The organism is Dyella sp. LX-66, assembly GCF_018599165.1.
Taxonomy (GTDB): Bacteria; Pseudomonadota; Gammaproteobacteria; order Xanthomonadales; family Rhodanobacteraceae; genus Dyella_D; species Dyella_D marensis.
Window position 1 is genome coordinate 165731 of record NZ_JAHFVJ010000007.1, and the last position, 57671, is coordinate 223401.

A 57671-nucleotide genomic window follows, 5' to 3' on the forward strand; every position below is an offset into this window, starting at 1 on the left:
GGTGCTGCCGCCGTATGTGTATTCCACCGACTGGCGCGAGATGGGCGCGCACCTGCGCGCGGTGATCGCGGCGACCGACCTGCCCTGCATGCTCTACAACAACCCCGTCGCCTACAAGACGGACTTCGCGCCGGAACAGATCGCCGAACTGGCGAATGCCTTCCCCAATGTGCAGGCGGTAAAGGAATCCTCCGGCGACGTACGCCGCTTCGCCGGCATCCGCGCCCTGCTCGGCGACCGCGTGGAACTGCTGGTGGGCATGGACGACGCCATCGTCGAAGGCGTGGCGATGGGCGCGCGCGGCTGGATCGCCGGCCTGGTCAATGCCTACCCGAAGGAATCGGTGAAGCTGTTCGAGTTGGCTCGCGACGGCGGCGCCGATGCGGCGCTGGAACTGTACCGCTGGTTCCTGCCGCTGCTGCGCCTGGACACGGTGCCGACCTTCGTGCAGCTGATCAAGCTGGTGCAGGCCAAGGTCGGCATGGGCAGCGAGCAGGTGCGCGCGCCGCGGCTGGCCCTGGTCGGCGAACAGCGCGAAGCTGCACTGCGCGTGATCGACCACGCCATCGCCCACTCACCCAAGGTGTGACATGGACATCCAGCCCATCCTGATCGACGGCGACTGGCGCGCGGCAAGCGCGCCGGTCGGCCAGTTCCGCGCCGAGAATCCTGCAACCGGCGAGGCGATCGGCCCGGCCTTCCCGATCTGCGGCGCTGCAGATGTCGAAGCGGCGCTCGCCGCCGCGACCGCGGCAGCCGAAGCACTGGCCGCCGCCCCGCCGGAACGCATCGCCGCCTTCCTCGAAGCGTATGCGCAGGCGATCGAAGCCGACGCCGAAGCGCTGGTCGACACCGCCCATGCCGAAACCGGCCTGCCCAAGCAGCCGCGCCTGGCCGCCGTGGAACTGCCGCGCACCACCAACCAGCTGCGCCTGGCCGCCAAGGCCGTGCGCAGCTATGCGTGGACGCAGCCGGTGATCGACACTGCAGCCAATCTGCGTTCGCACCTCGCGCCGCTGGGCAAGCCGGTGCTGGTGTTCGGCCCGAACAATTTCCCGTTCGCCTTCAACGCCATCGCCGGCAGCGATTTCGCTTCGGCCATCGCCGCACGCAATCCGGTGATCGCCAAGGCGCATCCCTCGCATCCGGCCACCAGCGAACGCCTGGCGCGCGCGGCATTCACTGCGCTGCGCCAGGCCGGGCTGCCGCTGGCTTCGGTGCAGATGCTCTATCACTTCGATCATGCGATCGGCGGGAAGCTGGCTGGCGATGCGCGCCTGGGCGCGATCGGCTTCACCGGCAGCCGCGCGGGCGGGCTCGCGCTGAAGGCCGCCGCCGACGCGGCGGGCGTGCCGGCCTATGTCGAGCTGTCCAGCGTCAACCCGGTGTTCCTGCTGCCGGGTGCGCTGGCCGAACGCGGCGCCGCGCTGGCGCAGGAGTTCTTCACCTCCTGCACCATGGGCAGCGGCCAGTTCTGCACCAATCCCGGCGTGGTGATCGTGCCGCGCAGCGAGGCGGGCGATGCCTTCGTCGAAGCCGCCAAGGCCCATTTCGCCGGTGCCGCGCCGAGCGTGCTGTTCTCACGCGGCGTGCTGGAACATCTGCAGCATGGCATCGCCACGCTGCGTAAAGCCGGCGCGCAGCTGCTGGCGGGCGGCGAAGCCGGCTCGCCCGGCTACCGCCATGCGCCGACCTTGCTGGAAGTCGACGCCGCGCAGTTCCTGCGCGAACCGCAGGCGCTGCAGACCGAAGCCTTCGGCCCGGCCAGCCTGCTGATCCGCACGAACGGCGTGGCGCAGATGGTCGAGGTGGCCAACGCCTTCGAAGGCAACCTCACCGGCACGCTGTACACCGGCAGCACCGACGACGAAGCATCGGCCGCGGTCGCGCGCGCCTTGCGTCCGCGCGTCGGCCGCCTGATCGGCAACCGCATGCCCACCGGCGTGGCGGTCAGCCCTGCCATGAATCATGGCGGCCCGTATCCGAGCACCGGCCATCCGGGCTTCACCGCGGTAGGTATGCCGGCGGCGATCCGCCGCTTCGCCGCCCTGCACTGCTACGACAACCTGCCCGAGCATCTGCTGCCGCCGGAACTGCGCGACCACAATCCCGGCGGCGTGGCGCGGCAGATCGACGGCTGCTGGTGCGTGGACGACCTGGGAAGCAAGAACGCATGAGTTCCAGCCAGATCGGCGGCCTCGATCTCGCCCAGGCCCGCGCGCGCCTGCAGCCGTGGCAAGCCACTGCGCCCGCCATCGGCGCGGACGAATACCGGCACCGCCTGGAACACGCCCGCGCCCTGCTGCGCGCGCAGCGGCTCGACGCCCTGCTGGTCACCGCCGGCACTTCGCTGCGCTATTTCACCGGCGTGGCCTGGGGGGCGAGCGAGCGGCTGGTCGGCATGCTGCTCACCGCGCAGGGCGATCCCATCCTGATCTGCCCTGGTTTCGAGGCCGGTTCGCTCGCCGCGGTGCTGCGCATTCCGGCCGAAGTGCGCCTGTGGGAAGAACACGAGGATCCGCAGCAGCTCGTCGCCGACGCGCTGGCCGAGCGCGGCGCCGGCAGCCTCGCGCTCGACCCGGCGGCGCCGTTCGCCGTGGCCGAACGCCTGCGCGCGGTGCTCGGCGGCAAACCCATCGCCGACGCCAGTGCGATCGTCGACGGCTGCCGCATGTGCAAATCCTCGGCCGAGCTGGCGCTGATGAAGCAGGCCACGGCGATGACGCTGGACGTGCACCGCCTTGCCGCTGGCCTGATGCGCGAAGGCATCTCGCGCACCGAGCTGGTGCGCTTTATCGACGAAGCGCACTGCACGATGGGCGCGGACAATGGGTCCACCTTCTGCATCGTGCAGTTCGGCCACGCCACCGCCTACCCGCACGGCATCCCCGGCGAGCAATACCTGGAACGTGACCAGCTGGTGCTGATCGACACCGGTTGCACGGTGCAGGGCTACCACTCCGACATCACGCGCACCTACTGCTTCGGCACGCCGACCGCCGAACAGGCGCGCATCTGGGAACTCGAACAGGCCGCACAACTCGCCGCGTTCGAAGCGGTGCGACCCGGCGTCACCTGCGCCAGCGTCGACGATGCCGCACGCGCCGTGGTCGAAGGCGCGGGCCTGGGTCCGGACTACCGCCTGCCCGGCGTGCCGCACCGCACGGGACATGGCTGCGGCATGGCCATCCACGAGATGCCTTACCTGGTGCGCGGCTCGCGCACCGCGCTGCGGCCGGGCATGTGCTGCAGCGACGAGCCGATGATCGTGGTGCCCGAGCGTTTCGGCATACGCCTGGAAGACCACTTCTACGTTACCGAGGACGGCGCGGCCTGGTTCACCCCACCGTCGCCGGCCATCGACCAGCCCTTCGCCTGACGCCCCCGGAGAGGAGCCGATGAAACGACCGATCGCCACGCTAGCCTGCGCCATCTGCCTCACCATCGCTCCTCTCCTCGCCCACGCCGCCGACGATGCGGACGCGCGCTTCCGCGCGCTCTACACGCAGGAATGGCAATGGCGCCAGGCGCAGTTCGCCGGCGGCGATGACGAGGACGGCGAGGGCAAGGCGGCCGACCATCTGCCCAAGGTCGATCCGGCCACACAGGCACAGCGCGAACGCTACTGGGCCGATGTCCTGAAGCAACTTGACGCCATCGCGCCGCAGCAGCTGCACGGCGACGATCCGGTGAACTACGCGGTCTACCGCGAACAGATCGAAACCCTGTTGGCCGACCAGCGCTTCCGCACCTGGGAAATGCCGTTCAACAGCGACACGGCGTTCTGGACCAACCTGGGCTTCACCGCGCGCAAGCCCATGCGCACCGCGGACGACTATCGCCGCTATTTGAGCCAGCTGCGCGATATCCCGCGCTATTTCGACGAACAGATCGCCAATATGCGCGCCGGCCTGGCGCGCGGCTTCAGCGTGCCGCGCGTAACTCTGGCCGGACGCGACCAGTCGATTGCCGACGTGGCGAACGCAAAGGGCGACGACAACCTGTTCTACACGCCGTTCCGCAAGATGCCGGACACCATCCCGGCCGCCATGCAGGAACAACTGCGCACGCAGGCGCATGCGGCCATCGAACAGCAGGTGATTCCCGCCTACGCCAGACTGCTCGACTTCATGCGCAACACCTACATGAAGCAGGCCCGCACCACGCTGGCCGCCGAAGCGATGCCGGACGGCAAGGCCTTCTACCAGGCGCAGATCCGCGAGTTCACCACGCTGGACCAGAGCCCCGAGCAGATCCACGCCACCGGCCAGCGCGAAGTGGCGCGCCTGCGCGCCGAGATGGAACGCACCATCGGCGAAACCGGCTTCAAGGGCAGCTTCGCGCAGTTTCTGCACTACCTGCGCACCGACCCGAAGTTCTATCCGAAGAGCGCCGATGAGCTGCTCAAGGACGCCGCCTGGATCGCCAAGCGCGTCGACGGCAAGCTGGGCCAGTACATCGGCCGCCTGCCGCGCCAGCGCTTCGCCATCGAGCCGGTGCCGCCGGATCTGGCGCCGTTCTACACCGGCGGCCGCGGCGGCCCGGGCATCTACCTGGTCAACACCTACGACCTGCCTTCGCGCCCGCTGTATTCGCTGACCGCGCTGACCCTGCACGAATCGGCGCCGGGCCATGCGCTGCAGATGCCCCTGGCCGCCGAACACGAAGGGCTGCCGGACTTCCGCCGCTACACCTATATCTCCGCCTATGGCGAAGGCTGGGCGCTGTATTCCGAGCGGCTGGGCGTGGAGATGGGCATGTACGACACGCCGTACGACCGCTTCGGTTATCTCAGCTACCAGATGTGGCGCGCCTGCCGCCTGGTGGTGGACACCGGCATCCATCACCTCGGCTGGACGCGCGAACAGGCGCAGGCCTTCATGCGCGGCAACACCGCGTTGAGCGAACACGAGATCGAGACCGAGGTGGACCGCTACATCGCCTGGCCGGGCCAGGCGCTGTCGTACTACCTGGGCGAGATGGCGATCGTCGATGCGCGCGCGAAGGCCGAGAAAGCCCTGGGCGAACGCTTCGACCTGCGCGCCTTCCACGACACGGTGCTGTCGCTCGGCTCCGTGCCGCTGCCCGTACTGCAACAGCAGGTGGACCGCTTTATCGCCAAGGGTGGCAAGTCGCCGTACGCACAGGCGCAAGCGCCGTAACAAACACACGTGGTTTCGGGGAGGAACCGATGGGCCTGATCGACGACATCACCCGGCGCAAGCCGGTGGAAAGCCTGCAGCGCGAAGCGGACAAGGGCACCGGCCTGCGCCGCGTGCTGGGCTTGTGGCAACTCACCGCCATCGGCCTGGGCGGCATCATCGGCGTGGGCATCTTCGTGCTCACCGGCACGGTGGCGGCGACGCAGGCGGGACCCGCCGTGCTGCTGTCCTTCCTGCTCGCCGGCATCGCCAGCGCGGCGGCGGCACTGTGCTATGCGGAGTTCGCCGGGCTGATTCCCGTCACCGGCAGTGCCTACACCTACGGCTACGCGGTGCTGGGCGAGTTCGCCGGATGGATCATCGGCTGGGATCTGCTGCTGGAGTACGCGCTGATCGCCGCGGTGGTGGCGGTGGGCTGGTCCGGCTACGCGCAGGTGCTGCTCAACAACTTCGGCTTGCCCTTGCCCACCTGGGCGCAAGGCGCATGGGGCACCGGCCCTGGGCGCGTGGTGAACCTGCCGGCGATCCTGATCTCGGTGGCGATCACCGCCCTGCTCGCGGTGCGCATGGAATGGGGCGCGCGCTTCAACACGCTGATCGTGGGCATCAAGATCGCCGGCGCCGCCTTGATCGTGATCGCCGGCGCCGCCTACGTGAAGCCGGAACGCTGGCATCCCTTCATGCCGTTCGGCATGCATGGCGTGGTGACCGGCGCGGCCGTGGTGTTCTTCGCGGTGTTCGGCTACGACATGCTGACCACCGCCGCGGAGGAATCGCGCAATCCGCAGCGCGACCTGCCTCGTGCGGTGCTGCTGTCGCTGGGCATCGCGATGCTGCTGTACTTCGCCATCTGCCTGGTGCTGACCGGCATCGTGCCCTACACCACGCTGGACAACGACGCGCCGGTGGCCAATGCATTCATCCGCATCGGCATGCCGTGGACCATGGCGGTGATCTCGATGGCTTCGGTGTGCGGCATCACCAGCGTGATCTTCGCCAACCTGCTGGCCGGCGCGCGCATCGGCTTCAGCCTGGGCCGCGACGGCCTGCTGCCGGGATGGTTCGCCGGCATCCATCCGCGCTGGCGCACGCCGCATCGGGCGACCTTCCTGCTGGGCACGGTGACAGCGGTGGCGGCGGGACTGTTTCCGCTGGACGAGCTGGCGAAGCTGGTGAATATCGGCGTGCTCGGCGCCTTCATCGTGATCTGCACCGCGGTGGCAGTGTTGCGCTGGCGGCGGCCGGATCTGCACCGGCCATTCCGCACGCCGTGGGTGCCGGTGGTGCCGCTGATCGGCGTGGGGTTCTCCTGCTGGCTGATCTGGGGCTTGCCCGTGGTGACTTACGTGCGGTTTGCGCTTTGGCTGCTGGTCGGTTGCGTGGTCTATCTGGGGTATGGGCGCAGGCATAGCCGCCTGGCGCAGCAGAACACGCCGGCATCGGAAACGGTTTAGGGGAATCGAATGGATCGGCGTCGTTTTCTGCAAGGCCTGGCCGCGACGAGTGCGGCCGCGGGGCTGGTGGGTTGGGAAGGGGCATCGGCGCAGTCGAGCGCGCAGGCTGGAGGCGCCGGCACGCTGGCGCCGCCGCAACGTATCCCGCTCGCCGCGCTTTCCACCGAGGGCCATGCGCGGCTCGCGGGTTTCGATATGCAAGGCGCCGCGTGGTCGGTGTTCGAAGATCTGAGCACGCCGGATGGCGCGATCACCCTGACCGGTCCGGATGGCGGCTGCGTGCTGGGCAAGCGCACCGAGTCCTGCGCCGCCGAAGCGGGCACGCCCTATCTCGGCCTCGCACTGAAGGAGCTGGCCCTGGCCGATGCGGATCTGCTGGCCGACCGCCTGCTCAAGCGCGGCGAACCCGATCCCGAACAGGTACGCCTCGCCGCGCCTCCGCTCGCCTCGACGCTGGACCCGAAGGACTACAACGGCCGCCTGCCGTGGACTACCTTCGTCGGCAACGTGGCCTGCGCCGACACCATGCCGGTGTTTCCGGACGGCCGCACGCGCACCTTCAAGCCCATGCAGGAAACCGCGGCGCTGCGCGACGAGAAGCTCGCGCCGCAGCGGCGCGAAGGCCTGCTCGGCGGTTGGCTGCCGGCGGTGCACAAGGTGTTCGCGCTGGACGAGGGGCGCTGGTACGACGTGCTGGTGTTCGCCGACGTCGACGCGGCCGACCGCTTCGTGGTGCAGACCTGGCACCGCACCGCGCTGGTCGAGCATGGGCGCATCAGCGAGGTGCACTACGGCTACAGCTATCCGTCGTATCCGCCCACGCGGCAGCCGCCATCGGCGGACGCCTTCTATCGCGCGCTGCTGCGCTTCCACGATGCCTGGCAGCAGCAGCTCGCCGATGCCTGCGCCATGCGCACGCCGGATCCGAGCTGGGCCGATATGGCGCGCTATGCATTTGCGCGCGAACTGGTGGTGCGGCCGGGCGGCAGCTATCCGAAGTACGGCGCGGTGGATCGCGACTACTACGGCAACGAGTACGACGGCTTCCAGGACACGTTCACCAGCTCGCTCTACGCGAACATCGAATGGGGCCGCAACGCGCAGGCTGCGGTGGTACTGGACGGCTACTTCACCGACTTCGTGCAGGCCGATGGCATGGTCAACATGCGCGGCGCGGAAACCGGCCAGTTCGGCCTGACGCTGTCGCTGCTGGCGCGCTACCTGCACTACACCGGCGACGTGGCGCTGCTGCGCAAGCACCAGGGCAAGATCGAAGCCACCGCGCGCATCCTGCTCGACCTGCACGATGCCAGCCTGCGCCTGCCGAACAACGACCCCGGCCATGGCCTGCTCCATGGCTGGAACGAGTCGGACGCCTGCCTGTTTCCCGAGCCGCAGCTGTGGTGGAAGCCTTACTACGCCAACAGTGCGCTGGCTTCGCGCGGCTTGCGCGATCTTGCGGCGGTGTGGGTGCGGATCGATGCCCATGGCAAGGCCTTGGCGGATCGCTGGCAGGAGCGTTCGCGCGTGCTCGCCGCGCAGCTCGTGCGCAGCTTGCGCGCCAACGTCCGCCACGACCTGCATCCGCCTTATATCGGCCCGCTGCCCGGCGTGAAGCTCACCTTCCGCCAGTCGCTGCTGCAGGAAAAGCCCAGCGAACAGCAGTGGCCGCATCGTGCCTACGCCGAGCTGCTGCAGGCGGACGTGCTGCCGGACGATCTCGCCCACCTGGTGATCGACTGCATGCGCGGCCACGGCGCCACCTCGATCGGCGTGGTGGCGAACGTGGCGCCGCCTTCGCCGGACGGGCGGGACATCCTGGGTTTTATTTCATACGGCTATGCCCAGCAGCTGCTGCGGCTGGGGCGGATCGACGAGTACCTGCTGTTCCTCTATGCGCATCGCTATCACGCGCATACGCCGGGCAGCTGGACCGCGGGCGAGGTGAGCGACCTGAGCGGCGGCATGCCGCTGTTCTGCATGCCGGCGCAGCTGACGATGCCGTTGCTGCTGCGGTGGATGGTGGTGTTCGAGGACAGCGAGGGCGAGGTTCTGCATCTGGCGCGTGCGGTGCCGCGGCGATGGATGGGTGGAGATCAAGCCATCGAGATGCGCGGTGCGCCGACGCGGTGGGGGCGCGTGGATGTGCGTCTGCAGCCGGATGGCGGGCATGGAGTTACCGGTGAGATCAGGCTGCCGGAAGCGGCGCCGGCTGCCGTGTGGTTGAGCCTGCGCGCACCGGAGGGCAAGCGGCTCGCGGATGTGCATGTTGAGGGCGCCACGGTGAAAGAGCGGCGCGGCGACAGCGTCCGTCTGGATGGCCGGCCCGGCCAGGCCGTGCGGGTTTCCGCGACATTCGCCTAGCGCGCATGGGCCACATGTTTCGCCTGCAACCGTCACGTGCTGCGCCGATCCCCGCAGCACTATGCACAATTCCGCACGCGCCTTTCCCAAATACGACAAGACGCGCTCCCCATGTGACGGCACGATGAAACCATGCGCATCGGGGGACGCGCCGCCAACCGCCACGCCGCGTCCACGCGCGGCCGCACGCACGGGGAGAGGGCATGCCGTCTGGCTGTAGCGATCACCGCAGGCGATTCCTGATAAACGCTGCCACCGCGGCGAAATTCTGCGACTCGCCCATTGATTCGTTCTGGTGCCGTACCGGCTCGCTTGCCGACGCATTCGCGCGCTTCGATGACAGCATGCGCTCCCATGACGACGACGGCCTGCACGCCGCTTCCCCTTCGAAACCCAGACCCCGGCCGGCGCCGGGCGTGGCAGCCGGGCGGCCCGGAGCGGCCGTCCGGCTGCGCACGCTTTCGGCGCGCGAGCTCCGCTTCGAGGCCGATATCGGCGGGGTCGCGGTGTCGCCGCTGAACGAACTCCAGCGCGAGCGCCACGCCCCGTACCGCCAGCTTCAACCCGACGCGCCCGGCCAGGACTGAGCGCGTCATGCCCGCCTCGCGCGGGCCGCAGCAACGCAACGCACACGGTCGGGCCGCCAGCCCGGCACGGCGTGCTGTTGCCCGACGAAACGCAGCCGCCCGCAGGGAGGGCCGTTGCGCATGCCCCATCACCGGCACCACACGCCATGCGAGGTACCCGCCCATGCATCCACGTTCCGCCTGCCGCCATCCACGCGCGCTCAGCCTCGCCGTCAGGCTCGCCATCGCCGGCACCGCGTTCGGCCTCGTCGCGCCCGGCTTTGCACAGGACGCACCACCCGGCGACACCGCCGATCCGCAGAAAGCCAAGAGCCTGGAAACCGTCACCGTCACCGGTTCGCGCATCCGCCGCGTCGACGTCGAAACCGCCAACCCGGTGGTGACGCTGGACCGCGCGCAGATCGCCGCCACCGGCAAGGCCACGCTCGGCGACCTGGTGCAGGAACTGCCATCCATCGCCGGCAACGCCACCAATGCCAATACCAATAACGGCGGCGGCACCGGCGCGGCCACCATCTCGCTGCGCGGCATGGGCGACAAGCGCACGCTGATCCTGGTCAACGGCGTGCGCCTGGCCTACAACGACGTCAACAGCATCCCCGCCAATATGATCGACCGCGTGGAGGTGCTGAGCGACGGCGCCTCGGCCATCTACGGTTCGGATGCGATCGGCGGCGTAGTGAACTTCATCCTGCGCGAGCATTTCAGCGGCGTGCAGCTGTCGGGCGATTTCGCCCAGAGCAGCCGCAGCGACGGCATCCGCCGCAACTTCGCGCTTACGGCCGGGCAAGGCAACGAGCGCGGCAGCATCATCGCCGGGCTCGGGCACCAGAGCCTGGATGCGGTATCCGCACGCGACCGCTCGTTCTCGCACGACGCGCTCAACCTCACCGGCGGCAAGGTGATCGTCAGCGGCTCCTCGGCTACGCCGTATGGCTCGATTACCCTGCCCAGCGCGCAGGCCAAGGCACTGGGCTGCTCTTCGCGCGTGGCGCTCAATCCCGGCGTCAGCGGCGCCACCACGCCCGGCGACTACCACTGCTACGGCGTCGCGGACAGCTACAACTACCAGGGCGACAACATCCTGCAGACGCCGCAGAAGCGCGACCAGTTCTTCGTGCTGGGCAAGTACAAGCTCAACGACAAGCTCGAAGCCTACGCCAACCTCTACTACACCAAGACCCAGTCCGAATCGCAGATCGCGCCGGTGCCGGTGTTCGCCAACGGCGACAACTTCATCGTGTCCAAGGACAACTACTACAACCCGTTCGGCGTGGACTTCGGCACCGACCGCGTCAGTGGCGCCAACAACGGCGACTTCAATACGCGCTTCACCACCCTGGGCTATCGCCGCTACATCTACAACACCTACAACCTGCAGGTGACGCCCGGCCTGCGCGGCAGCTTCGGCGACAGCAGCTGGCAATGGGATGCGGCGTTCAACTACGGCAAGGTGCGGCAGAAGTCGGTCAATTATGGCTTCCTCGACTACGCCGGCTTCCAGCAGGGGCTGGGGCCTTCGTATCTCGACGCGTCCAGCGGCAAGGTGACCTGCGGCACGCCGGGCAACCCGATCGCCGGCTGCACACCGATCAATATCTTCAACGTCAACGACCCCACCACCATCGCGGCGCTGAAGAACATCCAGCGCAATCCGGTCACCACTACCGCGTACACGGTGAAGCAGTTCGAAGCGAACGCCAACGGCGGGCTGTTCGACCTGCCCGCCGGCACGGTGAACCTGGCCACCGGCTTCTCGTACCGCAAGGAGAGCACCTCCACGCGCACCGATCCGCTGGCCGTGGCCGACCTCAACGGCCTGTGCGGCGTAGTGGAATTCTGCAGCTCGGTGCTCGCCGGCAGCTTCAACGTGAAGGAGGCCTACGCCGAAACGCTGATCCCGCTGCTGTCGGGCAAGCCCTGGGCGCAGGCGCTGAATCTCACCCTGGGCGCGCGCTGGTCCGACTACAGCAGCGCCGGCCGCAGCACCAACAGCAAGCTGGCGGTGGAATGGCGGCCGATCGACAACCTGCTGCTGCGCGGCACGGTGTCCGAGGTGTTCCGCGCGCCAAATATCAACGAACTGTACGGCGGCATCGCCGGCGATGCGCCCACGGTGAACGATCCTTGCAACGGCTATACCGGCGGCCATCCGCAGGCCTGCGCCAGCGTGCCCACCGACGGCAGCTACCGGCAGGCCAATCCGGAGATCTCGGCCAAGACCTCCGGCTCGCTCGCCGCCGGTTATCAGCTGAAGCCGGAACAAGGCAAATCCTTCGACTTCGGCGTGGTGTACGACCCGCAATGGGTGCCGGGCCTGTCGCTGAGCGCGGACGTGTGGCGCATCAACCTCAACGACACCATCACCGCGATCTCGGCGCAGACGGTGCTGAACCAGTGCTATGCCAATCCGGCCAGCCCGTTCTGCAGCTTTATCCATCGCTTCGCCAGCGGCGCGATCAACTACGTGGCGGAGCCGACGGTGAACCTGGGCGCGCTGTCCACCAAGGGCGTCGACGGCAGCGTGGCGTACCGCTTCAACACCGAGCGCTACGGCCGCTTCAACCTGCGCCTGGATACGACCTACGTGGCGCGCTACGACGTCAATCCGGACCCTTCCGACGCCACCTCGGTGACCATCCACAACGCCGGCCGCTACACCTACGCCTATGGCAACTTCCCGCGCTGGCGCGGACTGGCCACGCTGAACTGGGCGCAGGGTCCGTGGAGCGCGAGCTGGCGCCTGCGCTATGTCGGCCGCACCCAGGTGGGCAGCCCCGATGCGCGGCAGCAGTTGTCGGCCGACCTCACCGTGCCGTCGGTGGTGCGCACGGTCGGCGCGTATGCCTATCACAGCGTGCAGCTGGGCTACGAAGTGAAGAGCTGGCGCACGCGTTTCGACATCGGCGTGGACAACCTGGCCGACAAGCAGCCGCCCCTGATGTACCAGAACAACGTGAACAACTCGAACACCGACGTAGCCACTTACGACGTGATGGGCCGCTATTACTGGGCCCGGGCGACGCTGACGTTTTGATCGTGTGAAACGAGGCGGGCCAAGGGCTGGCGCGCCGTGCTGCGCCGACCCTGCTGCAACGCAACAGCACCCCGCCGGGTGACCCGCTAGACTTATGGACTGTGTTGACACCCCGACCCCCCGGTCGGGGTTTTGACTTTAGAGGCATGCGCACGCCGCCCCGCGGCCGCCGTACCGACAACCGCATCCCCAACCGCGCCACCCCACCGTGGAGTCACCGTTCCAATGATTTTCGAAACCATCGCCAAAACGGGTCACGAAGAAGTCGTCTTCTGCCACAACAAGGACGCCGGCCTGAAGGCCATCATCGCGATCCACAACACGGTGCTGGGCCCGGCTCTCGGCGGCCTGCGCATGTGGCCGTACAAGACCGAGCAGGACGCGGTCAACGACGTGCTGCGCCTGTCGCGCGGCATGACCTACAAGAACGCCGTGGCCGGCCTGAATCTGGGCGGCGGCAAAGCGGTGATCATCGGCGATCCGTCCAAGGACAAGTCCGAAGCGCTGTTCCGCGCCTTCGGCCGCTTCGTCAACTCGCTCAACGGCCGCTACATCACCGCCGAAGACGTCGGCATCGACGTCAACGACATGGAATACGTGTTCCGTGAAACCGAATACGTGACCGGCGTGCACCAGGTGCACGGCGGCTCGGGCGACCCCTCGCCGTTCACCGCGTTCGGCACCCTGCAGGGCCTGATGGCCGCGCTGCAGGTCAAGCACGGCAACGAGGACGTGGGCAAGTACAGCTACGCCGTGCAGGGCTGCGGCCACGTGGGCAGCGAGTTCATCAAGCTGCTGCGCGAGCAGGGGGCGAAGGTGTTCGTCACCGACATCAACAAGGACGCTGTGCAGCGTTGCGTCGATGAACTGGGTTGCGAGGCTGTGGGCCTGGACGAGATCTACGACGTCGACGCTGACGTGTATTCGCCGTGTGCGCTGGGTGGCACGCTCAATGAGCAGACGATTGATCGCATCAAGGCGAAGATTATCTGCGGTGCGGCGAATAACCAGCTGGCTACCGATTCGATCGGTGATGAGCTGACGCGCCGTGGGGTGCTGTATGCGCCGGATTATGCGGTGAATGCGGGTGGCGTGATGAATGTGTCGCTGGAGATCGACGGGTATAACCGTGAGCGGGCGATGCGCATGATGCGCACCATTTATTACAACCTGGGTCGGATTTTCGAGATCTCCAAGACGGAGGGCGTGGCCACTTACAAGGCGGCTGATCGCCTGGCTGAGGAGCGCATCAGCTCGATTGGCAAGATTAAGCTGCCGCATATGGGTAATGGTGCGCCGCGGTTTGCGGGGCGTATGCGCGGGCAGTAAGCCGCGCGCGGTTTGTTGTTTGAGAACGCCTCCCGCTTGGGGGGCGTTTTTTTTTGCTCGTCGTCCCGGTGTGGGCCTCCCTACTCGTCATCCCGGCGTAGGCCGGGATCCTTTTGCGGTATCGCCTGGTTTTCGCGGTGCCGCGAATGGGCCGCTTATGCAGCGGGCATTTCGTGCGCCTGCCGGCGCCCGAGTCACTTTTTCTTTGCTGGCCCAAAGAAAAAGTAACCCAAAAGAAATGGCCTTCAGAGCCAAGGCTCGCGACGCGACTAGAAGGAGCAGTGGGCGTCTGCGGTAACTTGATTAACCTGGGTCTACACGAAACGACTTTGCGTTTACGTAGCGGGTGCTTCAACGTGCCGTGGCGAAGAGGAGGTTCAAGGACTGGCGCCAGCTTTGGCTCTTCGCCCCTACCTACCTCACGACATCACCCCTCTCCCCTCCGGGGAGAGGGCAGGGTGAGGGGCCGGGCGGAGCGTAACGTCCGTCGTTTCCTATGCGGGGCAATGAGCACGCGAGTGAGCATGCTTGCGTGCACGCTTCTCAAAATCCTTAGTCAATGTCGCGAGCGTGATGCCTTCGAAGCGCTTGAGCAGGAGTTCGCGGGCGCTGCGTAGTTCGCCTTCCAGTGCTGCGTTCACCGCCTGCTCTACCAGGCACCGTGGGGTGTCCTCAGCCATGCCTAAGGCGAAGATCGCTGGCTCGTCGATGGCGCGGTAGACGTCCAGCAGGCTGATGTCGGCCAGGGGGCGGGTGAGGGTCCAGCCGCCGCCGTGGCCGCGGTCGGCGCGGACGAAGCCTTTTTCGCGCAGGCCGGCCATGGTCCGGCGGACCACCACGGGGTTGGTGTTGAGCATCTGGGCCATCAGTTCGGAGGTGGTGGGGGTGTCCTGCTGGCCCAGGTGGATCAGGACGTGGAGCATGCGGGAAAGCCGGTTGTCGCCTTTCATGGGTCGGCTCGCTGGACTCAAGTAACTCTCAATGTTGCATAAGATGGCGTTACGCGCTAGTTTGTAACTTTCAAAGATACTTGATAGGAGCAAGCCATGAGCTTCGACGTCATCGTGGTGGGCGGCAGTTTTGCCGGCCTGGCCGCGGCACTGCAGCTGGCGCGGGCCAGGCGCAAGGTGCTGGTGGTGGATGCGGGTATGCCGCGCAACCGGTTTGCCGCGCATTCGCATGGGTTCCTGGGGCATGACGGCAAGGCGCCGGCGCAGATCCTCAGCGAGTCGATCGACCAGTTGCTGCGCTATCCGACCATGAGTTTCCGGCAGGGCATGGCAGCCACTGCTGCGCGCGAAGGCGATGGTTTTCGCGTAACCCTCGACGATGGCGCCACGGTGGATGCCGAGCGGCTAATCCTGGCCCTGGGCGTGCGCGACGAACTGCCCGCGTTGCCGGGGCTGGCGGAGCGCTGGGGCCAGACGGTCGTGCACTGCCCCTATTGCCATGGCTACGAACTGGAAGGCCCGCTCGGCGTGCTCGCCACTCATCCCAGTTCCGCCCACCAGGCCCTGCTGGTGCCGGACTGGGGTCCGACCACGCTGTTCACCCAGGGCATGCTGACGCTGGACGAGGCGGAACTCGCGCAACTGGCCAACCGTGGAGTGCGGATCGAACCCCAACCGGTGGTGGAACTGCTGGGCGAGGCACCGCGATTGGATGGCGTGCGCTTGGCTGACGAGCGGATCGTGCCGATGCACGGCCTGTTCGTGGCGCCGCGCACCCGCGTGGCCAGCCCGCTGGCCGAGCAGCTCGGCTGCGAATTCGACAGCGGGCCACTGGGTTCGGTGATCCGGGTGGACGGCATGCAGCAGACCACGGTCCCGGGTGTGTTCGCGGCGGGCGACGCCGCCACCCTGTTCACCAATGCCACCCGCGCGGCTTCGGCCGGCGTGATGGCGGGCGTGGCGGCGCACCGTTCGTTGTTCATGGGTGTGGCGGCCTAAAGATCGCTTAAACGTGGAGTCCTTCTCCCCCCGGGAGCACGCGGGGAGGGCACAGGGATGTGCCCGGCCTTGAGGAGCGAGGAAGGTGGCGGCAGCCGGATGAGGGTACGGGCGGAGCGGGACGCACCACTCCGCCCGTACCCTCACCCCAACCCCTCTCCCGGAGGGAGAGGGGCTTTCCGTATCCTTGTGGGGTGACCCTGCCCCCCTCCTCCATCGCCGACACCTGGCGCCGCATCCGCGGCTCCGACCGTTTCGCCGAATGCCTGCGCGTGCTGCTCGGCCTCGGCGGCGTGGTGCTGTATTGCCTGGCGGACGGCCATTTCGCCGACGCCATCCCCGCCCTGCTCGGCGTGATCGCCTGCGCGCTGGCGGAAACCGAAGACCACTGGCGCAGCCGCCTGGCGACCCTGCTGGTGACGCTGGCCTGCTATGCGGTTGCCGCCAGCTCGGTGCAGCTGCTGCTGCCGCATCCCGTGCTGTTCGCGCTGGGCCTGCCGCTGGCGACGTTCGCGCTGGTGATGCTGGGCGCGGCCAGCCATCGCTACGCGACCATCGCCGGCTCCGCCCTGCTGCTTTCCGTGTACACCATGATCGCGGCCGATGCCGGCGCGCATCCCGGCTCCCTGCGCGAACCGGCGCTGCTGCTGGCCGGCGCCGCGTGGTACGGCCTGCTCTCGCTGCTGTGGAGCGCGCTGTCGCCGCAGCAGGCGGTGCGCCATGCGCTGGCGCGCACCTTCGATGCACTGGCCGGCTATCTCGAAGGCAAGGCGGCGCTGTTCGCGCCGCTGCCGGGCGTGGATCGCGAGGCCCTGCAGCAGGACCTCGCCATGCGCAACGAGAAGGTGGTGCAGGCGCTCAACGAGACGCGGCTGATCCTGATCGACCGCATCGGCCCGCGCCGGCCCAGCGGCCCCACCGCGAAACGCCTGCGCCTGTATTTCGCCGCGCAGGACATCCACGAGCGCGTCAGCTCCTCGCACTACCCGTACGACGCGCTGGCCGAAGCGTTCTTCCACAGCGACGTGCTGTTCCGCTGCGAACACCTGCTGCGCCGCCATGCCGGCCTGTGCCGCCAGCGCGCGCGGATGCTGCGCCTGCGCACGCCGCTGCAGGTCGACGACGGCGCGCGCGCCGCGCTGGACGACGTGCGCGATGCGATCGACGCGCTGCGCGCCCAGGCCACGCCGCCGGACGCGCACCTGCTGCGTTCGCTCGATGCGCTGCTGCGCAATATGGATGCGATCCAGTCCCTGCTCGAACGCGAGCAGCCGGCGAGCGGCCCGGTGCCCGGCGAGGAAAGCGCCCTGCAGGATCCCGGCCCCGGCAACCTGGCCGAGGCGTGGGAGCGCATCCGCATCCAGTTCACGCCGCGCTCGTTCCGCTTCCGCCACGCGCTGCGCCTCGCACTGGCGCTGCTCGCCGGCTATGCGGTGCTGCGCGTGGTGCATCCGCAGAACGGCTACTGGATCCTGCTGACCACCTTGCTGGTATGCCAGCCCAGCTATGGCGCCACGCGGCGCCGGCTGCTGCAGCGTACCGGCGGCACCCTGGCCGGCCTCGTCGCCGGCTGGGCCGCGCTGCGGCTGCTGCCGTTCGGGCCGGCGCAGGTGCCGCTGCTGATCGTGGCCGGCGTGGTGTTCTTCGCCGCGCGCCAGCGGCGCTACACGTTGGCCACCGCGGCGATCACGCTGTTCGTGGTGCTGTGCTTCAACCAGGTGGGCAATGGCTACGAGGTGATGTGGCCGCGCATGGTCGACACCTTGATCGGCGTGGCGATCGCGGCGCTGGCCATCCATCTGGTGCTGCCCGACTGGCAAGGGCGGCGGCTGGACCAGGTGATGGCGGACACGCTGCGCTGCGATGCGCGCTATCTGGCCAGCATCCTGGCGCAGTACACCGAGGGCCGGCGCGACGACCTGCCCTACCGCATCGCGCGGCGCGACGCCCACAACGCCGATGCCAACCTCAGCGGCGTGCTCTCCAACATGCTGCGCGAACCGGGCCGGCACCGGCGCGGCGGCGAATCCCTGCTGCGCTTCCTGGGCGCGGCGCACGTGCTGCTCAGCCAGCTTTCGGCGCTGGGCGCCAACCGGCAGGCGCTCGCCGCGGGGCATGCGCGCGAGGCCGTGCAGTCCTGCGGCGCGCAGACCGTGGAAGCGCTGGAGCAGTTGGCCGAAGCGCTGGAGACGAACGAACCCGCGCCGTTGCTGCTGACCATGCCGGCGTATGCCGGCGGCGACGAAACCGCGCGCCTGGTGCTGGGCCAGCTCGCCCTGATCCTGGCCCAGCGCGAGCGGCTGGCCGAGCTGGCGCTGGAAGTGCGGGACGGCTGAGCCGCCTCTGGTAGCATGCCGCCGGCCCGCGCACCGCGCGGGCGCATAGTCGCGGAGGCGGCGAACCCCGCCCGCTTCGTGGAGTGCCGACCGGCCGCATGCGCAAACTCACTTCCTTCCTGCTGCTCGCCGTCGGCGTGCTGTATCCCTTCCTGGTGTACTTCGGCATGCAATACGTGCCGCCGCAGATCTTTGCGCTGGCGCTGGGCGCCGCCTGGCTGCTGCGCGCGCCGGCGCTGTGGCGCCAGCCGGGCGGCCGCTGGATGCTGGGCGCGGCGCTGGCCTATTGCGCGCTGCTGGCGCTCAGCGGCGAATCGCAGCTGCTGCGCTGGTATCCCACCCTGATCTGCGCGCTGCTGCTGCTCGCCTTCGGGCTGACCCTGCGCTATGGGCCGCCGATGATCGAACGCATCGCCCGCGTGCAGGACCCGCAACTGCCCGCCGCCGCCGTGCCGTACACGCGCAAGGTCACCTGGCTGTGGATGGGCTTCTTCGCCGCCAATGCGCTGGCCTCGGCGGCGCTTACGCTATGGGCGCCGCTGCGCTGGTGGACGCTGTACAACGGGCTGATCGCCTACCTGATCATGGGCGCGCTGTTCGCCGGCGAATGGCTGGTGCGGCGGCGCGTATTGCGGCGGGCGGCGTGATCGCCGCGCGCCGCTTCGCTATCGTTGCCGCTGCGCTTATCGAGGACAGCCACGCATGACGGACACCATCCTGGTCACCGGTTCCAGCCGCGGCATCGGCCGCGCCATCGCCCTGCGCCTGGCGCAGGCGGGCTATGACCTGGTGCTGCATTGCCGCTCGCGGCGCGACGAGGCCGAAGCGGTGCAGGCGTCGATCCATGCGCTGGGCCGGCAGGCGCGCGTGCTGCAGTTCGATATCGCCGACCGCGCCGCCTGCGCCGCCGCGCTGGAAGCGGATGTCGCCGCGCATGGTGCGTACTACGGCGTGGTGTGCAATGCAGGACTGACCCGCGATGGCGCGTTTCCCGCGCTCAGCGAGGAAGACTGGGACCAGGTGCTGCGCACCAACCTCGACGGTTTCTACAACGTGCTGCATCCGCTGGTGATGCCGATGATCCGCCGCCGCGCGCCGGGGCGCATCGTGTGCATCACCTCGGTGTCCGGCCTGATCGGCAACCGCGGGCAGGTGAATTACAGCGCGTCCAAGGCCGGCGTGATCGGCGCGGCGAAGGCGCTGGCGCTGGAACTGGCGAAGCGCAAGATCACCGTCAACTGCGTGGCGCCGGGCTTGATCGATACCGATATGGTCGATGCCGAATTGCCGCTGGAAGAAATTCTCGCGGCGATACCCATGCAGCGGATGGGCACGCCGGAGGAAGTGGCCGGTGCGGTGCAGTTTCTGATGAGCCCGGAAGCGGGCTACATCACGCGGCAGGTGCTCGCGGTGAATGGCGGCTTGTGCTGACGGAGCCGTCATGCCGGCGCAGGCCGGCATGACGCGTGTTCAGTTCTGCTCCACACCGTCGCGCAACCAGCTCCTGCGGTCGACGTAGAACTTCGCTCCCTGCCCGATGTTGCACTGGTACTGCCCGATCTGCGTCGGTTTCTCCGAGCCGGGCGGCCCCTGGAACACCGAGATCGCCAGCGTCTGGTCGGCCATCGCGCGATAGCGCACGAACTCGTCGATGCGCACGCCTGTGCTGGACAGCACGGTGGGGTGGTACTCGGAGAACACCAGCGCCGGTCCGGCCAGCTGGAACGAAGCGATCGGCAGGCCGCCGACCAGGGCCGGGCCTGCGGCGCCGTCGGGCGTGTGGCATTGGCTGAAATCGGTCACCAGGGTGACGTGCTTGCCTTGCTGCAGGGCGCGCGTCACGGCGGCCCAGTCGCGGGCTTCGCTGTCGGCGCGGGCGGTGTGGCTGAGCAGGGCCAGGGGAGCGGCGAGCAGGATAAGCAGGGTCTTGGTCATGCGCGGGTACTCAGGTGGGGATGGGGGAAGGCGCGCGAGCGGTGTCGCGCCGGCACCTTCTACGTCGCGTTTCGTCAAACCCGCGTCAGCGCCGCAACGCCCGGCCTTTGTGCCCGGAATCATTCGCGCAGGTGGCGAACGGCCGATAGCATAGGCAGCTCTTCCCCATCGGCCGCGCCATGCAACCGCTCTCCTCCACGCCGGATCTGCAGCTCTCTCCCATCGTCGCCGGCCTGTGGCGGCTCACCAGCTGGAAGCTCGACGTGCAGGCGCGCGTGCGCTGGATCGAGCAGGCACTGGAGCTGGGCATCACTTCGTTCGATCACGCCGACATCTATGGCGACTACGAAGAAGAAGCCACCTTCGGCGCCGCGCTGAAAGCCGCGCCGGCCTTGCGCCAGCGCATGCAACTGGTGACCAAGTGCGGCATCCGCCTGCGTTCGGCCAAGCGGCCGTATCCGATCAACTACTACGACACCACGCCGGCCTATGTGCGTGCGCAGGTGGAGCGCTCGCTGCAGAGCCTGCATGCCGAACGGCTGGACCTGGTGCTGATCCACCGCCCCGATTACCTGATGGATGCGGAGGAACTGGCCGGCACCTTTGCCACGCTCACCCGCGAAGGCAAGGTGCGCCACTGGGGCGTGTCCAACCACAGCGCCAGCCAGTTCGCGCTGCTGCACCGGCGCGTGCCCTTGCTCACCAACCAGCTCGAACTGTCGCCGCTGCATCTGGATGCGCTCGACGACGGCACGCTCGACCAGGCCCAGCAGCTGGGCCTGCGGCCGATGATCTGGTCGCCGCTCGGCGGCGGCCGGCTGTTCACCGGCACCGACGAACAGGCCGTGCGCGTGCGCGCCTGCATGGAGGCGATCGCCGTGCGGCTGCGGATCAGCCTGGCCACGCTGGCCTTCGCCTGGGTGCTGCGCCATCCGTCGCGGCCCTATCCGGTCACCGGCAGCGGCCGCATCGAAGGCCTGCGCGAAGCGGTGGCCGCACTGGACGTGCGGCTGAGCAACGAGGATTGGTATGCGATCTGGACCGCGAGCCAAGGGCACTCCGTGCCCTGAGCGTGCCGGCTACGCCGGCTGCCGCTGCGCGTGGCCGTAGCGCACCGGGAAACGGTGCATCGCGCGTTCCAGCTGCGCGAAGAATTCCTGCAGCTGGATCTGCGTGACCAGGAACAGCAGGCCACGGCCGTTGTGCCAGGCGTCGTACAGCGTCTGGCCGTCGCGCGCGGGATCGACCAGGGCCACCGTCACGGCGGTGAGGTCTTCCTGCACCGGCCGCTGCAGATGCAGGCCGATGCGGTCGCTGACGCTGCACAGGTGCAGTTCGGTCAGTTCGCCTTCCAGCAGCAGCGGCAGCTTCAGGCACCAGGCCTGCAGGTCCACCGCGGACAGCAAGGTGCCGTGCGCGTGCAGCGCGCGATCCTGCGCTTCGCAGCGGGCATCGACCAGCAGTTGATTGCGGCACCAGGCGTCGTCGGCGGACGGCTGTTCCCGGCGCAGCACGCGCAGGCGCAGTCCGCCCAGCTCGATGCTCACCGATGCGCCGCGTGTCCAGACTCCCCTGCGCAGCCGCCGGCGCGCCCAAGCGCTCAAGCCCCCGAGCAATGCCGGGAGCGCGAGAAAACCTCTCACATCCATACTCCCTGAGGTGCCCCCACCCACTTATTTTGGGTAACTGTGATCTAGTTCACGGACAGAAGCAATCGGACTAATTCCGACTTCAAACGCCGCCGTGGTGCGCTGCGCCAAAGGCCGGGACGGCTCCTGCGTTAGCATTTCCGGCTCCCCCGCCTCTGCCGGAAGCTTCCGATGCGTCCATTTTCCCTCGGTGAAGAGCTCGACCTGTTGCGCGAAAGCGTGCACGCCTTCGCGGAAAAGGAGATTGCCCCCCGCGCCACCCAGCTCGACCACGACAACGTCTTCCCGGCCGACCTCTGGCGCAAATTCGGCGAGATGGGCCTGCTCGGCATGACGGTGCCCGAGACCTACGGCGGTACCGGCCTGGGCTACCTCGCGCACATGGTGGCGATGGAAGAGATCTCCCGCGCTTCCGGTTCGGTGGGTCTGTCCTACGGCGCGCATTCCAACCTGTGCGTGCAGAACCTGTTCCACAACGGCAACGAGGAACAGCGCCGCAAGTACATCCCCAAGCTGTGCTCGGGCGAATACGTGGGCGCGCTGGCCATGAGCGAACCCGGCGCCGGTTCCGACGTGGTCGGCTCGATGAGCTGCAAGGCCGAGCTGCGCGGCGACGTGTGGGTGGCCAACGGCTCCAAGATGTGGATCACCAACGGCCCCGACGCCGACGTGCTGCTGGTCTACATGCGCACCGCGCCGCGTCCGGCCGGCAGCCGCTGCATGACCGCCTTCATCATCGAAAAGGGCATGAAGGGTTTCAGCACCGCGCAGAAGCTGGACAAGCTGGGCATGCGCGGCTCCAACACCTGCGAGCTGGTGTTCGAGGACTGCGAGATCCCTGCCGAGAACATCGTCGGCGAAGTCAACGAAGGCGTGCGCGTGCTGATGAGCGGCCTGGACACCGAACGCCTGGTGCTGTCCGGCGGCCCGCTCGGCCTGATGCAGGCCGCGATGGACCTGGTGCTGCCCTATGTGCGCGAGCGCAAGCAGTTCAATGCGCCGATCGGCACCTTCGGCATGATGCAGGCCAAGGTTGCCGACATGTACACCGCGCTGCAGTCCTCGCGCGGTTTCGCCTACATGGTGGCGCAGGAATTCGACCACGGCAGCAAGTCGCGCATCGACCCGGCGGCCTGCCTGCTCAACGCTTCGCAGAACGCGGTGAAGGTGGCGCTGGAAGCGATCCAGGCGCTGGGCGGCAACGGCTATATCAACGAGTTCCCGGCCGGCCGCCTGCTGCGCGACGCCAAGCTGTACGAGATCGGCGCCGGCACCAACGAGATCCGCCGCATGCTGATCGGCCGCGAGCTGTTCCACGGCAAGTCCTGAGCCCCATCCTGATCCAGGCAGCGGATCGCGCACGCGCGTGCGCGATCCGTCGCGGCAACGTCATGAAAGCGACACGGCCCGAGGCGATCCTGCGCCACGCTGATCCAGCGGCTACCGGCCCGCGTTGCGCGGGCACGTCATGAAGAACGATTGCATCCATTCCGATCCGCTGGTGCACGAAGCGCGCAAGGCGGTTGCCGACCTGCTGCTGACCTGCCGCATGCGCCATGCGAATGCCGAACGCGGCATCGCCACGCCGGTGCCGGCCGACGCCGCCATCGACCAGCTTGCCGGCCTGCTCGCCAGCCGCCCCCGCTACGCTTCGCGCCGCGGCCACTACCAACCGTTCGGCCTGCGCCCCGGCACGCGCTGAGCCACCCCGGCGCGCGCCGATGCCGCGCGGCGCCTACCAGCGGTACTGATACGCCAGCGTGGCCATGCTCGACTGGTCGCGCTGGCCGAAGTACTGGTCGTAGCCCAGCAGCAGCGCGCCGCGCGACGAGAAGCGCCAGTCCAGTTCCAGCCCGGCCAGGCCCGCATAGCGCGCCAGCCCGATGCCGCCCAGCGGCGCCCATTGATTGAGCCCGGTGAAGCTGGCGTCGAACACGTCGCCGCGCGTGGCGAACGACTGCTGCCAGGACAGCCGTGCTTTCAGATCCAGCCGGCCCAGGCTGGGCACCAGCCAGCTGTGCGCCGCGCGCAGGCCGGCGCCGGCCTGCCAGCGTTCGATGGTCTGGCCCGGCGACTTCAGGCCGAAGCCGTAGCCGCCCAGTTCGTTGAAGCCATCGCGCTGGATGCGCGTGTATTGCACGTCGACATACGGTGTGATGCGCAGGCCGGCGGCGTCGAAGCGGTAGCCGCTTTCGCCATAGGCCACGCCATAGCGGCCGCGCGTATCGCTGGCCACCGCGGTGGTGGCGTCGCCGAGCTGCAGTTGGCGGCGCATGTTTTCCTGGTAGTCGCCGATGCCGAGGCGGCCCATCGCATACCAGGAATCGCGCATGACGCCGGCATACAGGCTGCCCTCGACCGCGCGGCTGCGGCCCTGGTCCGCGCTCTCGGCCAGGCGGCCCAGGCCCTGCATCTGCGCCACCGCGAAACCGGCAAAGCCATTCGGGCCGAGGCGGCGGTCCTGGCCGACCATCCAGCCGTTCAAATCCATACCGACGTTGCCGTAGCCGGCGCGCGCCATCGAACCCTGGTAGCCGAGGTTCTGCGCCCAGCCGCCGGCCTGCGGCGCCTGTGCGAGTTCGTCGAAGCGGTCGGAGAACGCGCGCGTGCTGGCGTCGATCGCCTGCAGGGTCATCGCCGCGCTCGCCGCGTGCAACTGGCCGGACAGGCTTTCCAGCGACTGCTGCGCCGAGCCGAGATTCGGCGACTGCTGCAGCAGCGCCGCGCCCTGGATAAAGCCGGACGCCGCCGCCTGCCCGCTCACGCCGTTCTGCGCGAGCTGCGTATTGAGCTGCTGGAACGCGCCGTCCACGCGCTGCGCCGCGCCCATCGAAGCAGCGGTGTAGCTCATGCCCTGCACCGCCGTCACCTGCACCTGGGTGACGTTGAGCCAGGCGCTGGTGGCGTCGTAATTGATCGACGCATTGAGGAAGACGTTGGACGCGGTGTTGACCGCCGAGAACGTGCCGGTGAGCCTGCCGTTCGCCACCAGCACATTGGTATGCGTATTGGCGACATAGCCCGAACCCGCGCCGATCACGTAGAGATCGCCGCCGCCGAGCGTGGCGTCGCCGCCGGTGCGCAGCGCCGAACCCAGTTCGAGTGCGAGACGGCCGCCGCTCATCTGCTGATAGCTGCCCGCTACGTTGACGTCGCCGCCGCGCACGGTGAGCACGCCGGCATTGGCCACGTTGCCGCCGATGCTATGGGTGTCGGTGAGCGTGCCCTGCGTGCTGATCGCCACGCCGGAAGCCAGCGATTTCGCCGACAGCACGCCGCCCTGCACCTGGGTCAGGCCCGTGTAAGTGGATGGCTGGGTCAGCAGCAAGGTGCCGGTGCCCTGCTTGATCAGGCCGCCGGCGCCGGAGATCGGGTTGTTCCAGCTGGAGCTGCCGGCGAAGTTCACCGTGACGTCGCCCCAGTCGAACTTCGCCGGACCGTTCACCGCCTTGCCCACGTCGAGCATGCCGTAGCCGATGGTGGCGTCCGGCCCCGGCGTACCGAGATCCGCCGCGGTGCCGAGCAGGGTCTGCCGCACCAGATCGTTGCTGAAATACGGATAGGCCTGCCACACCAGGGCCGCCGCGCCCGACACCTGCGGCGCCGCGAACGAGGTGCCGGTGATGATGTAGTAGCTGGTATTGCCGACGGTGTCGTCCTTGCCGGTGACGATCAGGTTGCCCGGCGCGGCCAGGCAGTAGTTCATGGCGATGCCGCAGGCATTCGAATAGCTGGCCAGCTTGGTGGGGTTGTTGCTGTCCACCGCCACCACGGTCAGCCAGCCGCGGGTGAGGTCGGGCGCGCGCGCCGGCAGTGCGGCCACGTCGCTGGGGTTGGCTTTCGAATCGTTGCCCGCGGCGAACACCACCAGGCCGCCCCAGGTGTTGACGAAGCGGTTGTAGGCGTCGTGGAAGCTCTGCGTGGTGGCGGTGGCGGTGGCGTCCCAATACAGGCCGCCCCAGGAGTTGTTCATCACCTTCACGCCGTTGGCGATCAGGTCGTCGTTGATCGCGCCCAGCGGGTCGGCGGTGGTGACGCGGTTGCCCTGGCCGGAGCCGTCGTCGGTCGGCGCCTTGTCGGCGATGATGCGCGCCGACACGATGTCCGCCCCCGGCGCGATGCCGCCGACGAACTGCCCCACCGGCTTGCCCGCGGCCACCTGCGACACCCAGGTGCCGTGGCCGACCACGTCGTCGATGCTGGTGTTGTTGACGCTGGGGTCGACATAGATGAGGTCCGCCAGCACGCGCCCGGCCAGCGCCGGGTGGTTGCGCATGACGCCGCTGTCGACCACGCCGATGGTGACGCCCTGGCCGGTATAGCCCTGCGCGTGCGCCGCATTGGTGTCGGTCAGCGTGAGCTGCGCGTCGATCGGCGGCTGCGGACTGGAGGGCTGCGACGGCGTCGAAGGCGTGCTGGGCGGCGTGCCCGGCGAGGCGCGGACATTGCCGCTGCCGCCGCCTCCGCCGCAGGCGCTCAGGCCCAATGCCACGACGACGGCCAGGCACACTTCGCGCTGGCGCGGAAAACCGTTCCCCATGCCCATGATCTTGATCCCCAGGCTTTGACGACCCATGTCAGTGCCGGCGCGGCTTGCCCGCGGCCGGCGATTCCTGCGGCTAATGTTGGCACAAAGCCGGCGCAACGAATTGCGAAGGAATAATGACGGAGGTCGCATGCAAACCCCTGGTGCGGCAACGGTTTGCCGACAGTGGTAGGCGGCTGCGATAATCCGGCGATCGCTACACACCCTACGGGCATCCCCTGCCCACCCAGTCCTTGCGGAGATCCCCATGTCGGACGTCAGTGTTGTCATCGCGGGCGCCAAGCGCACCGCCATCGGCTCTTTCCTCGGCCAGTTCACCGGCGTGCCCACCCCCACGCTGGGCGCCACCGCCATCAAGGCCGCACTGGAGCAGGCTGGCATCGCCGCACAGGACGTCAATGAAGTGCTGATGGGCTGCGTGCTGCCCGCCAACCTCGGCCAGGCCCCGGCCCGCCAGGCCGCGCTCAAGGCCGGCCTGCCCACCGCCGTCGGCTGCACCACCGTCAACAAGGTGTGCGGCTCCGGCATGAAGGCCATCATGCTCGGCCACGACCTGATCAAGGCCGGCTCGTCCGCCGTGGTGGTGGCCGGCGGCATGGAGTCGATGACCAATGCGCCGCACATGGTCAACGCGCGCACCGGCATCCGCTACGGCGATGGCCAGCTGGTCGACCACATGGCCTGGGACGGCCTGACCAATCCGTACGACGGCAAGGCCATGGGCGTGTTCGGCGAGCTGTGCGCCGACAAGTACCACTTCACCCGCGAGGAGCAGGACGCCTTCGCCATCGAGTCGGTCAAGCGCGCGCAGGCCGCGCAGCAGAACGGCGCCTTCACCGGCGAGATCGTCCCGGTCACCGTGGCCGGCCGCAAGGGCGACGTGGTGGTGGACACCGACGAGCAGCCGGGCCGCTCGGACATCGCCAAGGTGCCGGCCCTCAAGCCCGCCTTCCGCAAGGAGAACGGCACCATCACCGCCGCCAGCTCCTCCAGCATCTCCGACGGCGCCGCCGCCGTGGTGCTGCTCTCGGCCGACGACGCCAAGGCCCGCGGCATCCAGCCGCTGGCGCGCATCGTGGCGCACGCCACCCATTCGCAGGAACCGGAGTGGTTCACCACCGCCCCGGTCAGCGCCATGCAGAAGGTGCTGGAGAAGGCCGGCTGGAAGGTCGCCGACGTGGACCTGTTCGAAGTCAACGAAGCCTTCGCCGTGGTGGCCATGGCGCCGATGCGCGAGCTGGGCATCCCGCACGACAAGCTCAATGTCAACGGCGGCGCCTGCGCGCTCGGCCATCCGATCGGCGCCAGCGGCACCCGCCTGGTGGTGACCCTGCTCAACGCGCTGAAGACCCGCGGCCTGAAGCGCGGCGTCGCCTCGCTGTGCATCGGCGGCGGCGAAGCCACCGCCATCGCGGTCGAACTGATCTAAAGCAGAACAGGCATGGCCTGGCCGGTACCCCCATGAAAGGGGGATAACCGGCTATGGCCTTGTTAAATAAAGATGTGGCGCAAATTCCGCGAAAGCGCTATTAATACGCCCGCCAAACGGCATTCCACGGCAAAGGAGATTCAACAATGAAGTTCACGCGTACCCTACTCGCCTCCGCGCTCGTCGCGCTGCTGGCGGCTTGCAGCAACGGCGCGCAGGATTCCGCGCAGGACGCCCAGAAGTCGGCTGACCAGGCTCAGCAGTCGGCTGACCAGGCTCAGAAGGCTGCCCAGGCTCCGGCCGCCGCCGCGACCGCCGCTCCGGCTTCGACCGCTGCTGCTCCGGCTTCGACCGCCGCTGCCCCGGCTGCTGCCGGCACCGCCCCGGCTGCCGCCATGGAGCAGGCTGCCGACGCCGCTTCCAAGGCCGCCGACGCTGCCAAGGACGCTGCCGGCGCCGCCAAGGACGCCGCGGACAAGGCGAAGGACGCCGCCAAGGGTCAGTAATCCCTTAGCGATTCGCTTCAAGGAAAACCGGTCGCGCAAGCGGCCGGTTTTTTTTCGTCCGCGAGAAATAGCGCACCGCCGCGCGAGGAAATGCGGCGGTGCGTTTCGGCCCCGGCGCGCCGGCCGCTATCATCCGGCCTTTCCCCTCGAACGCGCCCTCGCCTCATGAGTGTCCTTACCTCGCAGCTCGATACCCGCTCGCCCGAATTCCAGGCCGGCAGCGCCAACCTGCGCGCGCTGGTGGACGACCTGCACCACCAGCTGGCCGTCAGCGCGGAAGGCGGTGGCGACAAGGCGCGCGAGAAGCACACCGCGCGCGGCAAGCTGCTGCCGCGCGAACGCATCCGCGCCCTGCTCGATCCGGGCTCGCCCTTCCTCGAACTCTCGCCGCTGGCCGCGCACGGCATGTACGACGACGCCGCGCCAGCCGCCGGCATCATCACCGGCATCGGCCGCGTGCACGGCATCGAAGTGGTGGTGGTCGCCAACGACGCCACCGTCAAGGGCGGCACCTATTTCCCGATGACGGTGAAGAAGCACCTGCGCGCGCAGGAAGTGGCGCTGGAAAACCGCCTGCCCTGCGTCTGCCTGGTCGATTCCGGCGGCGCCTTCCTGCCGCTGCAGGACGAAGTATTCCCGGACCGGGAACACTTCGGCCGCATCTTCTACAACCAGGCGCGCATGTCGGGCCTCGGCATTCCGCAGATCGCCGTGGTGATGGGCTCCTGCACCGCCGGCGGCGCCTACGTGCCGGCGATGAGCGACGAGACCATCATCGTGCGCGAGCAGGGCACCATCTTCCTGGGCGGCCCGCCGCTGGTGAAGGCCGCCACCGGCGAAGTGGTGGACGCCGAGGCGCTGGGCGGCGCGGACGTCCATACGTCCGTCTCCGGCGTGGCCGACCATTTCGCCGAGAACGACGCGCACGCGCTGTCGATCGCCCGCGACATCGTGGCCAGCCTCAATCGCAAGAAGGACATCCCGCTGGCCCCGCGCGCGCCGGCCGAGCCGCGCTACCCCGCCGAGGAGCTGTACGGCGTGATCCCGCAGGACACGCGCCGCCCGTTCGACATCCGTGAGGTGATCGCGCGCATCGTCGACGGTTCCGAATTCCACGAATTCAAGGCGCGCTACGGCAAGACCCTGGTCTGCGGCTTCGCGCATATCCACGGCTACCCCGTGGGCATCGTCGCCAACAACGGCATCCTGTTCGCCGAGAGCGCGCTCAAGGGCGCGCACTTCATCGAGCTGTGCAACCAGCGCAACGTGCCGCTGGTGTTCCTGCAGAACATCACCGGCTTCATGGTCGGCAAGAAGTACGAAAACGCCGGCATCGCCAAGGACGGCGCCAAGATGGTCACCGCCGTGGCCTGCTCGCACGTGCCGAAGTTCACCGTGGTGATCGGCGGCAGCTTCGGCGCCGGCAACTACGCCATGTGCGGCCGCGCCTACGGCGCGCGCTTCCTGTGGATGTGGCCGAACTCGCGCATCAGCGTGATGGGCGGCGAGCAGGCCTCCTCGGTGCTGGCCACCGTGCGCCGCGACGGCCTGGAAGCGGCCGGCAAGAGCTGGAGCGCCGAAGACGAAGAAGCCTTCAAGGCGCCGATCCGCGAGCAGTACGAGCGCCAGGGCCACCCCTACTACGCCAGCGCGCGCCTGTGGGACGACGGCATCATCGACCCGGCCGACACCCGCCGCGTGCTGGGCCTGGCCATCTCCGCCTCGCTCAATGCGCCGATCGAGCCGCAGCGCTACGGCGTGTTCCGCATGTAACCGAAACGCGGCATGCTCTTTCGACAGGGGGACGGAACGTGCACGCACCACGCATAGCAGCCATCGCGCCGAAGGGCGCGATGGGCCGGCCCCAGGAAGAGGACCGGCACCACGGCAGGGAATCGCATGATCCACGGCATCTTTGAACGGCTGGGCCTGACGCCCGACGCCGACGAGCAGGCGATCAAGCGCGCCTACGCGCAGCGGTTGAAGCAGCACCGGCCGGACGAAGACGCGGCGGGCTTCCAGCGCCTGCACGATGCCTACCAGCAGGCGCTGCAGTGGTGCCGCAACCGCGTCGCCATGCCCGCGCCCGCCGCGCCCACGCCCGCTCCGGCCGCCGAGCGCGTTCCGCGCCTGCAGCCGATCGCGCAGGCGCCGCCCGCCACGGCGATGGACCGCCACGACGCGATCCACGTCGACCCCGACAACTTCCTGCGCGAACTCTCGCTGATCGCCGTCCAGGGCGACGCCGCCGCGCTGCGCCGCTGGCTGGAGAACCACCCCGGCCTGTGGTCGCTGCGGCTCAAGCAGCAGCTCGGCGACGCGGTACTGGAGCAACTGCGCCACAACCCCATGCCGATGCCGGCGACGTGCATCGACACGCTGCTGGACTACTTCGAACTGGACCAGGTCGCCCGCGGCGCCGACGGCCCCCTGCTCTTTTACCTGCGCGAAACCTGCCACCAGCGCTACATGCCGATCGGCCGCTATCTCGCCCAGCATCCGGAAGAGCGGCAGCTGGACGCGCGCTTCGAACAGGACAGCTTCCTGGCGCGCCTGCAGGAACTGTGCACGGCCGGCGACCCGGCCGACCTGTGGGCCTGGCTGATTCTGCGCAACATGGCCTGGTCGCTTTCGGAAGCACAGCAGGCCGGCCGCGCCACGCTGGACTGGCTGCGCGCCGAACCGCGGCCGATGCCGCGCCTGTGCTACGAGCAGCTCGCCGAATTCTTCGAATGGACGGACGACGCGCTGGGCGACGACGCGCAGGCCACGCAGTCGCTGGTGGCCGAACGCCACCTGGCCTGGCTGATGGCGCCGGCCCGCGTGAATCTGCTGGCGCGCGCGGTGGAAGACCCGCAGCAGCGCTACATCGACGTGGCCCGCACGCGCCGGCTGCGCGACCAGCTCGCGCGCCCTTTCAGCTGGCCGCGCATCCTGCTGCTCGCGCTGTCGCTGTCGCTGCCGCGCGAACTGGGCGATTTCATTTTCCGGCTGCGCGCCGCGGTCGGCCTGCATGGCCGCCACGTGCGTCTGCTCGGCCGCTATTTCGACCATCGCTCGCTGTACTTCTGGAGCGAAGCCGGCGCACCGGGCCAGCTGACCCGGCCCAAGCTGATCGTATGGGGCGTGCGCCTGCTGGCTGCGCTGGCCGTGGAAGCGTCGATCTGCTTTTTCGTTGCCTGGCAGGCCGGCCCCGCGGCCGACCCGGAGCGCTACGTCGGCATCGCGACGCTGGCGACGTTCGGCCTGCCGCTCTACGTCATCGTGTTCAACTTCCTGCTGTTCTGGCAGACCTTGCCCGGGCCGCATTCGCGCCTGGCCACGGCGATCCAGGCAAGCTTCATTCCGATGGTCTGCGCACTCTCCTTCGCCGCCGCCCAGCTGCCGCCGCCGCATTACGTCTCCAACGGCGTGGCGGCGTCGGCGATGCTGCTGGCACTGCTCACCTATCTGAAGCGCGAGGACGCCAACAAATACCTGCCCAGGGTGATCCTGCTGATAGGCGCGATCTGCGCGTTCCGCAGCTACGTCGGAGACAGCACGCTGTGGTTCCAGTGGACGTCCGCCCTGGCCATGGTGTTCTGGGGCATGAGCCAGTCCTGGCTGACACGCAAGGCCACGCCCGGCGTGCGCTGAGCGCGCGGCACGGGTTTCATTTATCGACAGGGATTTGCAAGCATGATCGTCGGCATCGACCTAGGCACCACCCACTCGCTCGTCGGCCGCTACGGCGAGAGCGGCTCCACGCTGTTCCCCAATGCGCTGGGCGAACTGCTGACGCCCTCCGTGGTGAGCGTGGACGAACAAGGCCACATCATCGTCGGCCAGGCCGCGCGCGACCGCATGATCAGCCACCCCGGCGACAGCGTGGCCGCCTTCAAGCGCTGGATGGGCACCGCGCGCGAAACGCGGCTGGGCGCGCGCACGTTCCGGCCGGAGGAACTCTCGGCGCTGATCCTGCGCACGCTGATCGCCGACGCCGAAGCGGCCACCGGCGAGAAAGTGAGCGAAGCGGTGATCAGCGTGCCGGCCTATTTCTCCGACGCGCAGCGCAAGGCCACCCGCGCCGCCGGCGAACTGGCCGGCATCCGCGTGGAGCGGCTGATCAACGAACCCACCGCGGCAGCGCTGGCCTACGGCCTGCAGGAGCAGCGCGACGGCACGCGCTTCCTGGTGTTCGACCTGGGCGGCGGTACCTTCGACGTGTCGATCCTGGAGATGTTCGACGGCGTGGTCGAAGTGCATGCCAGCGCCGGCGACAACTATCTCGGCGGCGAGGATTTCCTCGACGTGCTGGAAGCGGCCTTCCACGCCGATCACAAGTTGGGCGAGCTGTCGCCGCAGGAACGCGGCCAGCTGCGCCGCCGCCTGGAGCAGGCCAAGCGCGAGCTCGGCGCCGGCCAGGCGCAGGTGAACTGGAAGCGCGGCGAGGAGCTGCTGTCCTGGAGCATCGACGAAGAACGCTTCGCCCGCCTCAGCGAGGAACTGGTGCAGCGCATGCGCGCGCCGCTGGAACGCGCCATGCGCGATGCGCGCCTGCAGCCGAACCAGCTCGACGAGATCATCCTGGTCGGCGGCGCCAGCCGCATGCCGCTGGCGGCGCGCCTGGTCTCGCGCATGTTCGGCCGGCTGCCGCTGCGCCATATCAATCCGGACCAGGCCATCGCCATGGGCGCCTGCGCCGCGGCCGGCATGAAGGCGCGCGACCAGCGCCTGGACGAAGTGATCCTCACCGACGTCTGCCCCTACACGCTGGGCATCGCGGTCTCGCGCCGCGACGAAGGCGGCACCGAGCAGGACGGCTTCTTCGCGCCGATCATCCACCGCAACAGCACGGTGCCGGTGAGCCGCGAGGAGCGGTTCTATCCCACCCGCGACCACCAGCGCGAAATCAAGCTGCGCGTGTTCCAGGGCGAGAACCCGATGGTCGAGCGCAACATCAAGCTGGGCGAGCTGGACATTCCGCTGCCGCCGCAGCGCAGCCCGCAGGAGAACGCGGTGAACGTGCGCTTCACCTACGACGTCAACGGCGTGCTGCAGGTGGAAGCCGAAGTGATCGCCACGCGCGAGCGCCACGAGCTGGTACTGGAGCAGAACCCCGGCGTGCTCAGCCCCGAGGAAATCCGCGCGCGCCTGCTGGCGCTGGAAAGCATCAAGGTGCATCCGCGCGACAAGCAGGAGAACATCGCCATGCTCGCCCGCGCCGAACGCCTGTACGAGGAATACGTGCAGGCACGCGACCAACTGCAGCACTGGATCGCGCGCTTCCGCTCGATCCTGGAAAGCCAGGACGAGCAGATGATCCGCGATCACCGCCGCCACTTCGGCGAAGCGCTGGATACGCTCGAGGCCAGCCTGTGAAGTCCCCGCTCGACTGGTTCGGCCTGCCGCCGGAAGCGGACGAGCGGGAGATCAAGCGCGCCTATGCCAAGCGCCTGCGGACGGTGCGCCCGGACGAGGATCCGGCCGGCTTCCAGCAACTGCACGAGATGTATCAGCGCGCGCTGGCGTGGCAGGCGCGCGCGGCGACGATGGCGATGGCGCCGGACGAGGACGAAGCGGAAGAGGACGACGGCGAGGAGCTGGAGCGCGTCGAAGAAACCGACGCACCTGTCGCGCCGCCTATGCCGGTGGTGCCGCCGATGCGTTCCGCACCGCATATGCCGCATGTGCCGAACCTGCCTCCGGCACCGCATATGCCACACGTGCCGCCCGCGGCACCGGCACCGCACATGCCGCGCGTGCCACCCGCAGCGGCGCCTGCACCGATGCCCCCGCCACCCGCTCCGGACACGCACCAGCCGTGGCGCCCCGTGCAGTTCGGCCAGCCGCCCGCGGCCGCGGCGCCGCAGGTGTTCGATCTGCAGGTCTTTATCGAGGCCTATCTGAAGCTCGCTCCGCTGGGCGACTCGCGCCAGCTGAAATCCTGGCTGCACGAGCAGCCGGCGCTGTGGTCGCTGCAGATCAAGCAGCAGGCGGGGCGCGCGCTGATCCAGCGGCTGCTGCAGGAAGTGCCGCCGATCGACGGGGCGAGCATGGACGCCACGCTGGGCTTCTTCGATCTGGAGCACACCCAGAGCGGCGTCGACGCGATGCACCTGCACCAGCTGCGCAACCTCGCGCAGGAGCGCTACCAGCTGGTCAAGCGCCACTCGCCCACCATGCAGCCCTGGGGCGCGAATGCGCAGTGGCTGGATATGGATGGCTTCTACGCCTGGCTGAGCGAGCAGGCGCTGGCCGGCGACCGCGCGGCGCTGGAAGCCGTGCTGTGCGTGCAGCCGGCGCTGCGCAACTTCACCGTGCGCCAGGCCGCCGCGCGGCCCTTGTTCGAACGGCTGTGGCTGGAGCGTCCGCCGATGCCGGCGGCCTGTGCCGCGCTGCTGATCCAGTTCTTCGGCCTGCGCCCGCTGCTGGCCCAGGCCGGACAGTCGCCGCAGGATTTCGCCGCGCGCCTGGAACTGTCCTGGCTGATGCAGGAGCGCAACAAGAAGGCGCTCGCCGCCACCACGCGCGACCCGAAGAAGCCCTACCCGATGCCGAACCAGGCCTGGCGCGAACTGCAGCGCCTGCGCCAGCCGTTCCGCTGGTGGTGGATCGCGTTCGCCGCGCTGATCCCGCACCAGCTCAGTTCGCTCGGACGCTTTGCGCTGCGCCTGTGCGGCGGCAACGTGCCCTTGCTCGACAGCTTCTTCGATCCGCGCCTCACCCGCTTCTGCATCGGCGCGGCGGAGCGCTTCGTGGTGACGCGGCCGCGGGTGATCGTCGGCGCGATCCGCTGCTTCGCGCTGCTGCTGTTCGGCACGCTGCTGTATGCGGTCGTGGACGACCCCGAAGGCCGTAACGTTTTTCCGATCCTGGCCGGCATCGCCACCGGCGCCTGGGCTTACTACCTGCTGTTCCTGGTGGCCTGGCGCTGGCAGCAGCAGCCGGAACAACCGGTGACGCCATGGCCCCTGCTGCGCATGGTCTTCGTACCGGTGTTGGCGCTGGCCGCGTTCGCCATCTACAGCTTCGGCCAGACCGACGACGGCAAGCCCCTGCTCTTCCCCGCCCTGCTGCTGGCGATACCGGCGCTCGCCCTCGGCTTCCTGCGCATGCGCGCGCGCAATCCGGGCAAGCGCTCGTTCCTGAGCAAGCTGCCGGATACGTTGGTCGGCGTGCTGGTGATCATCGCGGCCGTGGTGCTGCTGAGCGACGCGCGGCTGCCCGCGGCGGGCGCCGCGATGTTCTGGATGGTGGATCTGTTCAAGCAGCGCAAACAGCTGCGCTTCCGGCGTCAGCGCTGACGCGGACGGAATTCCAGCGGCTGCGCCTCGGGCCGCGCCGCGGACGGCGGCGTGGGTCCGCAGGTGCCGCAGGTGCCGCAGCCGTCGCCGCAGTTGCCGGTGGCCTGCGCCGGCTGCAGCCGGCGGCCCAGCGCGCGCAGCCAGGGCTTGCGCCACGGCTTGTTGAGCGAGGCCGAAGCCGCCGCCAGCCAGCGCGTGCTCAGGCCCGGCAGCAGCTTGCGGAAGGCGTACAGCGCGCTGCACAGCACCAGCACGCCGATGATCACCGCCTGCACGATGGCGAACGTAGTCACGACAGCGCCCTCGCCACCTGGTAGGTGATCAGCGAAGCCAGATAGGCCAGGCCGAACAGATAGCCCGCCGTGATCGCCACGTTGCGCCAGGAATTGGTCTCGCGGCGGATCACCGCCATGGTCGACATGCACTGCGGCGCGAACACGTACCAGGCCAGCAGCGACAGCGCCGTGGCCAGCGACCACTGCTGCGCGATCACCGGACCGAGCTGGCTGGCCAGCGCATCGTCGCCGCCGGCAGCCGCGGACATGGCGTACACCGTGCCCAGCGCCGACACCGCCACTTCGCGCGCGGCCAGGCCCGGGATCAGCGCGATGCAGATCTGCCAGTTGAAACCGATCGGCGCGAATACGTAGTGCAGCGCGCGGCCCAGGCGGCCGGCCAGGCTGTAGTCGATGGCCGGCTGGGTGGCGCCTTCCGGCGGCGCCGGGAAGCTGGACAGGAACCACAGCAGCACGGTGAGCGCCAGGATGATGCCGCCCACGCGCTTGAGGAAGATCAGCGCGCGTTCCCACAGGCCCAGCGCGATATCGCGCGGATTCGGCAGGCGGTACGAGGGCAGCTCCATCAGCAGCGCGTGCTCGCTCTTGTCCTTGCGGAAGCGCTTGATCACGAAGGCCACGCTGAGCGCGCTGACGATGCCCGCCACGTACAGCGTGAACAGCACGATGCCCTGCAGATTGAACACGCCCCACACCGTGCGCTGCGGAATGAAGGCCGCGATCAGCAGCGTGTACACCGGCAGGCGCGCCGAGCAGGTCATCAGCGGCGCCACCAGGATGGTGGTGAGGCGGTCGCGCGGGTCGGTGATGCTGCGCGTGGCCATGATGCCGGGGATGGCGCAGGCGAAGCTCGACAGCAGCGGAATGAAGGCGCGCCCGGTCAGGCCCGCCTTGAACATCAGCTTGTCCAGCAGGAAGGCCGCGCGCGGCAGGTAGCCGGATTCCTCCAGCACCAGGATGAACAAGAACAGGATCAGGATCTGCGGCAGGAACACCAGCACCGCACCGAGGCCCGCGAACACGCCGTCGTTGAGCAGGCTGTGCAGCGCGCTCCCCTGCGGCAATGCGCTGGTCACCCAGCCGCCGAGCGCGGCCACGCCGGCAGCGATGGCGTCCATCACCGGCTGCGCCCAGGAGAACACCGCCTGGAAGATCAGGAACATCAGCACCGCGAGAATGCCGAGGCCGAATACCGGATGCAGCGCCCAGCGGTCGAGCGCGTCGTCGATGGCATCGGTATTGCGCGGCATCACCACGGTGGCGGCGAGCAGCTCGCGCACCTGGCCGTGCAAGTCGGCGCGGCTGGCCGGGTCGTCGGCCTGCGCGGCGGCCGCCGCGGGAACCTCGCCGTCCACGCGTTCGATCAGCGCCTTCGCGCCGCCGCGCTTCACCGCGACGGTCTCGACCACCGGAATGCCGAGGCGCCGCTGCAGTTCGTCAATGTCGATCCGGATGCCGCGGCGGCGCGCGGTATCCATCATGTTCAGCGCCAGCACCACCGGGCGGCCCAGGCGCTTCACTTCCAGCACGAAGCGCAGGTGCAGGCGCAGGTTGGTGGCGTCGGCCACGCAGACGATGAGATCCGGCGCCGGCTCGCCCGGATAGGCGCCGGCGCAGACGTCGCGGGTGATCTGCTCGTCCGGGCTGGTGGCGTCGAAGCTGTAGGTGCCCGGCAGGTCGATCAGGTGCAGCACGCGGCCGCTGGGCGCGGTGAAGCGGCCTTCCTTGCGCTCCACGGTGACGCCGGCGTAATTGGCCACTTTCTGGCGGCCGCCGGTGAGCTGGTTGAACAGCGCCGTCTTGCCGCAGTTGGGATTGCCCACCAGGGCGATGCGCAGGGTGCTGGCGCTCATCAGTGTTCTCCCGTGCGCACGGTGACGCGCGCCGCTTCGCTGCGGCGCAGGGCGAAGCGCGTCGAGCCGATCTGGATCAGCAGCGGATCCGCGCCCAGCGGCCCGCGCGCCACCACGCGAACGGGCTCGCCGGCGACAAAACCCAGGTCGCGCAAGCGTTGCGCGATCGGATCGTCGGCAAGCACATCGTCCACTCGGTCCACCACGGCAGGCGCCCCTTTCGGCAGGTCGGACAGTCGCACGGCCAACACTCAAATAAGAATGGTTCGCATTGTAACCAGGTTGTGACGGAAACGGGGGAATCAACACCGGCGCCGGCGGCGGCATTCGCCACGAGTGGATCGCAAGCTCTTGCTGCCCCTTGGCCGTTGGCCGTCGCCTTTCACTAACCTAGGCGCTTTCCCCAGACCTCCAGGCCGCCATGTACACCAGCCTCCAGCTCGCCGATCGCGCCGGCGTCCGCACCATCGCGATGAACCGCCCGCAGGTGCACAACGCCTTCGACGTCAGCCTGATCGCCGAACTGACCGATGCGCTCGCCGCCGCCGGCCGCGACCCGGCCGTGCGCGCGGTGGTGCTCACCGGCGCAGGCGCCAGCTTCTCCGCCGGCGCCGACCTCAACTGGATGCGCGGCATGGCCAAGGCCAGCGAAGCGGAGAACCGCGAGGATTCGCTGCGCCTGGCCACGCTGATGCGCACTTTGCAATTCCTGCCCAAGCCCACCGTCGCGCGGGTCAACGGCGCGGCCTATGGCGGCGGCGTGGGCCTGGTCGCCTGCTGCGATATCGCCATCGGCGTGGACGGCGCGAAGTTCGGCCTCACCGAGGTCAAGCTCGGCCTGGTGCCGGCGGTGATCTCGCCGTACGTGATCGCCGCGATCGGGCTGCGCCAGTCGCGCCGCCTGTTCCTGACCGGCGAACTGTTCGACGCGCCCACCGCCCAGCGCATCGGCCTGCTGCACCAGTGCGTGCCGGCGGAGGAACTGGACAGCGCGGTGGACGCCGTGCTGGCCGCGTTCGTCAAGGCCGGCCCCGTCGCCCAGGCCGAAGCCAAGCGGCTGGCCCTGCGCATGGCCGGGCAGGACGAGGCGCAGGCCGAACGCATCGACCGCGAGAACGCCGAACTGATCGCACGCCTGCGCGTTTCCGCCGAAGGTCAGGAAGGACTCGGCGCTTTCCTCGACAAGCGCGCAGCGGCCTGGACCGCGCCGGCATAAACTCGCCGCGCCAGCCACCGTCATTCCCCGCAAGGAGTTGCTTCCATGCTCGACCATATCGGCGTGCCCGTTTCCAACTACGCACGCAGCAAGGCCTTCTACGAACGCGTGCTGGCCCCGCTCGGCGGCGGCCTGGCCATGGAAGTCACCCAGGAAGTGACAGGCAGCCGCTCGCATGCCGGCTTCGGCAAGGACGGCAAGCCTAGCTTCTGGATCAGCGCCGATCCGATCGCGCCGCTGTCGGCCATCCACGTGGCCTTCGTGGCGCCGACGCGCGAAGCGGTCGACCGCTTCTACGCCGCGGCCCTGGCCGCCGGCGGCACCGACAACGGCCCGCCCGGCCTGCGCCTGCACTACCACGACAACTACTACGCGGCCTTCGTGCTGGACCTGGACGGCCACAACGTGGAAGCCGTCTGCCACCAGCCCGCCTGACGCCGGGGCGCAGGTTGGGGTGAGCGCAGCGAACCCCGACACCACCACCGCCAAGCGCATCGCACTGTTGGGGTTCGCCTCCGGCTCACCCCAACCTACCCAGGACTTGCCATGGCCCGCCATATCGTCAATGTCGCCGACGTCGAACCGCAGCCCGTGCCGCTCGCCTTCGCCCCCACCGGCAGCGCGGCCGAGCGCTACGCCCCGCGCGTAGCGCGCATCTCGGCCCTGCTCGGCGCGCAGAAGCTCGGCTACAACCTCACGGTGCTGCCGCCGGGCAAGCGCGGCTATCCGTTCCACAACCATCGCGTGAACGAGGAAATGTTCTTCGTGCTCGATGGCGAAGGCGAAGTGCGCATCGGCGAGGAACGCCTCCCCATCCGCGCCGGCGACATCGTCGCCTGCCCGCCCGGCGGGCCGGAGAGCGCGCACCAGATCGCCAACACCGGCAGCGTGGACCTGCGCTACCTGGCCATCAGCACGCGGCAGTATCCGGAAGTGTGCGAGTACCCGGACAGCAAGAAGTACGGCGTGATGGCGGAGTACGGGCCGGGGGCGGATGGGATGCCGCAGTTTTTCCGGGTGGTGGGGAGGCAGGGTGAAACGGTGGATTACTGGGAAGGGGAATAGAACTCTTCTCCCCTCCGGGGAGCACGCGGGGAGCGCACAGGGATGTGCGCGGCTTTGAGGAGCGAGGAAGATGCCGGCAGGCAGATGAGGGGCGGGTGCTCGAGATGGAAATTCGACGAAGCGTCGCTCGCTTTGATGCTCGCGCTTCACCGCTCCGTAGGTCCCCCTCACCCCAACCCTCTCCCCGCAGGGGAGAGGGAGCCGCATGAATGCTGCGCCGCGCATCGGCCTGAAACGCCCGTTCTGCTAGTTTTACGGACTTTGCACCCCACCTACGACGGACCCGTGCATGTTCGAGCGCGTACTCATAGCCAACCGCGGCGAGATCGCCTGCCGCGTGATCCGCACCTGCCGCCGCCTGGGCATCCGCACCATCGCGGTGTACTCCGAGGCCGACGCCGATGCGCAGCACGTGCGCCTCGCCGATGAGGCCTGGCCGATCGGCGGGCCGCGTCCGGCCGACTCCTACCTGCGCGCCGACGCCATCCTCGACGTGGCCCGGCGCAGCGGCGCCCAGGCCATCCATCCGGGCTACGGTTTTCTGTCCGAGAACACCGCGTTCGCGCGTGCCTGCACCGAGGCCGGCATCGCCTTTATCGGCCCGCGCCCGGCCAGCATCGACGCCATGGGTTCCAAGGCGGCCGCCAAGGCGCTGATGGAAAAGCACGCGGTGCCGCTGGTGCCGGGCTACCACGGCGACAACCAGGACGCGGACTTCCTCGCCGAACAGGCGCGCCGCACCGGTTTCCCGCTGATGATCAAGGCCGCCGCGGGCGGCGGCGGCAAGGGCATGCGCATCGTGCGCAGCGAAAAGGAATTCGCCGACGCGCTCGCCTCCGCGCAGCGCGAGGCGGCCAATGCCTTCGGCGATACGCGGGTGATACTGGAACGCTACGTCGAGCATCCGCGCCATATCGAATTCCAGGTGTTCGGCGACAGCCACGGCAACGTCATCCATCTCAACGAGCGCGAATGCTCGGCGCAGCGCCGCTACCAGAAGGTGCTGGAGGAAACGCCCTCGCCCTTCCTCACGCCGGAACGCCGCGCCGCCATGGGCGAGGCCGCGGTGGCCGCGGCGCGCGCGGTGGATTACGTCGGCGCGGGCACGGTGGAATTCATCGTCGGTCCCGGCGGCGAATTCTTCTTCATGGAAATGAACACGCGCCTGCAGGTGGAGCATCCGGTCACCGAGGAAACCTTAGGCCTCGACCTGGTCGAATGGCAGCTGCGCGTAGCCGCCGGCGAAGCGCTGCCGCTGCGCCAGGATCAGATCCACGCGCAGGGCCATGCCATCGAAGTGCGCCTGTACGCGGAAGACCCGGAACAGAACTTCCTGCCCGGCTCCGGCAAGCTGCTGCGCCTGCGCCTGCCGGAACCGTCGCGCCACGTGCGCCTGGACGGCGGCGTGATCGAAGGCGACACGGTCACCATCTTCTACGACCCGATGATCGCCAAGCTGATCGTGCACGACCGCGACCGCGCGCAAGCGCTGCAGCGCCTGCGCGAAGCGCTGATGGCCTGCGAGATCGCGGGGCCGAAATCCAATATCGCCTTCCTCGAGCGCCTGGCGCGCCACCCGGTGGTGGTGGAAGGCCGCATCGACACCGGCTATCTCGACCGCCACCTCGACGAATTCCTGGCCGGCGACGCCGCGCCCGCGCCGCAGCTGCTGTTCGCCGCCGCCGTCGCCGCGCTGCTGCACGACGAGCACGCCGTGGTGGCGCAGGCCGCGCATGGCAGCGACCCCTATTCGCCCTGGTCCCGCGCCGACGCCTGGCGCGTCGGCCATGCCGGCAAGCGCATCGTGGCGCTGTCGCTGCGCGAGCAGCGCTACGAAGTGGAAGCCCACGGCCACGACGGCAACTATCAATTGCGCCACGGCGAAGACAGCTGCCAGGTGCAGGGCGCGCGCCACGACGGCAACGCGCTCAGCGCCCGCTTCGACGGCGAAGCGCTGCGCCTGCCGCTGCGCGCCGATGCGCAGCGCGTGCTGCTGCACGACGCCGACGGCCGCCGCCACGGGTTCATGCGCGCGGCCGCGTTCGAATGGGCCTCGAAGGAAGGCGGCGGCGGCAACCAGGTGACGGCGCCGATGCCGGGCCGCATCGTGCTGGTCAAAGCCAAGCCGGGCGACCAGGTGGAAGAAGGCCAGGAGCTGCTGGTGATGGAAGCGATGAAGATGGAACTGGCGCTCAAGGCCCCGCGCGCCGGCACCATCGACAGCATCGGCGCCGCGCAGGGCGATTTCGTCGAAGCCGACGCCGTGCTGGTGCGCTTCGCCACGTAGGTTGGGGTGAGCCGCCAGGCGAACCCCAACTTGAGCCGCACGCATCGCAACCGCATGTGACATACGAAGACGACCGCCTGACGGAAAGCGCCCATGAATAGCTCCGACAACCACGTCCGCATCGTCGAAGTCGGCCCCCGCGACGGCCTGCAGAACGAAAAGGCCATGCTCCCGGCCGACGTGAAGATCGCCCTGATCGACCGCCTCTCCTCCACCGGCCTTGCCACCATCGAGGCCACCAGCTTCGTCAGCCCCAAGTGGGTGCCGCAGCTGGCCGACGCCGCCGAGGTGTTCCAGGGCATCCGCAAGGTGCCCGGGGTGAGCTACCCCGTGCTGGTGCCCAACGAGCAGGGCTACCGGCGCGCGCGCGAGGTGGGCGCCACCGAGGTGGCGGTGTTCACCGCGGCCTCCGAGGCGTTCAACCGCAAGAACATCAATGCCGGCATCGACGAATCGATCGAGCGCTTCCGCCCCGTGCTGGAGCTGGCCCGGGCCGAGGGCGTGAAGGTGCGTGGCTACGTGTCCACCGTGCTCGGCTGCCCCTATCAGGGCGAGGTGCCGGTGGCGGACGTGGCCCGCGTGGCCGCGCGCCTGCACCAGCTCGGCTGCCACGAGATCTCCCTGGGCGACACCATCGGCGTCGGCACCCCGGCCAAGGCCCGCGCCATGCTGAAGGCGGTGGCGGCCGAGGTGCCCATGGCCGCCCTGGCCGTGCACTTCCACGACACCTACGGCCAGGCCCTGGCCAACATCCTCAGCTGCCTGGAGGAAGGGGTGCGGGTGGTCGACAGCGCCGTGTCCGGCACCGGCGGCTGCCCGTATGCCAAGGGCGCCACGGGCAATGTGGCCAGCGAGGACGTGGTCTACATGCTGCACGGGATGGGCATGGAAACCGGGGTGAACCTGGACCTGCTGGTGGCCGCGGGGGCCTGGCTGGCCGCCCAGCTGCACAAGGAAACCGCCAGCCGGGTGACCCGGGCGCGGACGGCGGCCTGAACCGCCTGGGGCTCCGGCTGGGCGGACGACAAGCAAGTTGTCACATAAGCCCGTATAATCGTCCGATTCGCCCTTGAGAAACCCACGCGACGGCCATCCCGGCCGCCCGAGCCCACTCCATGTCCATCGAAAATCTGCGCAATATCGCCATCGTCGCCCACGTCGACCACGGCAAGACCACGCTCGTCGACCAGCTGCTGAAGCAGTCCGGCACGCTCTCCGAGCGCACCGTGCTCGCCGAGCGCGTGATGGACAGCAACGACCAGGAAAAGGAACGCGGCATCACCATCCTGGCCAAGAACACCGCCATCACCTGGCAGGGCAACCGCATCAACATCGTGGACACGCCCGGACACGCCGACTTCGGCGGCGAGGTGGAGCGCGTGCTGTCGATGGTCGACACCGTGCTGATCCTGGTCGACGCGATGGACGGCCCGATGCCGCAGACCCGCTTCGTGACCCAGAAGGCCTTCGCGATGGGCTTCAAGCCGATCGTGGTGGTCAACAAGATCGACCGCCCCGGCTCCCGCCCCGACTGGGTGGTGGAGCAGGTGTGGGACCTGTTCGACCGCCTCGGCGCCACGCCGGAGCAGATGGACTTCCCGATCGTCTACGCCTCGGCCCTGAACGGCTACGCCTCGCTGGACGCGGAAGCCCGCGAAGGCGACATGACCCCGCTGTACGAAGCCATCATGAAGCACGCGCCCAAGCCGGAAGTGGATCCGGAAGGCCCGTTCCAGATGCGCATCAGCCAGCTGGACTACAACAACTTCGTCGGCGTGATCGGCATCGGCCGCATCCAGCGCGGCACCCTGAAGAAGAACATGCCGGTGGCCGTGATCGACCGCCACGGCAAGAAGCGCCAGGGCAAGATCCTGCAGGTGCTGGGCTTCATGGGCCTGGAGCGCATCGAGCAGGAGACCGCCGAGGCCGGCGACATCGTGGCCATCTCCGGCATCCAGGAGCTGACCATCTCCGACACCGTGTGCGCGCTCGACACCCCCGAGGCGCTGCCCGCGCTGACCGTGGACGAGCCCACCATCAGCATGACCTTCCAGGTGAACAACTCGCCGTTCGCCGGCAACAAGGACCTCTCCGGCGGCAAGTTCCTCACCAGCCGCCAGATCAAGGAGCGCCTGGAGCGCGAGCAGGTCCACAACGTGGCGCTGCGCGTCGAGCAGGGTTCGGACGCCGACAAGTTCCTGGTTTCCGGCCGCGGCGAGCTGCACCTGTCGGTGCTGATCGAGAACATGCGCCGCGAAGGCTACGAGCTGGCCGTGTCGCGTCCGGAAGTGATCATCAAGGAGATCGGCGGCCAGAAGATGGAGCCGATCGAGCAGCTGGTGGTCGACGTGGAAGAAATCCACCAGGGCCCCGTGATGGAGCGCCTGGGCGTGCGCAAGGGCCAGCTCAAGAACATGGAGCCGGACGGCAAGGGCCGCGTGCGCCTGGAATACATGATCCCGGCGCGTGGCCTGATCGGCTTCCAGAACCAGTTCAAGACCCTGACCCAGGGTTCGGGCCTGCTGTTCCACGTGTTCGACAACTACGGTCCGAAGGAAGAAGGCCAGATCGCCAAGCGCCTCAACGGCGTGATGATCGCCAACGCCGCCGGCAACACCCCCGCCTATTCGCTGGGGCCGCTGCAGGAGCGCGGCAAGCTGTTCGCCGCCGAAGGCGACTCGGTGTACGAAGGCCAGCTGGTCGGCATCCACTCCAAGGACAACGACCTCACCGTCAACGCCATCAAGCCCAAGCCGCTGACCAATATGCGCGCCTCCGGCAAGGACGATGCGATCCAGCTCACCCCCGCGATCAAGTTCTCGCTGGAACAGGCGCTGGACTTCATCGACGACGACGAGCTGGTCGAGATCACCCCGAAGGAAATCCGCCTGCGCAAGAAGCACCTCACCGAGAACGACCGCAAGAAGGCTTCGCGCGGCGGTTGATGGTTTGCCCGATGCAGGATCGAAAGGCCGCCGCAAGGCGGCCTTTTCTTTTGGAACGATGCCGCCGCAAGGCGGCCTTTCTGTTTTCCGGCGTGGACATCATTGACGTTGACGTGCCACACGCGCATGCCACCATGCGCTCTGCCGCGGGGGAGCACGGGCCGCGCCGTACCGGAGTAGGAATGAAATCGCTGCGTCTCCTGGCGCTCGCCGCACTGTTCGCCGTCCCTGCCCTGCATGCCGACGAAGCAACGGTCTTCGTGCCGCAGTTCCTCGGCGCGCAATACACCATGATCGACCAGCACCAGGACCGCGTGCATTCGCCGTATGCGGGCCCGCTCAGCCTCAGCGCACGCACCGACACCGCCCGCTCGCACACCTTCGGCGCCTACTTCGGCGTCGCCCTGCCCGCGCATTTCCAGTTCTACTTCGACGTGGAGATGTTCAAGGGCCAGGGCGTCAGCGGCGCCACCGGCATGGCCGGCCTGCCCAATGGCGACGTGATCCGCTCCGGCTCCGCCAACCTGGGCAAGTCGCCCTACGTTGCGCGCCGCTTCCTGCGCTGGACCTTGCCGCTGGGCGACGACACCGAGGACAACGAGCGCGCCATGGACCAGCTGCCCGGCAAGGAAGCCGCGCGCCGCATCGAAGTGAAGATCGGCAAGATGGCGATCAACGACGACTTCGACAAGAACCGCTACGCCGACGGCACCCGCACGCAGTTCATGAACTGGGCGCTGTTCAACAACGTGGCCTGGGATTTCGCCGCCGACACGCGCGGCTACACCGAAGGCCTGATGCTGGGCCTGGTCGAAGCCGGCTGGAGCCTGCGCTACGGCATCTACCGCATGCCCACCGAAGCGAACGGTTCGCACCTGGTGGAATCGCTGCGCAAGGCGCGCGGGCAGCAGCTGGAACTGACCATCCAGCCGGACAAGGATGGCTGGGCCTTGCGCGCACTGGTGTTCCAGAACCAGGCGAGCATGGGCGTGTACCGCACCGTGATCGCACAGGCGATGGCCACCGGCAGCACGCCGGATATCCGCGCGGACGACCGCCCCGGCCGCAAGAAGTACGGCGTCGGCCTCAATGGCGAACTGCCGCTGGCCGATGGCGGCGAAACCGGTTTATTCATGCGCGCCGGCTGGAACGACGGGCGCAACGAGTCGTTTGCGTTTACCGAAGTGGATCGCACGCTGAGCGGCGGTTTCCAGTTGTCCGGCACGCATTGGGAACGCCAGCAGGATCATTTCAGCCTGGCTTTCGCGATCAACGCGCTGTCTTCGCCGCACCGCGAATATCTGGAGCTGGGCGGCAGCGGTTTCGTGCTGGGCGACGGCGCCTTGAATTACGGCCGCGAGCAAATCATAGAGGCGTACTACAGCTTCGTGCCGTTCGAGCATCTGACGCTGAGCCCGGATGTTCAGTGGGTGCGGCACCCGGGCTACAACCGCGACCGCGGGCCGGCGAGGTTCGTGGCGCTGCGCGCACACGTGGAGTTCTGAGAGCCGTGTAGGTTGGGGTGAGCGCAGCGAACCCCAACACGCCCACGTCGAAACACACCACGCCGTTGGGGTTCGCCTTTGGCTCACCCCAACCTACGCCATCGCGTGTGTTACTCGTGCAGGTGCTCGAACCCCTCGATCGCCGCCGCTTCAACACGATGCATATCGAACACCAGCACCTCGTTCTCCCCTGCCCTCAACCACGAGGCAGGACAAAACAACCGCTGCTGCGGCCCGATCCGCCAATGCCTTCCCAGCAGATGGCCGTTCACCCACACATAGCCCTTGTCCCAGGCGCTCATGTCCAGATAGGTATCCGCCGTCTTCGCCAGCGTCAGCGTTCCCTTGAAGAACAACCCAGGCCGCTCCGGCTGCCGCTCCAACGGTCGCAGCCCCGCCAGATAAGCATCGTCGAGCGGAAAACCATGCGCCGACCAATGCTGCTGCACCTCGCCATCCAGCCGTATCTCGCCCACGATGCCCTTGCGGTCCGCCATCGCCTGCCCATAGCCGACGTGCCCGAAGCTGTCGACCAGGATCTCGATCGCATCGCCATCCCGCGCAAGCGGCGCCGGCACCTCCACATGCGTGGCCTCGCTCAAGCCCGGCTTGCGCACGCGCGAGATGTAGCCGAGATAGCGCCCCGCACCGAACACCGTGGCGTAATCGCGCACGCCTTCGACGGACAGGCGCCCACCCTTCGGTGACATCGCGCGATACAGCACCATGCCGTGGTCCTGCCCGAACAGCAGCTCGTTCGCCACCGGCCCCTTGTCGAGCGGCTTCGCCGGCGTAAGGTTCTCCCACAGCGACGCATACGGCTGCAGCTCGAATTTCGCGAACCGCATCGCCGGCGGCGCCGCGGGAATCGCCGGCAGCGGGTGCGCCAGCTTCTCGCCGATGATGCGGCGGAACTCGCGGTAATCCGCCGTCGCCGCACCGCGCTCGTCGATCGGCGCGCCGTAGTCGTAGCTGGTGATCACCGGATCGAACTTGCCGTAATCGGCATCCGCATTGGCGCCCGCGCCGAAACCGAAATTGGTGCCGCCATGCGCCACGTACAGATTGAACGAGCGCCCCTCGGCCATCAGCTTCTTCAGCGTCGCCACGTAATCGCCGCGCTGGAAATCCTTGTCGCCCCAGTGCGTCAGCCAGCCGGGATAACCCTCGCCCACCCACACCGGCGCCTCGCCCGCAATCGCCTGCGCCGCGGCGAAATCGGTGTCGCCATCCAGGCCCAGCGCGCTGCCGGGCAGATACGTCTTCTGCTTCTGGATCGTGCCCAGCCCATCCGAAATGGAGAACGGCCCCTCGATGCCGCGCTCGCGCCACATCGCCTGGATCTTCTCCAGATACGCCAGGTCGCCGCCGAACGAGGCGTACTCGTTCTCCACCTGCACCATCAGAATCGGCCCGCCCTTGTCCGCCATCAGCGGCGCGATATGCGGCGCGATCTTGTCGAGATAACGCGCCACTGCCTGCATGTAGCGCGGATCGTCCTTGTCGCGCACGCGGATATCCGGCTCGCGCAGCAGATACGGCGGCAGCCCGCCGAAATCCCATTCGGCGCAGACGTACGGACCGGGGCGCAGATACACCCACATGCCTTCCTGCTGGCACAGCTTGATGAAACGCACGAAGTCGCGGTTACCACTTTCCAGATCGAACACACCGGGTTCTTTTTCCAGCGCGTTCCACATCAGATAGATGGCCACCGTATTCAGGCCCATCGCCTTGACCATGCGGATGCGCTGCGTCCAGTACTCCGCCGGCACGCGGATCGGATGCATCTCGCCGCTGCGGATCTGGAATGGACGGCCATCCAGCAGGAACTCGCGCTTGCCGAGTGCGAAGCGATGGACGCGGCCATCGGGCACAAGCTCCGCGTGCGTCGGCGTGGCCGTTGCCGCATCGACACGCAGGCTCAACGCACCCAACGGTGCGAGCGCACTCAGGCGCAGGAAGGCTCTTCGCCGCACGGGGACTCCTCAGGCTGGCAGGGGATGGAGGCGCATCCGCGTGGCGTCCGGGCTGGGCGAAAGCCGTTCGATGGTAGCGCGTGGCGGCGGCCGTGGCCGTGCGCGAATGCCCAACGCGCCCTGCCCTGGCGAGCGGGGCGCAGCCGGGAGTAACCTCCGGGCTCCTTGATGGGGGAATCAGGGTCATGCCACACGACTTCGGCGGGGTTGGCGGTTCGGGCGGGTCTGGCTCGGGCGGATCCGGTTCGAGCGGATCCGGCTCGGGATCCGGCGGCGGCAGCCGGCGTAGCCGCAGCGGAAGCGCGATGACACCAGTGAGTACGCGCGTCACCCGCTCGGCCTCGCGCGCCGCGGCGGCGGCGAGCACGGGCGGCATGACGCCGATGGGCGCTCCACCGACGCGCCCGACGCCGCTGTCGCCAATGCCGCTGTCGCCAATGATGGGACCGCCAGCGAGCACGCCCAGGCCCGCGACCGTCGTCGCCTCTTCGTCGCTGGCACCCTTGCTGCCGGGCCCACCACCGCCACGCGCGCCGCTGCTCGCGACACCGGGCGGCACCAGCGCCACGCCGCATTCGACGGCGCCCGCCAGTTCGCCGTCCGCGCTGTCGCCAATGCTGCTCACGCCGTCCGCCACGCCGACGCTCTCGCCGATGGTGTCGCCCTACAGCGCCGCGCACGACCGCACGCTCACCGCGGCACAAGCCAGCTCCGGCGGTTTCCGGCCGCTGGGCACGGACAAGGTGGTGCGCGCCAGGCCGATCGACGAAAGCGAATTCCGCTTCCCCTCCAACCCCACCACTTCCGGCCACAGCAGCGGCTACCACGAGGCGTTCGCGCCCACCGACACCATGCGCTTCCTGTCGCGCCGTTCGGTGCACAGCGACGGCACCGCCACCCTGCCCAGCTGGAGCAGCAACACCGTCCTGCCCTCGTATTCGGGCACCCGCATCCACGAAGAGAACGTGCGGCATGTTGCCGAAGCCAGCGACGGCGCGCGCACCGACACCGCCCAGACCGTGCTCAGCGTGCCCGGCGGCGGCGTGGCCGGGCATACCGGCTCGGGCGTGCGCACCTCGGGCCAGGCCGCGGGCCACGACTATCTGCGCCACCAGACCATGCGCGCGCTGCAGACGCCGGGCGTCACCTCCGGCGTGGCGGGCGTGCTGGCCGGCGCCACCACCATCATGAGCATGGCGCCGGGACAATCGGCCAGCGGCGCCGACGGCGCCGGCAGCCTCAAGGACTCCTCGGCCAGCGGCGGCTGGGAAGAACGCCGCAACAGCGCCAAGCGCGCCCTGGACACGCACTTCACCACCCTGCCGCCGGCGCAGCAGTCCACGGTGATGAAACTGGCTCGGCACAGCATGAGCGACCTGGACGACGGCAGCCGCCACCTGCTGCCCGACCGTCCCTACTCACCGTTTCGCGATCCGCTCGGCACCTCCGGCGCGGCCATGAGCGGCGGCGGCTACATGCCGACCCTGAGCGCGCCGACGCCGTCACCGTCCGCCTTCCCGGTGTTGTCCACCGGCGGCTCGCCCGGGGCGCTGCTGGCGCCGGTGGCGCGGCGCCCGACGGCGTCCGGCGCCGCATCTTCCTCCGTGGCGCCGGCATCGTCAGGCACGCTCGCACCAAGGCCGGCCAGCGTTCCCGGGACGCCGGCGACGCCGGCCTCCGGCACCGCCCTGGGTGCGCGCGAAATCGCCATGGACATCACCAGCGCGTTCCGCTCCGACCGCAGAACGAAATGAAGGCGCGCGGTCAGCGCTCCAGCCGCGCCGCCTGCAGCGGCTTCAGGCGCAGCAGAAAGCACGCGCCGCCGCCGGGCGCCTCGCTCACTTCGATCCTGCCGCCATGCAGCGCGACGATCTCCTGCACCAGATGCAAGCCCAAGCCGGCGCCGGTACTGCTCGGCCGCAGGCGATAGAACGGTTCGAACACGCGATGCCGCTCGTCCGCGGGAACGCCCGGCCCCTGATCGGTGACACCCAGCGTGCCATCCTCATTGACGCCGATGCCGATCAAGCCACTGCCGCCGCCATGCGCGATGGCGTTCTGCACCAGGTTGTTCAGCGCGCGCGACAGTGACAGGCGGTCGCCCAGCACCATCACCGGTGCCTGCGGTGCATCCAGCGCCATGTCGTAGCCCGCGTCCACCGCCAGCGGCGCCGCGTCGGCGGCGACTTCGCTGGCCAGCGCCACCAGGTCCAGAGGCTCGAACACGCCTTGCTGCCGGCCCAGCCGCTGCAGGTCGAGCAACTGTTCGGCGAGGTTGGACAGGCGCGCCACGTCGGTGAGCAGGCGCGTGCGCGTGGCGCCGGCTTCGAGCGTGCCGATGCGCGCTTCCAGGATCGCGATCGGCGCGCGCAGCTCGTGCGCGGCGTCGGCGAGAAAGCGGTCGCGCGCATCGTAGCCTTCGTTCAGGCGCGCCAGCGCGGCATTGAAAGCCTGCACCAGCGGCTGGAATTCGCGCGCCACGGCATGATCGGCCAGGCGCGCGCCGCGCTCGTCGATATCGATGGCCTGCGCCTGCTCGGCCACTTCGGCCACGCCGGACATGGCGCGGCGGATCAGCAGCGGCATCACGATCAGGGTCAGCAGCGCCAGCGGCAAGGTCATGCGCCAGCCCAGATAGCGCACCACCAGCATGAACAAGGTGCCAGACGAGTTGGAGGCCAGGCCGCCGCACATGATGTGCAGCTTGCCGCTCGCGGTATCCGCCACGAACACGCGCATGGACAAGGCATACGGCGCACGCTTGATGTGGATTTCCGAGGCCTGCAGTTCGCTCAGCGACGCGAGCAGCGGGCGATAGGCCGCCGGAATCCCGCCATGCTGAAGCTTGCGTCCCTGGCCGTCTTCCACGCTGAACCACAGTTCCGGCGCATCGCGCAGCAAGGCCCGCATGTCCTCGCTGTCGCGCAGCACAAGCTGGCCCGAGGCATCGACGTGCAGCGCGCGCTCGATCGTTTCCGGCACGCTGTCGACGATGTACGAACCGTTGTCGGCAATGGTGTAGGTGATCGCCGCGGCGATGCCCAGGATGATCAGGATCTGCAGCAGCATCAGGCGCCAGGCCAGCTGCGCGGTGAGCGATTTATTCTTCGCGCCCATGGGAGCGCTCCTTCAATAGATAGCCGACGCCGCGGATCACGTGGATGTCCGCCTGCGCGCCGGCATCGGCCAGCGCGCGGCGCAGCTTGGAGATATGCGCGTCGAGCGCGTTGGACTGGATCTCGTCCTGGAAGTCGTACACCGACTCCTGCAGCACCTCGCGGCGCACGGTGCGCCCGAGCCTGAGGAACAGCGCTTCCAGCACCAGCAGCTGGCGGCGCGGCAGGGGCAGGCGCAGCTCGTCGACGAAGGCCTCGTGCGCCGAGAAGTCGAAACTGAGATTGCCCAGGCGCGCGGTGGGCAGCGCCAGCTGCGAAGGCCGGCGCGAGATGGCTCGGATGCGCGCCAGCAGTTCTTCCACCGCGAAGGGTTTTACCAGGTAATCGTCCGCGCCCAGATCCAATCCACCGACACGGTCCGCCAGCGATCCGCGCGCGGTCAGCATGATCACCGGCAGGTCCGCGCAGCACTGGCGCGCCAGCGCGATCAGCGTGGCGCCGTCGCCATCGGGCAGCTGGCGGTCGAGCAGCAGCAGGTCGTGCACCTGCTGGCGCAGCGCTTCGGCGGCCAGGGCAATGCTGGGCGCGATGTCGGTCAGCATGCCGTGGCGGCGCAGCGCAGCGCGCACGGCCTGGGCCATTTCCGGTTCGTCTTCGACGAGCAGGATACGCATGATGTGGAAGTTGCTCCTTGCACCCGGGGAGATTAGTGCGGGCGGGACTTTAGCATTCGCCCCGCGAACGCCGGCGCAATGTTGAGGCAATGTGCAACGCGCAGCATGCGCGCGATTTGCACTTCCCTCCCCCGCACTCCCCTAAGTCCAACATGCCCACTTCCATGCTGCGCCTGGCCGTCCTGTCGGCCGCTTCGATCTGTTCGCTCGCCTGCTCCGCCGCCATGGCGCAATCCGCTGCCCCGCAGGGTGGCTGGACCCTTGGCCTCGGCGCGGTGTGGAGCCCCAGCCCCTACCGCGACTACAACAACAAGGCCTGGCCGCTGCCCCTGGTCAGCTACGAAGGCAAGTCGTTCTACCTGCGCGGCGCCACCGTCGGCTACCGCCTGCTGAAGACCGACAGCGACGAGCTGTCGATCATCGCCTCGCCGATGGGCAACCGCTTCGTGCACGGCGACAGCGACGATCCGCGCCTGCGCCGCCTGTCCGACCGCGACATCTCCGGCACCGCCGGCATCGCCTGGCGGCACACCGCCTCGTGGGGCTTGCTGCAGGCCAGCGCGCAGAAGGAATTCACCGGCCACGGCGGCGGCAACGTGTTCGACGCCAGCTACAGCTATCCGGTGATCCAGGGCCGCTTCTCGCTGATCCCCTCGGTAGGCGTGACCTACACCAGCGGCGCGCTCAACAACTACTACTACGGCATCGGCAGCGCCGAAGCGCTGCGCAGCGGCCTGCCGTTCTATCGCGCAGGCGGCGGCTCCTCGCCCTACGCCGGCGTCAGCGCCAACTACAACATATCCAGCCGCTGGATCGCCTCCGGCGGCCTGCGCTATACACGCCTGCCCGGCGCGGCGAAGAACAGCCCGATGGTCGACGGCAGCCACACGCAGAGCTACTTCGTCTCGCTGAGCTACGCCTTCTAAGCCATGAGCCGAGGCATCATCCGCCGCATCTTCGATCTGGCCGAACGGCTGGAGCCGGACCGGAACATCGTGTGGGACTGGCTGTTCCACACCCGCATCGACGTTCTGGACGGCTATACGCCGCTGGAGCTGGTCTTCGCCGACCAGGGCGGCCGCGTGCTCGAGCTGCTGCAAAGCGCCTTGAGCGACGAAGCCCAGACGCCGCGGCAAACTTTCCTGCCGGCACGCACGGGCTGAACTCAGCGACCCCGCGGCGGTGCACCTGCGCCGCCGCGGCACAAGCCCAGCTGCCCCGCGGCTTCGCCGGCGAGCTGCCAGGCATCGCCCACCGGTTCCGTCGTCTGCGGCTCGCGCGCGTGCGCCCACGCCTGCTCCAGCGCGAACCAGTCGATCGCCTGCACCTCGCCGCCATTCAAGCCGCTTTGCAGCGTGTCGAAGAAATGCCGCCAGCGCTGCGCATAGAGTCCGCCGACCAGGCCGGCCAGCTCGCGGTTGGCATAGTCGTGCAGGCCACCGCGGTCGGCGCCGGAGCGGTCGCCCCAGCTGGCCAGGATCGAGCGCTGGTCGTATTCGAGCTGTGCTGCTTCGGCATCGTCGCGCGCCGCGGCTTTTGCATGCATCAGCCAGCGGCCGAGCAGGAAGTCGGGGTCGGAGGCGAGCAGGCGGTCGAGCATTGCCATGTCGTCCATCCATTCGGTGGTCAGTGCCTGGAACTGCTTCGCGTCTTTTGCTTCGTAGGCGGCCTTGATGCGCGGCAGCAGCAATCGCGATCGATTGCTCAACGCCTGCCGCGTGACGTCCACCAGGTCGTGGCGATAAGCCGAGGTACTGCGCAATGCCGGCGCTACCTTCAGCAACTCGCAGACGGCGCCGTTGAAGCGTGCAAGGTCGTAGCGCGCCGCGGTGGGCGACCACGTCGCCGCGCTGCGCGCATCCAGGCTCGGCCGCGCGCCGAACAAGCCATCGTGAGGTTCCGACCACTCGCCCGACGGCATCGCATAAGCGGTCTGCGCGAGGATGCGCCACGCAGCGCGCGCGTGGGCGTCGTCGCCGCCGTAGCGATGCACCGCATAGCGCTCGAACCAGCGCGGCGCATCGTCCGGCACCGGCGTCCAGGCCAGGGCCGTGAACAGCGCATACGTGGCCGGATCGGTGCCGCTGCCCTCCGGCATGTAGGCGATGCCGCGCAGCGAACCCACATCCTCGCGCCGCCACGCGGCGAAGCGCTGGATCCACACACCGGCATTCGCTCCCAGCGTGGCGTGGCCGCCGAAATTGGGAATCGTGCCGAACGCGAACGGCGCACCCGCCCAATCGCGCTTGCGGTCCATGCCGTTGTAGCGGTCGGACAGGCCATCGACGATCAGCAGCCGCTCGTGCGGCACCGCCTCCATCACCGCATGCGGCGGATTGTGCTGCCAGCCGAGCAGCACCCAGCGCGCGGCTGGATGCGAGGCATCCAGCGCAGCGAACACCTGCTTCGCCGCGTCGCCCACCGGCACGTCACCGGCGCGCCCGCCCTCATGCAGCAGATCCATCTTGTACAGCACACCATCGCCGAACAGCTCGCGCTGGTGGCGATAGAACGCAGCGGCCACTTTGGCGAAATGCGCATCGCGCGGATCCAGCCAGTCCGGCCGCTGGAATCCCACCCACTCGCCCTGCGGCACCAGCGCCGCACCGGGCTGCTTCGCCGCGAAACCTGGTGGCACCGTGCCGAAATAGCCCGGTAGCACTGGCTGCATACCCAGTTCACGCAAGCGCTCGACGATGCGTCTACCCAACTCCACTCGCTGCGCGAACAACTGCGCCGACATCGGCCCGCCGAAACCCGACATGTTCTGCAGCAGCCACCACGGCTGATGCGCGGGTGCTGGAATCCATGCGCGCAACTCGTCGTCGCTGTAGCCGAACTCGTGGAACGCGCGGCGATACACCTCCTCCGCGCCTACCGGCACGAACACCTCGTTGATGCCGCGCAATGCGAGCAGGTCGATCTTGCGTTCCCAGCCCGGCCAGTCGAGATAGGCGTCCGAATAACCGTCGTCGACGTCGTTGAGCGCGAAGCGGTCGGGCACCAACGCGTGGCTTTCGATCGGCCGCGATGGTGCCGGCAGCGTCGCGGGCAGACGATCCAGGCTGTCGCCGGGCCAGCCGATGCTCACGTGGGGTACCTGTTCGAGATAAGCCTCGACGCCGGTGAGCAGGGCTGCCGGCGAAGTACCGGCAATCTCGATATGCCCCGGCGTGCCGCGGATGCTGTAGCGATCGCCAGCGCCAGGGGCAAGCGCAGCGAGTGCAATCTGCGCTTCGTGCCTGGGCAGCAGGCGCTTCAGCGCGGCGCGTGCGGGCGCCGCATCGAACACGGCACCGGCCGATGCACTGCAGGAGACCGCGGCCAGCAGGCCCGCCAGCAACCACTTCATGCCGCTACGCATCGGCTCACCTCTCCGCGGACGATGTCGGCGAGACTACTTGTTCTTGCGCTTCAGGGTGAAGGCATCGAGCACCTTGCCCGTGCGGTCGATCACCGAGACCTTCAGCTCCCGCTCGTCCGCTTCGACCCGCGCGATCTGGTCCTGGCCTAAAGCCAGAATGGTGAAGTCGTTGCCGCGCTCGCCGGGCTTCACCCGTTCCAGCCGGTGCAGATGGCCGGCGATGAACAGGTCGACCTTGGCTTCGTTCGCCCGCTTCGTCCATTCGGCGTTGGCGCCGTCCAGCCAACCCCATTCGGGATCGTGGCCGAGCACCACGGTGAATGGCGCGGTGCGCACCCGCGGCTCATCGGCCAGCACGTGCTTGAACCAGGCGTATTCCTCTGCACGATACGCGCGCAGATCGTTGAGGCCCGCATAGACGTTGGTTGCGTCAGGTTTGTCCTCGCCGGTATCGACCACGACCAGATGCACCGGACCTTGGTCGCGCGTGTAGTAGTAGCGGCCCTCCTGCGCATGCAGGTAATCGCCGAGCGAACGGGCGAACTCGCCGCGGTATTCGTGGTTGCCGCGCGCATAGATCAGCGGCATGCGGCCTTGCAGACCGGTGGCGATCGGCTCCAGGAACTTGTCTTTCACCTGGTTCTCGCCGGTGGCGTAATGCACGCCATCGCCGGTATGCACGACAAAATCCACCGGTTGGCGTTGCGCCAGTTCCGCCAGCGCGCGGACGCGCTCGACGTTCTCATGCGTGTCCGTCATCGTCGCGAAGCTCGTGCTCTGCTTCGACGCATCGAACGTCGTGAAGCTGTAGATCTGGCTCTCCACGGTCTTGCCGCGGTCCGGCCAGTAAGGCCTCAGCGCAACCACGCGCCGCGAGGCAATACGGTACTGATAGGTGCGCCCGGGCTGCAGTCCGCGCAACACCACGCGGTGCATCGTGTCCACCGGCACCAGCCCATCGATCTGCGGCACGGTTTCATGATCGAGCGCATGCTCGCCATAGCTGACCCTGCCGTCGCTCGGCGCATCGGTCATCCACTCGATCACCACCGAGTCCTCGGCCATGTCCAGCAGCAGCGGGCCCATGGTGATAGCCGGTGTGGCGTCGTAGACCTTGTAGGGCGCGTTGGCATCGTCGTCCGCGGCGACGGGCGCCGCCACGGCCTTGGCTGGCATCGGCTGGGCATGCATGGCGGACATCCCGCACAGGAGAACAAAGATCGGACCTGCCTTGATTAGCCCCAAACCAGCCATCGATGTCTCCGCCCTCTGCAGTTCAAATCATCCGGACACGCCATGTGGCCGGATGGGCAATTCATGGAAAGGCACGTCCCTGTGCCGTCGCTCATCAGTAGTCGTAAGTCACCGAGAAGCGCAGGTAGCGCGGCGCCTGCATGACGCGCGGCGTGCCGTACAGCGGATTCAAGGTGCCGTCGGACTTCGCATACAGGTTCGGCGTGATGTTCACCACCGGCTGGCTGTTGAACACATTGAACACGTCCAGGTGCAAGCCCAGCTTGTGCGCGGCGAAGTCCGGCGTGTACTTCACGCCCAGGTCCACCTGACGCTGCCACGGCAGGCGGCCGATGCTGCCCGGCGTCACCGGCACGCCGCGGCAGAAGTGATACGAGGAGCCATAGCCGGACGGATCCGGATTGTCACCTGGGAACAGACCCAGGCACACATTCGGCGCACCCGAGATCAGCGACACATTGCCCGACACCAGCCATTCCGGCGTGATCTGGTAATAGCCCCATAGCTTGATCTGGTGGCGGTGATCGTTGCCCTGGTCGCCATTGCTG

The 57671-nt window shown here is 68.4% G+C and carries 45 protein-coding genes (2 of these 45 running past the window's edge); 32 read left to right on the plus strand and 13 right to left on the minus strand.

Going from position 1 to position 57671, the window contains the following annotated elements; all coding sequences use genetic code 11:
• The 9 genes from KK141_RS15540 to KK141_RS15580 all read left to right on the plus strand — a co-directional run.
• Positions 1-589, plus strand: partial view of a dihydrodipicolinate synthase family protein gene (locus KK141_RS15540; protein WP_214571472.1) — the 3' portion only. 317 nt of this gene lie to the left of the window's left edge; 589 of the gene's 906 nt are visible here — the last part of the coding sequence; its start codon lies beyond the left edge, outside the window; the stop codon is at positions 587-589.
• Position 590: 1 nt separating this feature from the next.
• A complete protein-coding gene (locus KK141_RS15545) occupies positions 591-2177 on the plus strand; it encodes an aldehyde dehydrogenase (NADP(+)) (RefSeq protein ID WP_214571473.1) in 1587 nt (528 codons plus the stop codon).
• A complete protein-coding gene (locus KK141_RS15550) occupies positions 2174-3379 on the plus strand; it encodes a Xaa-Pro peptidase family protein (RefSeq protein ID WP_214571474.1) in 1206 nt (401 codons plus the stop codon). The genes KK141_RS15545 and KK141_RS15550 overlap by 4 nt, the downstream gene beginning before the upstream one ends.
• Before the next feature lie 19 nt (positions 3380-3398).
• Complete coding sequence (locus KK141_RS15555) at positions 3399-5162, plus strand: DUF885 family protein (protein WP_214571475.1); 1764 nt, start codon at positions 3399-3401, stop codon at positions 5160-5162.
• Between the two features lie 29 nt (positions 5163-5191).
• The gene (locus KK141_RS15560; RefSeq protein WP_214571476.1) at positions 5192-6616 is read left to right on the plus strand and encodes an amino acid permease; all 1425 of its coding nucleotides are present in this window, start codon (positions 5192-5194) and stop codon (positions 6614-6616) included.
• 9 nt (positions 6617-6625) lie between these two features.
• Positions 6626-8980, plus strand: coding sequence for a twin-arginine translocation signal domain-containing protein (locus tag KK141_RS15565; protein ID WP_214571477.1), 2355 nt, complete (start codon positions 6626-6628; stop codon positions 8978-8980).
• A gap of 203 nt (positions 8981-9183) precedes the next feature.
• On the plus strand, positions 9184-9567 hold the full coding sequence (locus tag KK141_RS15570) for a glycoside hydrolase family 127 protein (protein ID WP_214571478.1): 384 nt from the start codon (positions 9184-9186) through the stop codon (positions 9565-9567).
• Between the two features lie 163 nt (positions 9568-9730).
• Positions 9731-12604 carry a TonB-dependent receptor gene (locus KK141_RS15575; protein WP_214571479.1) on the plus strand — a complete coding sequence of 958 codons (2874 nt, stop codon included), beginning with the start codon at positions 9731-9733 and terminating at the stop codon, positions 12602-12604.
• Between the two features lie 225 nt (positions 12605-12829).
• Positions 12830-13933 (plus strand): Glu/Leu/Phe/Val dehydrogenase dimerization domain-containing protein, encoded by a 1104-nt coding sequence (locus KK141_RS15580; RefSeq protein ID WP_214571480.1) that lies wholly within the window; start codon positions 12830-12832, stop codon positions 13931-13933.
• 494 nt (positions 13934-14427) lie between these two features.
• On the opposite strand, the gene KK141_RS15585 is transcribed toward KK141_RS15580, so the two are convergent.
• Positions 14428-14883 (minus strand): Rrf2 family transcriptional regulator, encoded by a 456-nt coding sequence (locus KK141_RS15585; RefSeq protein WP_214571481.1) that lies wholly within the window; start codon positions 14881-14883, stop codon positions 14428-14430.
• A 96-nt stretch (positions 14884-14979) separates the two neighbouring features.
• Between KK141_RS15585 and KK141_RS15590 the strand changes: the two genes are divergently transcribed.
• From KK141_RS15590 to fabG, 4 genes are all read left to right on the plus strand, one after another.
• Positions 14980-15882, plus strand: a complete 903-nt coding sequence (locus KK141_RS15590; protein WP_214571482.1) for an NAD(P)/FAD-dependent oxidoreductase — start codon at positions 14980-14982, stop codon at positions 15880-15882.
• A gap of 194 nt (positions 15883-16076) precedes the next feature.
• The gene (yccS, locus tag KK141_RS15595) at positions 16077-18218 is read left to right on the plus strand and encodes a YccS family putative transporter (RefSeq protein WP_214571483.1); all 2142 of its coding nucleotides are present in this window, start codon (positions 16077-16079) and stop codon (positions 18216-18218) included.
• A 98-nt stretch (positions 18219-18316) separates the two neighbouring features.
• Positions 18317-18865 carry a hypothetical protein gene (locus KK141_RS15600; protein ID WP_214571484.1) on the plus strand — a complete coding sequence of 183 codons (549 nt, stop codon included), beginning with the start codon at positions 18317-18319 and terminating at the stop codon, positions 18863-18865.
• 55 nt (positions 18866-18920) lie between these two features.
• Positions 18921-19649, plus strand: a complete 729-nt coding sequence (fabG, locus tag KK141_RS15605) for a 3-oxoacyl-ACP reductase FabG (protein WP_214571485.1) — start codon at positions 18921-18923, stop codon at positions 19647-19649.
• A 39-nt stretch (positions 19650-19688) separates the two neighbouring features.
• On the opposite strand, the gene KK141_RS15610 is transcribed toward fabG, so the two are convergent.
• Positions 19689-20153 carry a VirK family protein gene (locus tag KK141_RS15610; RefSeq protein ID WP_214571486.1) on the minus strand — a complete coding sequence of 155 codons (465 nt, stop codon included), beginning with the start codon at positions 20151-20153 and terminating at the stop codon, positions 19689-19691.
• Positions 20154-20332: 179 nt separating this feature from the next.
• Between KK141_RS15610 and KK141_RS15615 the strand changes: the two genes are divergently transcribed.
• Complete coding sequence (locus tag KK141_RS15615; RefSeq protein ID WP_214571487.1) at positions 20333-21223, plus strand: aldo/keto reductase; 891 nt, start codon at positions 20333-20335, stop codon at positions 21221-21223.
• A gap of 9 nt (positions 21224-21232) precedes the next feature.
• On the opposite strand, the gene KK141_RS15620 is transcribed toward KK141_RS15615, so the two are convergent.
• A complete protein-coding gene (locus KK141_RS15620; protein WP_214571488.1) occupies positions 21233-21700 on the minus strand; it encodes a hypothetical protein in 468 nt (155 codons plus the stop codon).
• Between the two features lie 273 nt (positions 21701-21973).
• Between KK141_RS15620 and KK141_RS15625 the strand changes: the two genes are divergently transcribed.
• On the plus strand, positions 21974-23131 hold the full coding sequence (locus KK141_RS15625) for an isovaleryl-CoA dehydrogenase (RefSeq protein ID WP_214571489.1): 1158 nt from the start codon (positions 21974-21976) through the stop codon (positions 23129-23131).
• Positions 23132-23270: 139 nt separating this feature from the next.
• Entirely contained in the window at positions 23271-23504 is a 234-nt protein-coding gene (locus KK141_RS15630; protein ID WP_214571490.1) for a hypothetical protein, read from the plus strand.
• A gap of 33 nt (positions 23505-23537) precedes the next feature.
• Here the strand turns inward: KK141_RS15630 and KK141_RS15635 are convergent, their stop codons facing one another.
• Positions 23538-26378 carry a S8 family serine peptidase gene (locus tag KK141_RS15635; protein ID WP_250901782.1) on the minus strand — a complete coding sequence of 947 codons (2841 nt, stop codon included), beginning with the start codon at positions 26376-26378 and terminating at the stop codon, positions 23538-23540.
• Between the two features lie 217 nt (positions 26379-26595).
• Here KK141_RS15635 and KK141_RS15640 point away from each other — a divergent pair, with 217 nt between their 5' ends.
• The 6 genes from KK141_RS15640 to KK141_RS15665 all read left to right on the plus strand — a co-directional run bounded on the left by KK141_RS15640 (position 26596) and on the right by KK141_RS15665 (position 35569).
• Positions 26596-27777, plus strand: a complete 1182-nt coding sequence (locus KK141_RS15640; RefSeq protein WP_214571491.1) for an acetyl-CoA C-acyltransferase — start codon at positions 26596-26598, stop codon at positions 27775-27777.
• Positions 27778-27923: 146 nt separating this feature from the next.
• Positions 27924-28283 (plus strand): hypothetical protein, encoded by a 360-nt coding sequence (locus tag KK141_RS15645; protein ID WP_214571492.1) that lies wholly within the window; start codon positions 27924-27926, stop codon positions 28281-28283.
• Between the two features lie 165 nt (positions 28284-28448).
• Positions 28449-30056 carry a carboxyl transferase domain-containing protein gene (locus KK141_RS15650; RefSeq protein ID WP_214571493.1) on the plus strand — a complete coding sequence of 536 codons (1608 nt, stop codon included), beginning with the start codon at positions 28449-28451 and terminating at the stop codon, positions 30054-30056.
• Positions 30057-30182: 126 nt separating this feature from the next.
• Positions 30183-31919 (plus strand): J domain-containing protein, encoded by a 1737-nt coding sequence (locus KK141_RS15655; RefSeq protein ID WP_214571494.1) that lies wholly within the window; start codon positions 30183-30185, stop codon positions 31917-31919.
• 42 nt (positions 31920-31961) lie between these two features.
• Positions 31962-33644: a molecular chaperone HscC gene (locus tag KK141_RS15660; RefSeq protein WP_214571495.1), complete on the plus strand. Its 1683-nt coding sequence runs from the start codon at positions 31962-31964 to the stop codon at positions 33642-33644.
• Positions 33641-35569, plus strand: coding sequence for a J domain-containing protein (locus KK141_RS15665; protein WP_214571496.1), 1929 nt, complete (start codon positions 33641-33643; stop codon positions 35567-35569). Before KK141_RS15660 ends, KK141_RS15665 begins: the two co-directional genes overlap by 4 nt.
• Here the strand turns inward: KK141_RS15665 and KK141_RS15670 are convergent.
• Genes KK141_RS15670 through KK141_RS15680 form a run of 3 tightly spaced genes read right to left on the minus strand, consistent with a single transcriptional unit; the run spans position 35560 to position 37960 of the window.
• Complete coding sequence (locus KK141_RS15670; protein ID WP_214571497.1) at positions 35560-35862, minus strand: DUF6587 family protein; 303 nt, start codon at positions 35860-35862, stop codon at positions 35560-35562. The two genes, KK141_RS15665 and KK141_RS15670, sit on opposite strands and share 10 nt — an antisense overlap.
• Complete coding sequence (locus KK141_RS15675; protein ID WP_214571498.1) at positions 35859-37718, minus strand: ferrous iron transporter B; 1860 nt, start codon at positions 37716-37718, stop codon at positions 35859-35861. Before KK141_RS15675 ends, KK141_RS15670 begins: the two co-directional genes overlap by 4 nt.
• Entirely contained in the window at positions 37718-37960 is a 243-nt protein-coding gene (locus tag KK141_RS15680; RefSeq protein ID WP_214571499.1) for a FeoA family protein, read from the minus strand. The genes KK141_RS15675 and KK141_RS15680 overlap by 1 nt, the downstream gene beginning before the upstream one ends.
• Before the next feature lie 179 nt (positions 37961-38139).
• On the opposite strand from KK141_RS15680, the gene KK141_RS15685 reads away from it, so the two are divergent.
• The 7 genes from KK141_RS15685 to KK141_RS15715 all read left to right on the plus strand — a co-directional run bounded on the left by KK141_RS15685 (position 38140) and on the right by KK141_RS15715 (position 46736).
• The gene (locus KK141_RS15685) at positions 38140-38934 is read left to right on the plus strand and encodes an enoyl-CoA hydratase/isomerase family protein (protein WP_214571500.1); all 795 of its coding nucleotides are present in this window, start codon (positions 38140-38142) and stop codon (positions 38932-38934) included.
• A gap of 45 nt (positions 38935-38979) precedes the next feature.
• On the plus strand, positions 38980-39369 hold the full coding sequence (locus KK141_RS15690; protein WP_214571501.1) for a VOC family protein: 390 nt from the start codon (positions 38980-38982) through the stop codon (positions 39367-39369).
• Between the two features lie 111 nt (positions 39370-39480).
• The gene (locus tag KK141_RS15695) at positions 39481-39999 is read left to right on the plus strand and encodes a cupin domain-containing protein (RefSeq protein ID WP_214571502.1); all 519 of its coding nucleotides are present in this window, start codon (positions 39481-39483) and stop codon (positions 39997-39999) included.
• Between the two features lie 289 nt (positions 40000-40288).
• Entirely contained in the window at positions 40289-42286 is a 1998-nt protein-coding gene (locus tag KK141_RS15700) for a biotin carboxylase N-terminal domain-containing protein (RefSeq protein WP_214571503.1), read from the plus strand.
• A gap of 93 nt (positions 42287-42379) precedes the next feature.
• Positions 42380-43282 (plus strand): hydroxymethylglutaryl-CoA lyase, encoded by a 903-nt coding sequence (locus KK141_RS15705; protein WP_214571504.1) that lies wholly within the window; start codon positions 42380-42382, stop codon positions 43280-43282.
• Between the two features lie 119 nt (positions 43283-43401).
• The gene (typA, locus tag KK141_RS15710) at positions 43402-45231 is read left to right on the plus strand and encodes a translational GTPase TypA (protein WP_214571505.1); all 1830 of its coding nucleotides are present in this window, start codon (positions 43402-43404) and stop codon (positions 45229-45231) included.
• A gap of 182 nt (positions 45232-45413) precedes the next feature.
• On the plus strand, positions 45414-46736 hold the full coding sequence (locus tag KK141_RS15715; protein ID WP_214571506.1) for a carbohydrate porin: 1323 nt from the start codon (positions 45414-45416) through the stop codon (positions 46734-46736).
• A gap of 110 nt (positions 46737-46846) precedes the next feature.
• Here KK141_RS15715 and KK141_RS15720 read toward each other — a convergent pair whose 3' ends face one another.
• On the minus strand, positions 46847-48715 hold the full coding sequence (locus KK141_RS15720) for a beta-galactosidase (RefSeq protein WP_214571507.1): 1869 nt from the start codon (positions 48713-48715) through the stop codon (positions 46847-46849).
• Positions 48716-49020: 305 nt separating this feature from the next.
• Here KK141_RS15720 and KK141_RS15725 point away from each other — a divergent pair, with 305 nt between their 5' ends.
• Positions 49021-50469 (plus strand): hypothetical protein, encoded by a 1449-nt coding sequence (locus tag KK141_RS15725; protein ID WP_214571508.1) that lies wholly within the window; start codon positions 49021-49023, stop codon positions 50467-50469.
• Between the two features lie 10 nt (positions 50470-50479).
• Here KK141_RS15725 and KK141_RS15730 read toward each other — a convergent pair whose 3' ends face one another.
• Both KK141_RS15730 and KK141_RS15735 read right to left on the minus strand, forming a co-directional pair.
• Positions 50480-51832 carry a HAMP domain-containing sensor histidine kinase gene (locus tag KK141_RS15730; RefSeq protein WP_214571509.1) on the minus strand — a complete coding sequence of 451 codons (1353 nt, stop codon included), beginning with the start codon at positions 51830-51832 and terminating at the stop codon, positions 50480-50482.
• Positions 51816-52505, minus strand: coding sequence for a response regulator transcription factor (locus KK141_RS15735; protein WP_214571510.1), 690 nt, complete (start codon positions 52503-52505; stop codon positions 51816-51818). Before KK141_RS15735 ends, KK141_RS15730 begins: the two co-directional genes overlap by 17 nt.
• A gap of 152 nt (positions 52506-52657) precedes the next feature.
• Between KK141_RS15735 and KK141_RS15740 the strand changes: the two genes are divergently transcribed.
• On the plus strand, positions 52658-53431 hold the full coding sequence (locus tag KK141_RS15740) for a MipA/OmpV family protein (RefSeq protein WP_214571511.1): 774 nt from the start codon (positions 52658-52660) through the stop codon (positions 53429-53431).
• Positions 53432-53434: 3 nt separating this feature from the next.
• Positions 53435-53668 (plus strand): hypothetical protein, encoded by a 234-nt coding sequence (locus KK141_RS15745; RefSeq protein ID WP_214571512.1) that lies wholly within the window; start codon positions 53435-53437, stop codon positions 53666-53668.
• Positions 53669-53670: 2 nt separating this feature from the next.
• On the opposite strand, the gene KK141_RS15750 is transcribed toward KK141_RS15745, so the two are convergent.
• The 3 genes from KK141_RS15750 to KK141_RS15760 all read right to left on the minus strand — a co-directional run.
• On the minus strand, positions 53671-55869 hold the full coding sequence (locus KK141_RS15750; RefSeq protein WP_250901783.1) for an alpha-N-acetylglucosaminidase: 2199 nt from the start codon (positions 55867-55869) through the stop codon (positions 53671-53673).
• 33 nt (positions 55870-55902) lie between these two features.
• Positions 55903-57060 carry a metallophosphoesterase family protein gene (locus KK141_RS15755; RefSeq protein ID WP_214571514.1) on the minus strand — a complete coding sequence of 386 codons (1158 nt, stop codon included), beginning with the start codon at positions 57058-57060 and terminating at the stop codon, positions 55903-55905.
• A gap of 157 nt (positions 57061-57217) precedes the next feature.
• Positions 57218-57671: the 3' end of a TonB-dependent receptor gene (locus KK141_RS15760; RefSeq protein WP_214571515.1), read on the minus strand. The gene runs 2564 nt beyond the window's last position; 454 of the gene's 3018 nt are visible here — the last part of the coding sequence; the start codon falls outside the window, past its right edge — the gene reads right to left on this strand; its stop codon occupies positions 57218-57220.

Excerpts from the sequence above, each read along its gene's own strand:
- KK141_RS15545 (WP_214571473.1), top strand. The coding sequence starts at position 591 with ATGGACATCCAGCCCATCCTGATCGACGGCGACTGGCGCGCGGCAAGC.
- KK141_RS15550 (WP_214571474.1), top strand. The coding sequence starts at position 2,174 with ATGAGTTCCAGCCAGATCGGCGGCCTCGATCTCGCCCAGGCCCGCGCG.
- KK141_RS15555 (WP_214571475.1), top strand. The coding sequence starts at position 3,399 with ATGAAACGACCGATCGCCACGCTAGCCTGCGCCATCTGCCTCACCATC.
- KK141_RS15560 (WP_214571476.1), top strand. The coding sequence starts at position 5,192 with ATGGGCCTGATCGACGACATCACCCGGCGCAAGCCGGTGGAAAGCCTG.
- KK141_RS15565 (WP_214571477.1), top strand. The coding sequence starts at position 6,626 with ATGGATCGGCGTCGTTTTCTGCAAGGCCTGGCCGCGACGAGTGCGGCC.
- KK141_RS15570 (WP_214571478.1), top strand. The coding sequence starts at position 9,184 with ATGCCGTCTGGCTGTAGCGATCACCGCAGGCGATTCCTGATAAACGCT.
- KK141_RS15575 (WP_214571479.1), top strand. The coding sequence starts at position 9,731 with ATGCATCCACGTTCCGCCTGCCGCCATCCACGCGCGCTCAGCCTCGCC.
- KK141_RS15580 (WP_214571480.1), top strand. The coding sequence starts at position 12,830 with ATGATTTTCGAAACCATCGCCAAAACGGGTCACGAAGAAGTCGTCTTC.
- KK141_RS15585 (WP_214571481.1), bottom strand. The coding sequence starts at position 14,883 with ATGAAAGGCGACAACCGGCTTTCCCGCATGCTCCACGTCCTGATCCAC.
- KK141_RS15590 (WP_214571482.1), top strand. The coding sequence starts at position 14,980 with ATGAGCTTCGACGTCATCGTGGTGGGCGGCAGTTTTGCCGGCCTGGCC.
- KK141_RS15600 (WP_214571484.1), top strand. The coding sequence starts at position 18,317 with ATGCGCAAACTCACTTCCTTCCTGCTGCTCGCCGTCGGCGTGCTGTAT.
- fabG (WP_214571485.1), top strand. The coding sequence starts at position 18,921 with ATGACGGACACCATCCTGGTCACCGGTTCCAGCCGCGGCATCGGCCGC.
- KK141_RS15610 (WP_214571486.1), bottom strand. The coding sequence starts at position 20,153 with ATGACCAAGACCCTGCTTATCCTGCTCGCCGCTCCCCTGGCCCTGCTC.
- KK141_RS15615 (WP_214571487.1), top strand. The coding sequence starts at position 20,333 with ATGCAACCGCTCTCCTCCACGCCGGATCTGCAGCTCTCTCCCATCGTC.
- KK141_RS15625 (WP_214571489.1), top strand. The coding sequence starts at position 21,974 with ATGCGTCCATTTTCCCTCGGTGAAGAGCTCGACCTGTTGCGCGAAAGC.
- KK141_RS15630 (WP_214571490.1), top strand. The coding sequence starts at position 23,271 with ATGAAGAACGATTGCATCCATTCCGATCCGCTGGTGCACGAAGCGCGC.
- KK141_RS15635 (WP_250901782.1), bottom strand. The coding sequence starts at position 26,378 with ATGGGTCGTCAAAGCCTGGGGATCAAGATCATGGGCATGGGGAACGGT.
- KK141_RS15640 (WP_214571491.1), top strand. The coding sequence starts at position 26,596 with ATGTCGGACGTCAGTGTTGTCATCGCGGGCGCCAAGCGCACCGCCATC.
- KK141_RS15645 (WP_214571492.1), top strand. The coding sequence starts at position 27,924 with ATGAAGTTCACGCGTACCCTACTCGCCTCCGCGCTCGTCGCGCTGCTG.
- KK141_RS15650 (WP_214571493.1), top strand. The coding sequence starts at position 28,449 with ATGAGTGTCCTTACCTCGCAGCTCGATACCCGCTCGCCCGAATTCCAG.
- KK141_RS15655 (WP_214571494.1), top strand. The coding sequence starts at position 30,183 with ATGATCCACGGCATCTTTGAACGGCTGGGCCTGACGCCCGACGCCGAC.
- KK141_RS15660 (WP_214571495.1), top strand. The coding sequence starts at position 31,962 with ATGATCGTCGGCATCGACCTAGGCACCACCCACTCGCTCGTCGGCCGC.
- KK141_RS15675 (WP_214571498.1), bottom strand. The coding sequence starts at position 37,718 with ATGAGCGCCAGCACCCTGCGCATCGCCCTGGTGGGCAATCCCAACTGC.
- KK141_RS15685 (WP_214571500.1), top strand. The coding sequence starts at position 38,140 with ATGTACACCAGCCTCCAGCTCGCCGATCGCGCCGGCGTCCGCACCATC.
- KK141_RS15690 (WP_214571501.1), top strand. The coding sequence starts at position 38,980 with ATGCTCGACCATATCGGCGTGCCCGTTTCCAACTACGCACGCAGCAAG.
- KK141_RS15695 (WP_214571502.1), top strand. The coding sequence starts at position 39,481 with ATGGCCCGCCATATCGTCAATGTCGCCGACGTCGAACCGCAGCCCGTG.
- KK141_RS15700 (WP_214571503.1), top strand. The coding sequence starts at position 40,289 with ATGTTCGAGCGCGTACTCATAGCCAACCGCGGCGAGATCGCCTGCCGC.
- KK141_RS15705 (WP_214571504.1), top strand. The coding sequence starts at position 42,380 with ATGAATAGCTCCGACAACCACGTCCGCATCGTCGAAGTCGGCCCCCGC.
- typA (WP_214571505.1), top strand. The coding sequence starts at position 43,402 with ATGTCCATCGAAAATCTGCGCAATATCGCCATCGTCGCCCACGTCGAC.
- KK141_RS15715 (WP_214571506.1), top strand. The coding sequence starts at position 45,414 with ATGAAATCGCTGCGTCTCCTGGCGCTCGCCGCACTGTTCGCCGTCCCT.
- KK141_RS15725 (WP_214571508.1), top strand. The coding sequence starts at position 49,021 with ATGACACCAGTGAGTACGCGCGTCACCCGCTCGGCCTCGCGCGCCGCG.
- KK141_RS15730 (WP_214571509.1), bottom strand. The coding sequence starts at position 51,832 with ATGGGCGCGAAGAATAAATCGCTCACCGCGCAGCTGGCCTGGCGCCTG.
- KK141_RS15735 (WP_214571510.1), bottom strand. The coding sequence starts at position 52,505 with ATGCGTATCCTGCTCGTCGAAGACGAACCGGAAATGGCCCAGGCCGTG.
- KK141_RS15740 (WP_214571511.1), top strand. The coding sequence starts at position 52,658 with ATGCCCACTTCCATGCTGCGCCTGGCCGTCCTGTCGGCCGCTTCGATC.
- KK141_RS15745 (WP_214571512.1), top strand. The coding sequence starts at position 53,435 with ATGAGCCGAGGCATCATCCGCCGCATCTTCGATCTGGCCGAACGGCTG.
- KK141_RS15750 (WP_250901783.1), bottom strand. The coding sequence starts at position 55,869 with ATGCGTAGCGGCATGAAGTGGTTGCTGGCGGGCCTGCTGGCCGCGGTC.
- KK141_RS15755 (WP_214571514.1), bottom strand. The coding sequence starts at position 57,060 with ATGCATGCCCAGCCGATGCCAGCCAAGGCCGTGGCGGCGCCCGTCGCC.